Genomic DNA, 55,997 nt, shown 5'->3' on the forward strand with positions numbered 1-55,997 from the left:
GCCAACCGCCTTGTTCCCAAGGAACGCCTCGATAAAGCTCATCTGTCCCGTCCGCTTCACCGCCATCGCAAATCCCTCCGAGCCATAATCGAAGTGAATCACAATGCCAGAATTGCGCAACAGGCCCCTTGAGGGGGAGATGCCCGGCAGGGCAGAGGGGGGCCTGCTTGGCTATGCCCTGCGCCAGGTCGCAGCCATTCTCGTCACATTGCTGATGGTCACCCACTCTGCCTTCGCCGATCCCCTCCCTGCCGGCTTCGTCCGCCTCTCCGATATCGCCCCATCCATCCGCCAGGACATTCGCTACGCCAGCTCCAACAATTTCCTGCACCGCAAGGTGAACGGCTATAACGCACCTGTCTGCATTCTCACCGAGGAGGCAGCGAAGGCACTCTCCAGCGTTCAGAAGGCGATGATCGCCAGGGGCATGACGCTGGTCGCGTTCGACTGCTACCGCCCTGCCCGCGCGGTGGCCGACATGGACGATTGGACGACCGCGGGTGGACCGCCGGATCCGCGGTGGTATCCGAAGGTCAAGCGCAGCCGCCTCATCACCGAGGGCTACGTCGCCCGACGGTCGGCACATTCGCGCGGCTCAACCGTCGATGTTGCTATTGCGCCTGCCGACAGTCCGTCCGTGCCGAAACCGGCCTGCGGCGCTGTCGATGCCAACACCCTCGATTTCGGCACCGGCTTCGATTGTTTCGACACGATGAGCGAGACCGCGCATCGCCCGCTCGGCACCGAAGCGGCGGCAAACCGCAAGCTGCTCGTCGATGCCATGCGTGTTGGCGGGTCAAGAACTATGCCCGCGAATGGTGGCATTTTGCGCTCGCCCACGAGCCATTTCCCAAGCAGCGCTTCGATTTCCCCGTGACCGCCGAGTAAGCTGCCCAACGCAGACTTGCCCGGCAGCCGTGCATCCCTAGATAGGCCGGATGGCGGACCGGCTCCGGTGCGGCGCAGCTGCAAGGAAAATATTTTCCCATTGCCGCGACAGATCGCCGAAGATTTTCTTCAGGAAGGCAAAAAAGGCAAACATTCAATGCATCTTATTTCTATCAATTCGGTAGATTTGGCGCGGGTTCAACGGAGGCAGAAATGACCAAACCTCATTTCCGGAAACTGCTCGGCGCACTGGTCGCCACATCTGTCCAGTTCGGCACGCTCGGTTTCGCGTTTGCCGACACCACCATTCTCAACGTGTCCTATGATCCGACGCGCGAGCTCTATAAGGCCTATGACGAGGCCTTCGCCGCGCATTGGAAGACAGAGACCGGCGAGACGGTGACCATCCAGCAGTCACATGGCGGATCGGGCGCCCAGGCCCGCGCCGTGATCGACGGCCTGGACGCCGATGTGGTGACGCTGGCGCTCGAAGGCGACATCAACGCCATCGTCTCCAAGTCAAAGAAGATCAATCCCGACTGGCGCACCAAATTCGAGAACAATTCAGCGCCTTACACCTCGACGATCATCTTCCTTGTCCGCAAGGGCAATCCCAAGGGCATCCACGACTGGAACGATCTGATCAAGGACGGCACGCAGGTGATCACGCCTAACCCCAAGACCTCGGGCGGCGCGCGCTGGAACTATCTCGCGGCCTGGGCCTATGCCAACGCCAACGATGGCGGCGACGAAGCCAAGACCAAGGAATTCGTCGGCAAGCTCTACGCCAATGCTCCCGTGCTCGACACCGGCGCGCGCGGCTCGACCGTGACCTTCGCGCAAAAAGGCCTGGGCGACGTGCTGATCGCCTGGGAAAACGATGCCTATCTGGCGCTCGACGAGTTTGGCGCCGACAATTTCGACATCGTCTATCCGCCGACCTCGATCCTGGCCGAGCCGCCGGTGGCAGTGGTCGACGCCAATGTCGACGCCAAGGGCACGCGCAAGGTGGCCGAGGCCTATCTGAGCTACCTCTATTCCAAGGAAGGCCAGACCATCATCGCCAAGAACCACTACCGGCCGTCCAAGCCCGATCTGGTTCCGCCCGAGGATCTCGCCAAGCTGCCGCCTATCAAGCTGATCACCATTGACGACCCGCTTTTCGGTGGCTGGAAGAAAGCACAGCCTTATCATTTCGGCGACGGTGGTATATTCGACCAGATCTACAAACCGGCCCAGTAAGCTAAACCTAGATCGGGACGACATGACCACAGCACCCGCGCAGGCGGGGTGGCGGTTCAGACAGCCGAGCGTCATTCCGGGTTTCGGATTGACGCTCGGCTTCTCGCTTGCCTACCTCACCCTCATCATCCTCATCCCGCTATCCGGGCTGATCTGGCGTTCGGCCGCTCTCGGCTGGGCCGATTTCTGGGCCATCGCCACCGATCGCCGCACGCTCAACGCACTTGAAATCAGCTTCGGCACCGCCTTCATCGCGGCTGTCGTCAATGTCGTTTTCGGCACGCTCGTCGCTTGGGTGCTGGTGCGCTACCGTTTTCCCGGCCGCCGCATCGTCGATGCCATGGTCGACCTGCCATTCGCGCTGCCGACGGCGGTGGCTGGCATCGCGCTGACCACGCTCTACGCGCCGAATGGCTGGATCGGCAAGCTGCTGATGCCGCTCGGCATCAAGGTCGCCTACACGCCGCTCGGCATCGTCATCGCGTTGATCTTCATCGGCCTGCCCTTCGTCGTGCGCACCGTGCAGCCGATCATGGAAGAGATCGACAAGGAAGTGGAGGAAGCCGCCGCCACGCTCGGCGCCAGCCGCTTTCAGATCATCACCCGCGTGCTCTTTCCGGGCCTGGCGCCGGCCATCATCACCGGCTTCTCGCTGGCCTTCGCGCGCGGCGTCGGCGAATACGGCTCGGTCATCTTCATCGCCGGCAATTTGCCCTACAAATCCGAGATCGCGCCGCTTTTGATCGTCATCCGGCTCGAGGAATACAATTACCCGGCGGCGACCGCGATCGCGGCAATCATGCTGGCGTTGTCGTTCATCATGCTGTTGATCGTCAATCTGGTGCAGACATGGAGCCGCAAGCGCTATGGCTGAACCCGAGATCAAATCCTACGAACCGTTCCATGAAAGCCGCTCGGCGGCAGTGACCGAAAGCCGGCCGGCACGGGCCGTGCTGATGACCGTCGTCTTCGTCTTTCTCGCCGTCTTCCTGTTGCTGCCGCTGATCATCGTTTTCAAGGAAGCCTTCGCCAAGGGCGTTGGCACCTACCTGGAATCGCTGAGCGATGCGGACACCCGTTCGGCGATCCGCTTGACCTTGCTGGTCGCGGCGATCTCGGTACCGCTCAACATCGTCTTCGGTATCTCGGCCGCCTGGGCGATCGCCAAGTTCGAGTTCAAGGGCAAGGCCTTCCTGACCACGTTGATCGATCTGCCCTTCTCGGTCTCCCCCGTCATTTCAGGCCTGGTCTACGTGCTTCTGTTCGGCGCCCAGGGGCTGCTCGGCGAGTGGTTGAAGGCACATGGCATCCAGATCTTGTTCGCCGTGCCGGGCATTGTGCTGGCCACCGTCTTCGTCACCTTCCCCTTCGTCGCCCGCGAACTGATCCCGCTGATGCAGGAACAGGGCAATGGCGACGAGGAAGCGGCTCTTTCGCTCGGGGCCAATGGCTGGCAGACGTTCTGGTATGTGACCTTGCCCAATGTCAAATGGGGCCTGCTCTACGGCGTGCTTCTGTGCAATGCGCGCGCCATGGGCGAGTTCGGCGCGGTTTCGGTGGTGTCGGGCCACATACGCGGCCTGACCAACACCATGCCGCTGCATGTCGAAATCCTCTACAACGAATACAATGCCGTCGGCGCCTTCGCCGTCGCCTCCTTGCTTGCCGGGCTGGCGCTCGTCACGCTGATCTTGAAAACTCTGCTCGAGATGCGCTACGGCGCCGAACTCGCCGCGACGCGCGGACATTAGAAGGTTCATTGCATGGAAGTTCGCGTTGCCAATGTGCGCAAGGAATTCGAACGGTTTCCGGCGCTCCACGACGTGTCGCTCGACATCAAGTCGGGCGAACTGATTGCGTTGCTCGGACCGTCCGGTTCCGGCAAGACGACCTTGCTCAGGTTGATCGCCGGGCTGGAGCGCCCGACGCGTGGAAAAATCTTCTTTGGCGACGAGGACGCTTCGCAAAAGTCGATCCAGGAACGCAATGTCGGCTTCGTCTTCCAGCACTACGCGCTGTTCCGGCACATGACGGTGGCCGACAATATCGGCTTCGGCCTCAAGGTGCGGCACGGGCCGACGCGGCCGCCGGCGGCCGAAATCCGCCGCCGCGCGTCCGAGCTTCTCGATCTCGTCCAGCTGTCGGGTCTGGAAAAACGCTATCCGGCGCAACTTTCGGGCGGCCAGCGCCAGCGCGTGGCGCTCGCCCGTGCCATGGCCATCGAACCCAAGGTGCTGCTGCTCGATGAGCCGTTCGGCGCGCTCGATGCGCAGGTGCGGCGGGAACTGCGCCGCTGGCTGCGCGAAATCCATGACGCTACCGGCCACACCACCGTCTTCGTCACCCACGATCAGGAAGAGGCGCTGGAGCTTGCCGACCGCGTCGTGGTGATGAGCCAGGGCCGCGTCGAGCAGGTCGGCACCGCCGACGACATCTACGACACGCCGAACTCGCCCTTCGTCTACGGCTTCATTGGTGAATCGAGCTCGCTTCCGGTCAAGATCGAGAATGGCGAGATCTGGCTCGCCGACCGTCCGATCGGATTGTCGGCGCCGCACGCGCCCCAGGGCGATGCGATGCTGTATTTTCGCCCGCATGATGTCGAACTGCTGGACGGCTGCAGCGGCTGCATCGCCGGCACCGTGGCCGCCAGCCGCCGCGTTGCCGGCACACGGCGCGTGGAGCTCGAAATCGGTGGCGAACGCCAGCGGGTCGAGATCGAACTGCCGGTCGATCATCCGGCGGCACAAAAGAGCCGGGTGGCCTTCCGGCCGGGGCGCTGGAAACTGTTCCCGGCTGCTTAGCGATCGGACCACTGTGAATCTCGTCACCAGCGAATATCCTGGTCTGGTGGCGGTCGCTTACCCTTTCATCTGGCCTTTCAACGACAACGCCAAGGTCATGGGATTTTTCGGGGAAGCCGCAAAGCCGTAGTGCTCGTAAAAGGCTTTCGCTTCATCCGATATGGCATGAACAAAAACTCCGCGAATCCCCAGGATCGTCGCGGCTCGACCGGCGCGCAGGACGGCGTCTTGCAGAAGCGCAGCACCCAGCCCCTTCCCTTGCCAGCTTGCATCCACCGCGAGACGTCCGAGCACGACCATTGGAATGGGATCTGGCATGTTGCGGCGAATGATGCCAGGCGCTTCCGCCAGATCAAGCCCGCCCGAAGACAAGCAATAATAGCCGACAACGCGTGTGCCTTCCGCCACCACATAGGTCCGCGATGCGCCACTGACCTGGTTGGCCCGTGCCCGACGGCGAAGCCATTGATCGAGGCTTTCTGTTCCGCTTTGGAAAAATTCCAGATCGTGGTGTTCCGCCAGCGGCGTGGGCGCCGATGGCATCAGTCCCGCCAAGGCCTGGGCACGTCCATAAGGCGTGCAAAACCTTCCCCGCTTGGCGGTTCATCGAGGATGTCGAGATAATGCCGGTAACTCTCCGGATCCACCTTGATCAATGTTTGCTCGAGCAGCGTATCCTCGGCCGCACGATAAGCGGCATCGATCATGAAGTCGGAACGGGTCTTCCCGCGTATCTTTGCGGCACGGTCAATCAGTATACGCATGTCCTCTCGGATGCGCAGATTGACGGGCTTGGCATGGGTTTCGGGTGCGGCTTTCGCCATGGAAGACTCCTTTCGAACATCATAACATGGGGCATACACAATGTGTATCCATTTGTCGCCTCTCTCGGAAGAGACTGAAGAGGACCGGCCTCAAAAAGACGACTCCGCTTGAAAGAAAAAACTACGATGTGCCGGTGTGGGAAACGGTTTTCTAGTAACAGCCGCCAAGCCCTGAATCTATGCCTCGCCGCTCCTCTGCGCCCCGGCTATGGTCTGGTAATAGAGCATGACATCCGGAGCCTTTTCATGAAGCGATTTTTCATCGGCGTTGCCGCCGCCGCCGGCCTCCTCCTCGCATCCTCCCAAGCCTGGTCGGCCGACAAGCTGCTGAACGCCTCCTATGACGTCGGCCGCGAACTCTTCGTGCAGGTCAACAAGGCCTTTATCGCCAAGCACCCGGGTGTGAGCATCGACCAGTCGCATGCCGGCACTTCCGCGCAGGCGCGCGCCATCGCCGAAGGCCTCGGTGCCGATGTCGTCACCTTCAACCAGGTCACCGACGTCGACTTCCTGGTCAAGAAGGGCCTCGTCTCGGCCGACTGGCAGAAGGATTTTCCCGACAACGCTTCGCCCTTCTATTCACTGCCTTCGTTTCTCGTCCGCGCGGGCAACCCCAAGCACATCAAGGACTGGAACGATCTCGTGCGCGACGACGTGCAGGTGATCTTCCCCAACCCGAAAACGTCTGGCAATGCCCGCTACACCTATCTGGCGGCCACCGCCTACGCCAAGGAAGCCTTCAAGGGCGACGACGCGAAGGTGAAGGAATTCATCACCAAGCTGTTCAACAACGTGCCGATCTTCGACACTGGCGGGCGCGCAGCGACCACCACCTTCGTGCAGCGCGAGATCGGCGACGTGCTGATCACCTTCGAATCCGAGACACGCGGCATCCGCAAGGAATACGGCGACGACAAATTCGAGCAGGTCACGCCTTCGGTCAGCCTTCTGGCGGAATTCCCGGTGGCGATCGTCGACAAGGTCGCCGACGAGCACGGCACGCGTGATCTGGCCAAGAGCTACCTCGACTTCCTCTATACACCCGAGGGCCAGGGCATCGCCGCCGACAATGGCCTGCGCGCACGCGACGCGGCTGTCGCGGCCAAATACAAGGCCGATTTTCCAGATGTGCGCCTGCTGACCGTGGAAGACGTCTTCGGCGGCTGGGACAAGGTCCAAAAAGCGCATTTCGCCGCCGGCGGTCTGCTCGATCAGGCTTATGGCAGCCGGTAAAGTCTCCGCTGCCCGATAGAAAGATCGAGGAAAGCCGGCCCCGAGCCGGCTTTCCTCGTTTATTCAGCCGATAGGGTAAAGCCGGCGCCCTCCGTGCAAAACGTTACAAAGAATCAACGCGTTTGTGCCTAACATGCCTTCCAATGGCATTGTTTCGCGAAACGGCGGCGTGCGGAAGCAACGCCGTCATCATTTGCACACAAACAGCCGCCAGATGCGGGTTGGTTGGGGCTTCAACGGGTTGACTCGGGCATGCTGACGAAAAAAGGCAAATACGGCCTCAAGGCCCTCGTGCATCTTTCCAATCTTCCGGTTGGCCAACTGGCCTTCGTCAACGACATCGCCGTCGCCAACAACATCCCAAAGAAATTCCTCGATGCCATCCTGGGCGAATTGCGCAACGCCGGCTTCGTCCAGAGCCGCAAGGGCAAGGAAGGCGGTTACCGTCTCGCCCGCCCCGCTTCCGAGATCAAGATCGGCCACGTCGTGCGCGTGCTCGACGGGCCGCTGGCGCCGATACCTTGCGCCAGCCGCACGCAGTACCAGCGCTGCGAGGATTGTGATGAAGCGACTTGCCAGGTCCGGCACATGATGCTGGAAGTGCGCCAGGCGATTGCCGAGGTGCTGGACAACCGTAGCCTCGCCGCCATGCGCGATGCCGACAATGACGATTTCCCGGTCGAGTTGACATCGCAGATCTAGAGCCGGGTGGATGAGGCTGTCGAGGTTTACGAGATCCCGAAAAGCCGCCCGTAAGCAGTCATCGGCAGCCAGCTTTCGCACTGAGATCATCGCCGACGTCTTTGTCCCCGAATATGCCGAGGACGTGCGCTTTTTCAGCCGCAAGGTGATTAATCCCGGCAGGCTCCGCCGCTTCTCCACCAGGGATCTTCGCGAGAGCCTGATTGCTCTCTTCTATCTCGCGGTCGCGGCAGCACTGCCGGTTCGCTGGTGGTCGCCGATCTGCGATTGGGCGTCGAGATTTCGCCTGAAGCGCCATATGTGCAAGGATTTCCGCTTCTATGCCGCCGCAACGCGCGCGGTGCTCGGCGACGGCATCGATGCACGCAAGCTGTTCGAGGCATTGCTCGCGGCGCGCCATCGCCGCCGCATGCAACTCGCCGCGCATCTGGTCGCCGGTCGCTGGACGCCGACGATCCGGCTGGAAGGGCTTGAGGGCTTGCAGGCAGCCTTGCAACGCGGCCACGGCGCGATCCTCTGGTGCGATCAATTCACCGCCCAAACGATAATCGGCAAGCGCGCCATACATGAGGCCGGCATCGAAGCGCATCAGGTCAGCGTCAACACGCATGGCGTGTCCGAGACGGCATTCGGCCAGCACTTCCTCAACCCGCCAATGGTTCATGTCGAGAACCGGTTCCTGAAAAGCCGGATCGTCTTCGACCGCGACGATGCCTATCAGGTCACCATCCGCATTCAAAAGATGTTGAAGCAGAACGGCGTCGTGCTGATGACCAACACCATCCATGCCGGCTCGACCTTCACCGAAACCGATCTGGGCGAAAGCGGCTGGACACACCTTGCCTCGGCACCGGCGAATTTCGCCGCCCGGGGCAAGACGGCCCTGTTTGCCATGTCGACTTTCGAGGTGGTGCCCTTCCGGGAATACCGGGCCGTCTTGAGCCCGGAACTGATGCCGGCGGCACCGGCGCTCCCGGCAGTGGACACCACCAGGGACGGAGCCAAGAACATGGCCCTGCAGGCACACTATATCCTGCTGAAACGCGACCGCCTGCTGCAGGCGCTGAAGCAGTGCCCCGAGCAGATGATGTCCTGGTCGCGCCATGAACGGTTGACAGAGGCTCAGGACAGGATCGGCTTCAGCGAAGAAGAAGGCTCATGACCGGCGCATCGAGCGCATTGCCTGGGCGACGAGTTCGTCGATTGGCCGCGTCGCGTCGAGCGTCAATGCTCGCTCATCGGCACCTGGCGGCTCGAGGATGGCGAACTGGCTGTCGACCAGGCTTGCCGGCATGAAATGGCCCTTGCGGCCGGCGACCCGCTGCCGCGCGGTGGCGGGATCGATCTCCAGATAGAGGAAGATGATATCAGGGCAGAAGCCGCGCAGACGCTCGCGATAGCCGCGCTTCAGTGCCGAGCAGGCTGCAACCACGCCCTGTCCCTTGGCGATCGACGCCGCGATGCGCTCACCGATCGCGTCGAGCCAGCCTTCGCGCAGCTGGTCGGTGAGCGGTTCGCCCCGCGCCATGCGGGCAACGTTTTCGGGCGGATGCAGCCTGTCGCCCTCGATGAAGACGGCACCCAACGCATCGGCCAGCGCGATACCGACGGCTGACTTGCCGCAGCCGGCGACGCCCATCATCACGATGGCCGGAAGCGCCAAACCGGAAGCGCCCGTCGGCGCCTGCGCTGCGTTTTCGTCCACCGTCAGCGGCTCGCCGGCGCGCGGCCATAGAGCAGGAGCATGGCGACGATGACGACGCCATAGATGATCTGCCGTCCCGCTTCCGGCATCTGCATGACCGACAGAATGGATTGCAGCAGCGTGATCAGGATCACGCCGGCGACCGTGCCGAGATAGGAGCCGCGTCCGCCGAGAATCGAGGTGCCGCCGAGCACCACGGCCGCGATCGACGGCAGCAGATAGGCGTCACCCATTGATTGCGCCGCCTTGGAGGCGTAGCCGGCCAGCAGCACGCCGCCAAAGGCGGAGAGTCCGCCGGAGACGGCGAAGGCGATCATCACCACGCGTCTTGTGTCGATGCCGGAGAGATAGGCGGCGCGCTCGCGGTTGCCGATGCCATAGACCGCGCGGCCAAAGCCGCTACGGGTCAGCACGAACACCATTGCGGCCCCGATCAGCGCCCAGATGATGACCGCGTTGGGGACGCCCGGAATGGTGAAGCCGGTGGCCAAGTAGCGCATGGCGCCGGTGGCCGAATCCTGCGGCGAGAAACCGCCGGTGTAGACCACCATCAGCCCTTGCGCGACGGCGTTGGTGGCGAGCGTGATGATCATCGAGGGGATGCGCAGATAGGCGACCCCGATGCCGTTGACGATGCCGATCAGCACGCCGCAGAAGATGCCGAACGGGATTGCCAGTGCCACCCCGGCCGGACCGTAGGCGGCCGCCGCGCAGGCCATCATCGCGCCCGCCGCCACCGACCATGGTACGGACAGGTCGATCTGGCCGAGCAGGATGACCAGCATCATGCCCGTGGCGATGACGCCGAGGAACGAGGCGACCTTGAGCTGCTGCAAGAGATATTCAGGCGACAGGAAGCTGCGCGAATAGAGGCTGCCCACCAACAGCAGCACCACGATACAGGCAAAGGCGGTCAGCACCGCCGGATCGGCGCGGCGGATGAATTTCGGCATGCGGCCGGCAATGCCGCCCAAGGTCGTATCGCTCACAGGAACCACTCCAGCCGGTTGCGGACCCGAAACAGGGCGAAGGCGCCGAGGCTGACGGCGACCAGCAGGATAACGCCCTGGAACAGCGGCTGCCAGAGCGGATCGAAATCGAACACGAACAACAGGTCGCCGATGGTGCGGAAGGCAAGCGCGCCGAAGATGGCGCCGATGGCGCTGCCCTTGCCGCCGAACAGCGACACACCGCCCAGCACCACGGCCGCGATCGAGAACAGCGTATAGGCGTTGCCGCTGGCATAGGCCGCCTCGCCCGTATAGGTGAAAAAGGTCAGGAACAGCCCGCCGATCGCGGCCAGCAGCCCCGCAAGCGTGTAAGCGGCGAACTTGCCGCGCCTTATCGGCACGCCCGACATATAGGCAGCCGTTTCCGAAGAGCCGGCCGCGTAGGCGGCACGGCCGAGTACCGAGCGGCTGAACGGCACCCAGATCAACAGCACGACCGCCAGCAGCACGACCAGGCTTGCCGGCACCAGATCGAACAAACGTCCTGTCAAAGCATCGGCCAGGTTCTCGTTGACCGAGCCGCCCGGGAAGGGCCGCAGCAAAAGGCCGATGCCGTAGTAGACCGCCCCGGTGGCGATGGTCGCGACGATCGGCTGCAGCCTTCCGTAGATCACGATGGCGCCATTGATAGCGCCGCACAGAAGTCCCGCCACCAGCACGGCGATGACGCCGAGCGTGGTCTGCATCGGCGTGCCGACCACCAGCCAGGAGGCCAGGCAGTTGGTGAGCAGGAAGATCATGCCGACGGACAGGTCGATGCCGGAGGTGATGACGACCAGCGTCTGCGCCATGGCGACGAAGGCGAGCAGCACGCCCTTGTTCGCCGCCGTCTGCACGACATTGGCGGTGAAGCCCGCCGGATGGTTCGAGGTGTAGATGACGAACATGACGATGAAGATGCCGAGCGCCAGCAGCGTTCCGCGCTGCTCGGCCAGCCAATAGCGCCAATCTTTCACACGCTTGCTCCCAGGCCCAACGGGCTCTCATCGCCATGGATGTTGAGCGCGCTCGATATCAGCGCTCGTTCGGTGATTTCGGCGCCGACCAGTTCGCGCTTGACCGCCCCGTCATAGAGCACCAGCACCCGGTCGCAGCAGCCGATCAGCTCGTCATAGTCGGTCGAATAGAACAGGATCGCCGCGCCCGCGTCCGCCAGCTTGCGCATCAGTTGATAGATTTCCTGCTTGGTACCGACATCGATGCCGCGCGTCGGATCGTTGAGCAGGATGATGCGCGGCTGGCGCATCAGCCATTTGGCGATCACCACCTTCTGCTGGTTACCGCCCGACAGCGCGCCGACCGGAATATCGAGCCCCGCCGTCTTGATCGCCAGAAGGCCGACCATGTCGTCGATGAGCCGCTGTTCGGCGGCACGGTCGATGATACCACCTTTCGACAGCCGGTCGAGCGCTGCGAAGGACAGGTTTTCGCGCACCGTCATCGGCAGCATCAGTCCTTCGGTCTTGCGGTCTTCCGGGATAAGCGCCATGCCGATGCCATCCTCGCGGGCCGCCGCCGGGCTGCTGATCGTCACCGGCTTGCCGTCGATCAGCACATCGCCCGAGAGGCCGCGCAGCACACCGAAGAAAGCAAGCAGCAATTCGCGCTGGCCTTGGCCGTCGAGCCCGCCGAGGCCGACCACCTCGCCTGCCCTGACCGTCAACGAGATGTTATCCAGCCGGTCGGCCCAGGACAATTTGCGCGCCTCGAGCCTGGGGGCGGCGCTGGCCGGTGCCGCCGCCGGCTTGGGCGGAAAAATATGGCTGTATTCGCGGCCGATCATCAGCTCGACCACCTCGTTGTCGCTCTTCGAGCCGGCCTTGTAGCTGGCGACATTGCGGCCATTGCGGAACACCGTGCAGTGGTCGGCCAGTTCGGCGATCTCGTTCATGCGGTGCGAGATGTAGAGCAGCGCCAGCCCTTCCGAGCGCAGCCGCTTCAGCACGCCGAAGATCTTCGCGACATCCGCCGCCGTCAGTGCCGACGTCGCCTCGTCGAGGATGAGGATGCGTGGTTTGCGCGCCAGCGCCTTGGCGATCTCCACCATCTGCCGGCGCGACAGCGGCAGGTCCTTGACCAGCGCCAGCGGATGGATGTCGGCGGCGCCCGCGCGAGCCAGCGCGTCCTCGGCGACGCGGCGTTGCGCCTTGCGGTCGATCATGCCGAAGCGTTTGGGCGGATCCGAAATGACGATGTTGTCGGCGACGCTGAGTTCGGGGATCAGCGACAATTCCTGGAAGATGCAGACGATGCCGGCCTTGTTCGCCGCACCGGGCGAGGCGAAGGTCACATCGCGGCCATCCAGCATCATGCGGCCTTCGTCGGGCGCCACGACACCGGCCATGACCTTGATCAATGTCGACTTGCCGGCGCCGTTTTCACCGAGGATGGCGTGGATGCTGCCGGTGGAAACCGTCAGCTCGGCCTTTTCCAGCGCCCGCACGCCGCCATAGCGCTTGGAAATGCCTTCCATGCGAAAGAGTGGAGCCGCACCGTCCATCAACCCTCCCCGGGGCGATTGTGGGATTGCAGGCTGGCGCCGCGGGGTCATCCGCGGCGCCAGTGATAGCCAGTGACTACTGGTTTTCCTTGCTCTGCCCCATGATTTCCTGGGCACTGAAATTGATGCCGCAGGTCGGGAAGGAGTTGCCGACGAAGAAATTGTCGGACTGGTCGGGGAAGAAATCCTGGCCCGCCTTGAAGTTCGGATCCTCGACAATGGCCAGCGGCAGCTTCACCGATTGCGGCACGACATTGCCTTCGAGGGCCGCGATTGCCGTCTTGATTGCCACAGCCACCTGGGCGGGGCCGGTGCCGGCGGAAGAGCACTTCAAGCCGTCGGCGGCATGCGCGGCGCAGAACTTGCGAAAACCATTCTCCGTCTCGCCGCCGAACGGAACGAATGGATGCTTGGCATCCATCATCGCCTGGACGATGCCGGTGTCGCCGCCTTGCCCGGTGACGCCGTCGAAGGGTCCGTTGGTGGCAATCGCGTCCGCCGTAGCTTTCTGGGCAACGCCGTCGTCCCACTTGCCGACCACCTCCGTGACTTCCCATTTCTTGCCCGAGCCGTCGAGCACCTCGTGGATGCCGGCATGACGGTCCGTGTCAACGGAAGTGCCGGCGACGCCGCGCACTTCGAGCACCTTTCCGCCGTTCGGGACATGTGAGACCAACCACTTGCCCCACAATGCGCCAAGGCCCTTCTGGTCGACATTGACGTTGATGGCATCCTTGGTGTCGAGAATGTTGTCGAAGGCGACCAGCACGACCCCTGCCTCCTTGGCGCGCTTGATGACTGGCCCGAAGGCGGTCGGGTTCTGCGCGTTGACAACGATCGCGTCAAAGCCGGAATCGATGAAATTGTTGATCGCGGAGATCTGCGCCGGGACGTCCTCGCCGGTTGACACGACCTTGAATTCCTTCAGCTTTTTGGCGACATCCGGCTGTGCCGCATACGCCTTGGCGGTCTGCACCATCTGGATACGCCAGGTGTTGGCGATATAGCCGTTGGCGAGCGCGATGCGATATGGGCCGGCCTTCTTGGGGAACTTGAAGAATTGCGTATCGGCTGCCCAGGGGGCAAAGCAGTCCGGCTCGGCTGCTGGTCCCTTGACGACTTCTGGGCCTGCGGCCATCGCCGCTGAGCTCAACATGACGAATGCAGTGGCGGCAACGATGCCACCAACGAGTGACTTGATCATCGATATTCCTCCCAGTTGCAGTTCTGACTTGTTTGTTTAGCTGCAGTACAATGACGTGTTCGCCCCAGCACCTCCCGCTCTGGCCCGCCACGCACATCAGGTGGCCCCGGCCACCTGTTCCTCCTCGTTGCTTCCTTAAGCTGCAACGAAAGTATCGTATTATCAATAATAAACAAGGAACATTCTGTCGCTTATGTATAATAAACAGCAGTCCGACTTCACACCAGCTCGGATGGTAGCGCTACCAAGAATGCCTGTAAAGGCTGATTTCAGCAGGTTCTAAACTGCTTCAACGTGCCGTGCTCTCGCGGCGCTTGAGCTCGAAACCAAGGTCGACGACCCGCTGCTCCGGCCTGTCACCTGATATCGCCGCCAGCGCCATGGCGACCGCGCGCCTGCCGATTTCGTAGCGATGGGTGCGGATGCTGGTGATCGAGGGAAAGGCCACCTGCATCATGTCGAGATCGTTGAAGCCGACAATGCCGATGGTCTTCGGAACGTCGATCGAGGCGCGATGGCATTCGAACAGCACGCCGAGCGCGATGTCGTCATTGTTGCAAAACACGCCGTCGAGCGTCGGCATCTTGGCAAGCGCATCGCGGAACAGCTCGCGGCCAAGCGGCACGCTGGAAGGCACCGGCGTGGTGGTGATCAGGCGCGGGTCCAGCAGGCCGGCCTTCTCCATCGCCAGCCGGTAACCAGCCAGGCGCCGCTGCGAGCGCGGATCCATGCGCGCGCCGATGAAGCCGATCCGGCGATACCCCGCCTCGATCAGGTGCTGGGTCGCCGTCCTGCCGCCTTCGAGATGCGAGAAACCGACCATCATGTCCACGGGATCGGGTCCGGTCTCCATCACCTGAACCACCGGGCAACCGGCATTTTCCAACAGCTTTCGCGAGGTAGGTGTCTGGTCGATGCCGGCAACGATCAGCGCTGCCGGCCGCTGGGAGCCGAACACCTGCAGCAGCCGCTCTTCCTCCAGTCCGGAATAGTGCGTGTTGCCGAGCTGGATGCGGAACGGGCTGTCCGACAGGCTGTCATAGATGCCGCGCACCACCTCCGCGAAGACGTTGTTGGTCAGCGAAGGCACCAGCACGCCGAACACCTCGGCCCGCGCCGAGGCCAATGCCCGCGCGTTGGGATCCGGCACATAGCCAAGCTCTTCGATGGCGGCCAGGATCTGGCGGCGCAGTTCCTCGGAAACGCGCTCCGGCTCGCGCAGCGCGCGTGAAACGGTGATGGCGCCGACGCCGGCCTTGCGTGCCACGTCAGATAGGGTCGGGCGGCCACCGCCCCGGCGCGAGCGCGGCTTGATCAAGGCCTTAGCCCATGCGCCCGGCCATTCAAGCACGCCCGCAATGCGATCTTTCCAGCTGTCGCCATCTCACAGGCCTGTTTCAGCACCCGTCGGCCCCTGGCGTCGCGCAGTGACTGCCTGTTGTCAAGCTGAGCCGTGGCTGTGCTTGGCCTTCCTCAGGCCGCTACGGCCGCCCTGTGCCTCGCTTTCCACATTAATAGCCCAATCGCCAGTATGTTCAGCAGGTTCCAGGCAATGCCGTTCAGGAACGCGGCGGCGTAGGAGCCCGTCAGGTCATAGATCCAGCCCGACATCCAGCCGCCGATCGCCATGCCAAAAATCGTCGCCATCATGACGATGCCGATGCGCTGGCCGGCCTCCTTGGCCGGCAGGTATTCGCGCACGATAATCGCGTAGCAAGGCACGATGCCGCCCTGCGACAGGCCGAAGACCAGCGACACGACATAGAGCGAGGCGAGCCCGTCGAACGGGATATAGAACAGCAATGACAGGCATTGAAGCACAGACCCGATAAGCAACGTTTTGACGCCGCCGATGCGGTCGGCGACAAAGCCCGAGGCAAGCCGGCTGACGACGCCCGCAGCCATCATGATCGACAGCATGTCGGCGCCATGCGCCATGCCGTAGCCAAGGTCCATGCAATAGGCGACGATATGCACTTGCGGCATCGACATCGCCACGCAGCAGCCCAGTCCCGCGACGACCAGCAATATCTGCAGCATCGCCGGCGACAGTGAAATCGACTGCACAGGCCGGCTTCCGGGCGAGCCGGCGGCCGCCGCTTCCGGAGCGCCGCGCCGCAGCAACAACACCAGCGGCACCATGGTGACCAGGCAGAAGACGCCGATGGCGGCATAGGTGAAGCGCCAGCCTTCCGCCTTGATCAGCGTCGGCATGACGGTGGGCCATATCGCTCCGGCGAGGTAGTTGCCGGCCGCCGCCGCCGTGACAGCCACGCCGCGCCGGCGGTTGAACCAGTGCGAGATATCGGCGATCAGCGGCCCGAAGATCACCGATGTGCCGACACCGATCAGCACCCCCTGGGCAAGGGTGAATTGCAGGATCGAGGTCGACAGCGCAGCGAGCAGGAGACCGGCGGAGAGCGCGATCGAGGAAAACAGCGCCGGGATCCAGTAGCCCATGCGGTCAATGGCGCGGCCGACCAGCACATTGCCGGCGGCAAAGCCCACCATGGTCGCGGTGTAGGGCATGGATGCCGCGGCGCGGTCGACGCCGAACTCGGCCTGTACCGCCGGCAGCACCACGACAACGGCCCACATGCCGACCGCACCGATCGTGGCCAGCAGCATCGAGATGGCCAGCCGCATCCAGGCGTAGGAACTATCGATGCCGGGGCTGGGCCGGCTCACGTCGGTTCGCGTCAAAGGCGTTTCCTGTCGGCGGTCTCAACCGTTGCTGTTTTGGCCACTATCGACGCATTCTCGGCGCACAGCAGCGCCACAGCGGGCAAATCCGTGGCTCCAGGCCGGTACGAATGGGGGAACCGACGCCAACATCTGGAGTTTCCGATCAGCAACCTTGCAAAGGAGTCCCAGCCATGACCGCCACCAAGCAGAAATGGTCGGCCGAGGTGACCGAGCACAGCAATGCGATGGATCTCGAGGAGCATGTCTTCGAATCCGACGACGCCAAGAAGATCGCCGCCTCGCTCAAGCGGTCGGCCGAACACAGCCACCGCCGCAAGGCCGAGCCCTTCCAGTCCGCCATGTCGATGCTGAATTTCTACATCAACAGGGCCGGCAAAAACCTGCCCGCGGCGCGCAAGAAGGTCCTTGAGGACGCCAAGGACGAACTGCGCGCCGCATTCGGGCGTCCAAAGGAGGATTAGCCGCCCTCGCCCGCCAATGGCACCTGACTGAATATGGCGCTCTATTGTTTGATCTCGGGTTCGACGAGCTTGGCCAGGTTCCGTAGCGACTCCTGCCAACCGAGATAGCAAGCTTCCGCGGGAATGACATCCGGGATGCCGGCCTGGGTGATGTTCACTTCGGTGCCCACGGACACTTTCTTCAGCGTCACGGTCACCTCCATCTCGCCGGGCAGGTTGGGATCGTCGAACCTGTCGGTGTAGCGCAGGAGTTCGCCCGCGACGAGTTCGACATACTCACCGCCAAACGAGTGGCTGTCGCCAGTGGTGAAGTTGCGGAACGACATCTTGAACGTGCCGCCGACCTTGCCTTCGAAGTGATGGACCGTGCAGGTGAAGCCGTTCGGCGGAAGCCATTTGGCAAGCGCATCCGCTTCGAGGAACGCGCGGTAGACCTTCTCCGGGCTGGTGGTCAGAACGCGGTGCAGACGAACGGTGCTGGGCATGTCAAATTCTCCTTCCTGGTTCCTGTTCGATACCCCAAGGACGGGGAGCACACAGCCCATCCGACACAGGCGTTCGAATTTTTTGGCGGTGCCGGCCTGAATTGCTTCGACGGCCTGCAAGGCGGAAACGCCCGGGTGCCGAATGGCTGTGCCGGTGAATTCTACCGCGAACGTATGACTTTGTCGGTATTCGCCAGCAGCTTGCGCACGGCATTGCGCGCCGCATCGGGCCGCTGCAGGCGGATATTCTTTTCGATCGCCTCGTGCATCTTCTGGGCGAGCTGCAAATCGTCGAGTTCCCGGGTCGTGTAGGTGAACAGGTGATCGAAGGCGGATTCGATCAGCACGCCGAGCGGCACCAGCAGATCATTGCCCGAGGCGCGCAGGATGGCGAGGTGGAAGCGGGTGTCGGCGCGGGTCCGTTCCTGCAAACTTTTCGCCTCGCCCATCTCCCGGCAGGCCTGGCTGATCTCGGCCATCTGCTCGTCGGTCCGCCGCATGGCGGCAAAGGCGGTCGCTTCCGGCTCGATGATGTGACGGAATTCCTGCACCGTCCTCAGGAACACCTCGCGGTCCGGCGACGTCGCGTACCAGGCAAGCACATCGCGGTCGAGCAGGTTCCAGCGTTCCTTCGGCTCGACCCAGCTGCCGATCTTGGGGCGCGACGCCAACAGGCTCTTGGCCATCAGCATCTTGATCGCCTCGCGCACCGCCGACCGGCTGACGCTGAAGGTCTCCGACCATTTGGCTTCATTGGGCAGGATGGTGCCGGGCGGATAGTCGCCGCGCACGATCCGCAGCCCAATCTCGCTCGCCAGCGACGCATGCACACTGGAGCCCGGGATACGCGCCGCGTCGGGCCGGCGAGCACCGGCCGGGCGCTCGGCGGCTACAGCCTTTTTGGGCGATTTTTCCTTGTTCGGCCTCGCGTCCCGCATGGGTTCCAGAAAGGCCGGTTTAGGGAAGCTGTCAAGCGCGGTGCGGCTGTGAGGCGGCAAAGCCGGCTTCTATGCACAACCCAGCCGCGATTCGACCTCGCTCAGGCGGTCTTGACGTATTTGCGCCAGCTATGCTCGGGCCGGAAGCCGAGCATGTCACGCGCCTTGCGGTTGGACAGCAGCGTCTCGTATTCGCCGAGTTCGCCCTTGACCGGCACGCCGGGATAGAACCGCTTCAAGAGTTCGGCGGTCGGCAGGTCGGACGAGGTGTCGTCATTGGCGGCGTTGAACACCTGGTAGCCCAGCCCGTCCTTCTCGATGGCGCGCAGCGTGATCTGGCCAAGGTCGCGCGCGTCGATGTAGCTCCAGGCGATACGTTTGCGAAAGCCCGGATCGGCGAACCATTTCGGAAACAGCGAATATTCATGCGGCTCGATGACGTTGCCGATACGCAAGGCGTAAATGTCTGTGCCATTGCGCTGCGCGAAGGCGCGCGCCGTCTTCTCGTTGACGATCTTGGACAGGGCATAGCTGTCCATCGGATCCACGTCATACTCCTCGTCGAGCGGGAAATGCGTGGGGTCGCGCGGCTCGTTGGCGAACACCAAGCCGTAGGTCGTCTCGCTGGAAGCAATGATCACCTTACGGATGCCGAGCTTCACCGCGGCCTCGATGACATTGTAGGTGCCCATCGCGTTGATGCGGAACACCTCGTTGTCGGGCGTGATCATGATGCGTGGGATGGCGGCGAAATGCACCACGGCGTCGACCGGCTGCGGCCGTAGCGACGGATCGAATTCGTGCAGCCCCATATAGCTCGACAGCGCGTTGAACACCTGGCCGCTGTCGGTGATGTCGGTGATCAGCGTGCGCACCTTGGGATTGTCGAGCGGCCTGGTGTCGATGTTGAGCACTTGGCAGCCCTGCTCCACCAGATATTGCACGACATGGCGCCCAGCCTTGCCGCTGCCGCCGGTGAACATGATCCGCTTCGTCATTTCTGGTCTCCACGAAAGTCCTGGGATTGACGTGTATTGTCAGACAATATTGCTTTCCGCAACCGTCTATGGCTAAAACAGCGGCAACATTATCGATAATCGCAAAACAGGACAGCTAGCATGAACACCACCGCCACCAGCGAGAAGATCGGCTTTGTCGGCCTTGGCCTGATGGGTCACGGCATCGCCAAGAACATCGTTGACAAGGGGTATTCCCTGACCTTCCTCGGCCGGAAAAACCGCAAGCCGGCGGAGGATCTTCTCGGCCGAGGCGCCCACGAGGCATCGACCTCCCGCGACGTGGCGGCGGCGTCCGATATCGTCTTCATCTGCGTCACCGGCTCGCGGGAGGTGGAGGCCATTATTCGCGGTCCCGGCGGCCTCAAGGAGGGGTTGAAGAAGGGGTCGGTCGTCGTCGACTGCTCCACCTCAGATCCGGTCTCGACGGTTGCACTTGCCGCAGAACTCAACGCGCTTGGGGTCGACTATGTCGACGCGCCGCTCAGCCGCACCCCGAAGGAAGCCTGGGAAGGCACGCTCGACGCCATGGTCGGCGCGCCCGACGCCGTCTTCGCCAGGGTCAAGCCGGTGATCGACACCTGGGCCGGCCGCATCGTTCATATCGGCGACACCGGCGACGGCCACCGCATGAAGCTGCTCAACAATTTCATCTCGCTGGGTTATGCCGCGATCTATTCCGAGGCATTGGCCCTGGCCGAGAAGGTCGGCATCTCGCCGCCGCGTTTCGACAGCGTCATCCGCAACGGCCGCATGGATTGCGGCTTCTACCAGACGTTCATGCGCTGGACGCTGGAAGGCGACCGCGACGCCCACAAATTCACCATCGCCAACGCTTTCAAGGACCTGACCTATCTGGAATCGATGGCCGGTGCGGCCGGCATCGCCAACCCGCTCGGTAACGCCACCAAGAACTCCTTCGCCGGCGCCCACGCAACCGGTCCGGCCGAGCAGTTCGTGCCGATGCTGGCCACGCACATCGCCAAAGTGAATGGCGTCGACCTGATGCCGATGAAGGACGGAAAGAAGCAGACGATCTGAGACCCGGACCGCCGGCGGGCCTTACCGCCGGCCCCTTCCGATCCCCTCATCGGTGTCGGCAAGCAGCTTGTGCACGGCGTTGCGCGCCGCCGCGGGCCGCTGCAGGCGGATGCTCTTCTCGATCGCCTCGTGCAGTTTCTGCGCCCGCCGCTGATCGCCGACTTGGCGCGTGGTGAAGACGAAGAGATGGTCGAGCGCCGATTCGATCAGCACGCCGAGCGGCACCAGAAGGTCGTTGCCCGAGGCCCGCAGGATGGCGAGATGAAAGCGCGTGTCGGCGCGAATGCGCTCGGGCAGGTTGGCCGCCTCGCCCATTTCGCGGCAAGCCAGGCTGATCTCGGCCATCTGCTCGTCGCTGCGCCGCATGGCGGCGAAGGCGGACGCCTCCGGTTCGATGATGTGGCGGAACTCCTGAACGGTGCGCAGGAACGCCTCGCGATCCGGCGCGGTCGCGTACCAGGCCAGCACGTCGCGGTCGAGCAGGTTCCACCGCTCCTTCGGCTCGACCCAGCTGCCGATCTTGGGACGCGACGCCAAAAGGCTCTTGGCCATCAGCATCTTGATTGCCTCGCGCACCGCCGAACGGCTGACATTGAAGGTCTCGGCCCATTTGGCCTCATTGGGCAGGATGCTGCCAGGCGGGTAGTCGCCGCGCACGATCCTGAGGCCAATCTCGCTGGCGAGCGAGGCATGGACGCTGGACCCGGGAAAATGCACCGCATCCGCCCTGCGCAAGGCTGCCGGGTCGCGACCGGCTTGCGCCTTGGCCCGGCCGGCTTTTCTCTTTGCCTTCTCGTCCGGCATCCACGTTCCAATAGGTCGGCCGCCCGTCACCCGGATTGATCTGAACCCGCGCGGCACACCGATCCGTTGCCGAAAATCCAAACCACGGACGCGTCAAAGCCGGAGCCTGCTGCCCCAACCAAGACGTCCTGTTGAAGAATTGGAGGAAACGGGGCGCCCGTTGGCGAGCGCCCCGAATCTCGGCTCATTTCTGGATGCAGGTGTCGACCGTGTCCTTGGTGCATTCGTCGAGACCGGTGAACACCGGATCGTCGACCTTCTTGCCTTCGACCAGGTCGATCATCACCGATGGCGCCTTGTAGCCCATTTCGAAGGGCCGCTGGCCGACCAGCGCGGTGACAAGGCCGTCCCTGGCGATCGCCACCTCGTCGCCGATCGTGTCGGCGGCGCCGATGACGAAGTCGTTCTTTGCCAGCCGGTCCTTCAGCGGTCCGACTAGGTCGCGATAGGGCTGCGGCGCGCCGAACAGCGGCCAGCCGCCCATGATGCCGAACGCATCGAGCTTGGGGTTGGCGGCGAGGATGTCGGTCATCGCCTGAACGCCCTTGGCGCCGTCGTCATTGGTGAACACCGGGCAGCCGGCGACTTCCGTCCAGCCGCCTTCGCCGGCAAGTGCCGTGAGGCCTTCCTTGCCTGTCAGCGCGTCGCGCATGCCTTGCGCGCGGCGCAGGATGTTGTCCGCCGCGGGATTGCCCTCGATGGTGCAGATCGTGCCACCATTCGGCTTGGCCTTCTTGATGTACTCGCCGATCTTCTTGCCCATCAGATAGTTGTCGGTGCCGAGATAGGTCTTGCGCAGTGCCGCGTCCTCCTTGGCGAGGTCGGCGTCGACGGTCATTATCGGGATCGACGGATTGGCGCTCTTGATCGTTTGCGCGATCAGCGGCGCGTTGGACGGCGAGATCGCCATCGCCACCGTGTCGGCCTTGCTCAGCATATCCTGCACGATCTGCGCCTCGCCGGCCTCGTCGGAAGTCGATGCCGGGCCGGTGTAGAAGCATGCATATTCCGAGCTGGCGTTTTCCTTGTTCCACTTCTCGCAACCCTGATGGATGGCTTCGAAGAATGGATTGTCGAGACCTTTCACCACGATGACGAGCTGCTTCTTGGCCAAAGCCGGCCCGGCGCCCAACGCCATGGCGGCGACGGCGGCGAGCAATACTGTTTTCCTCATGTCAGTCCTCCCTTGGAAACAGACGGACACGGCGTGCCCGCCACACAAACCAGCCCGGATGCCAGATGACTGAGACGCGTGCGCTCATTCAATCCGGCTAGGCCGATAAGTATTTTCAGATGCGACCAGCTCAGCGATGACGCCGGCAGATCGCCAAAACCCTTCTGCCGGTAGCGCGCCGATGGCGTCGTCAAAGCCGGCATGTCTTCCTCCGAGGCTCAACTAATAACGGCTTGCCGCCAACGTCAATGCTATTTGTCCTACAAAACGGATTTTTCAAAAACAGCACGGCACTATTCGTCTGACAATTGCCTGTTCGACAATTGACGCCCGCGACGCCATTCGCGTAAATGACCGCATCGCTGTCCCCGGGAGGAGCTGGGGAAAGCCAAGGGAAGCTGTCGCCTGTCCGTGGACGGATGGGCCAGACATGGGAGGCAAAGACTGGTGGCGGTTCTCGAACTCACCAACATCTCGAAGCATTTTGGCGCCATCCAGGCTGTCAACGACGTGTCGCTGTCGATCGAACCGGGCCAGGTTGTCGGCCTGATGGGCGACAATGGCGCCGGCAAGTCGACGCTGGTCAAGATGATAGCCGGCAACTTCCGGCCGAGCCACGGCACGATGCGGATGGAGGACAAGGAACTGATCCTGCACAAGCCGGTCGAGGCGCGCCAGCACGGCATCGAGATCGTCCACCAGGACCTGGCGCTCTGCAACAATCTGACGGCGGCGGCCAATGTCTATCTCGGGCGCGAATTGCGCCGTGGCGTCGGCCCGTTCCGCATCCTCGACTATGCCGCCATGTACAAGCGCGCCGGTCAGATCTTCGCCGAGTTGAAATCCGAGACCCGCCCGCGCGACCTCGTCAAGCAGATGTCGGGCGGCCAGCGCCAGGCGGTGGCGATCGCCCGCACCATGCTGTCGCAGGCCAAGATCGTGCTGATGGACGAGCCGACGGCGGCAATCTCGGTGCGGCAGGTGGCCGAAGTGCTGAACCTCATCCGTCATCTGCGCGACCAGGGCATCGCGGTGGTGCTGATCAGCCACCGCATGCCCGACGTCTTCGACGTCGCCGACCGCGTCATCGTCATGCGGCGCGGCAGGAAGGTCGCCGACAAGGCGATCGCGTTGAGTTCGCCCGAGGAAGTCACCGGGCTGATCACCGGCGCCATCGAGCAGGTGGCATGACAATGGCGAACCCGGATTTCACCGCGCATCGGCAGCGCAGGAAAGGTCTATAATGGCAGTCACCCTTGACCAGACAATCGCGCAGAAGCAGCACAGCTTCCTGTCGCGCCTGTTCTCCAGCCAGACTTTCTGGGTGGTGATCGCCGTCATCCTGGCCTGTATTTTCCTGTCCTTCGCCACCGACGCCTTCGCCACCTCGAAGAACCTCTACAACATCACCCGCAACATCACCTTCGTCGCCATCGTCGCGCTCGGCATGACCTTCGTCATCATCACCGGCGGCATCGACCTGTCGGTCGGCTCGGTGCTGTGCCTGTGCTCGATGGTGCTGGCCGTCACCATGCATGCCGGCTATTCGATCGAGATCGGCATTCTGGCCTCGATCGTCACCGCGCTCGTCATCGGTGCCTTCAACGGCATTTTTATCGCCTACCTGGGCTTTCCGCCCTTCGTGGTGACGCTCGGCATGCTGTCGATCGCCCGCAGCCTTGCCATGGTCGCCTCCAACAACACCGTCGTCTTCCAGTTCGGGCCGGACCACGACAAGCTTCTGGCACTCGGCGGCGGCGCCTGGGTGTTCGGCATCGCCAATCCGGTGCTCTACATGATCCTGCTGGCGCTGATCACCGGTTTCATCCTGCGCTGGACGAAGTTCGGCCGCCATATCTTTGCCATTGGCGGCAACGAGCACGCGGCGACGCTGACCGGCGTGCCGGTGCGCCAGATCAAGGTCGCCGTCTACATGATCTCGGCGCTGTCGGCCGGCATTGCCGGCATCATCGAGACCGGCTGGCTCGGCGCCGTCACCACCAATCTCGGCAACGGCATGGAACTGCAAGTGATCGCCGCCACCGTCATCGGCGGCGCCAATCTGGCCGGCGGCGTCGGCACCGCCTTTGGCGCCATTGTCGGTGCTGCCCTCATCGAGGTGATCCGCAACAGCCTTGGCCTGCTTGGCATCAACGCCTTCTGGCAAGGCACCTTCATCGGCGGCGCCATCCTGCTGGCGGTTTTGTTCGACCGCATCCGCAATTTTAGGCGCAGCGAATGAGCGCGCGTCGTCGGAGCACTATGCGTTCTGGTTGCTATCGCTCAGTCTGAAAATCGGCTGGAGCCGACTCCCATTGGTACAGGCCAACAGCCGATGCCTTGACGGATACCGAAAACCGGCCGCACAATCCCCCCGCAGGCGAAGGGAGGCCAGTCGCTTGCGGGAGGATATACCCATGACGGAAGCGATCAGGCTCTACTGGGGCCGGTTCGGACATGTTTCTGTCCTGAATGTCGCGAGCGACTTCGTCACCCATGCCCATGTCGAGGCCCATCTGATCATCTGGCTCGAAGGCACCGCCGGCGAGATGACAATCGGCCGCGAGACGGTCCGCCTCGGCCCGGGCACCGCCGCCGGCATCAACTCGCTGCAGCCGCATAGCCACGTCCTGTCCCAGGATGGCAGGCCGGGCCTGTTCCTGGCCTTCTACATCGACCCGGACTGGGCGCGCCGGCGCCGCGACCTGCCGTCCGGCGCGCCGCTGTTCTCGCAGGCGGCGATCGCGCTCGAACCGTGGCTGCACCAGGCCGCCGCCAGCCTGCTCGATCATCTCACCGACAATGAAAGCGTCGACGATGTCGCCAATTACGAGATCGAGCGCTTCATCGACTCGGTGCTCGATGCCGCCGACGCTTCGGCACCGCAGGAGGCGCGCGGCCGCATAAACACGATGCAGGATTTCCGCGTCCGCAAGGCGATCCAGCTGATGAAGGCCAATGTCTGCGAGCGCATCTCGTTCGACGACGTCGCCCGCGCCGTTGGCCTGTCCAGGCCGCATTTCTTCGCCTTGTTCAAGGAACAGACCAATCTGACGCCCAACGTCTACTGGAACACGCTGCGCATGGAGGAAGCGGTGCGGCAGCTGCAATGGTCGCGGGAGCCGCTGATCTCTGTCGCCTGCAATCTCGGCTTCACCACGCAAGGCAATTTCTCGCGCTTCTTCCGCGATCATGTCGGCGTGCCGCCGACGCTCTACCGCGAGGCCGCGCGGGCGACGGCCTGAACCGGCAGCCATCTGTTTTTCAGACTGGTTGATACACGCTCAAGACGCATTGATAAGCGCTGCCCGCTCTGGCGCCCTACCCTTGCCGCAACGATCATTCGGAAGGGAACATTTTATGGCGAAAGTCACCATGTCCAGCGTCATCGACGCGCCGGTCGAAAAGGTCTGGGCGCGCATACGCGACTTCAACGGCCTGCCGGGCTGGCATCCGCGCATGGTCGAAAGCCATATCGAGGACGGCGAGGATTCCACCACGATTGGCTGCGTGCGCAACTTTCAGCTCGCCAGCGGTGCACGGCTGCGCGAAAAACTGCTCGACTTTTCCGATGACAATTTCCTGGTCAGCTATTCCATCCTGGAAACGCCGCAGCCGCTCACCAACCATAAGGCGACGCTGCAGCTCAGGCGCGTCACCGACGGCGACCGCACCTATGCCGAATGGACCGCCAGCTTCGACGCGGCCCCGGAGGAAGCCGACAAGCTGGCCGAGGGCATGGGAACCAATGTTTTTCAAGGCGGCTTCAATGCATTGAAGAGCCATTTCGCCGGCCAGAGCTGAAGGAGCGGGCCATGGCGCTGGCGTTGCAGACATTCTCGACGGTGAAGGACGCGGATGCCGCCCTGAAGTCCGCCGGCACGCGCTATCTCGGCGGGGGTACACTCGTCGTCCGCGCGGCCAATGAAGGCGATGTCTCGGTCTCCGGCCTTGTCAGGTCGACCGACCCGGCGCTGTCGGCCATCGCGGTCAGCGGCGGCAAGGTCCGCATCGGCGCCTCGGTGACCATGGCGGAGATCGGCCGCCATCCGGAACTCGGTACCCTTGCCAAGGCCGCCCGCGCTGTCGGCGGCCCGGCGATCCGCAATATGGCGACCGTCGGCGGCAATCTGTTCGCGCCGGCGCCCTATGGTGATTTCGCCGTCACCCTGCTGGCGCTCGATGCAACGGTCGGCACCGATGACGGCGAAACGCCCATCGAGACCTTCCTGGCCGGACGGGACGATAGTCGCACCATCGTCACGTCGGTCAGTTTCACCAAGGCCGACAGCTTCCGCTTCCTCAAAGTGTCGCGGGTCAAGCCCAAGGGAGTCGCGGTGCTCAGCATCGCCGTCGTTCTGGAACAGGCTGGAGACGGGACCGTATCCTCGGCGCGGATCGCGCTCGGCTGCATGGCCGATCGGCCGATGCGTGCCAAGGCAGCGGAAAAGGCGCTGCTCGGCAGGACGCTCGATCCGGACGGCATCGCGGCAGCGCTGGCCGCCGCCACCAAAGGCACCGCGCCCATCACCGATCCCATCGCCAGCGCCTGGTATCGCGCTGAAGTCCTGCCGGTCCATCTCGGCAGGCTGTTGCTCAGCTAATCACAGGTGGGGGGCGCGCGCTTGCCCTGCGGGGCAGGCGCGCAAGGAGGAAGAATGGCAAAGGTTCCGGTTCAATTCACGCTCAACGGGTCTGAAAAGGCCGAATTCATCGACAGCGCCACGACGTTGCTCAATGCCTTGCGCGACAAGATCGGCGACACCTCGCCGAAGGGCGGCTGCCACCAGGGCACGTGCGGCGCCTGCTCCGTTATTATCGACGGCGAGTTGAGGCTCTCCTGCCTGACGCTGGCCGAGACCTGCAACGGTGCAACGATAATCACCACGTCGGGCCTTGCCGTAGGCGGCGTGCTGCACCCGCTGCAACGGGCTTTTCTCGACACATTCGCCACCCAATGCGGCTTCTGCACGCCGGGCATGATCATGGCGGCCAAGGTGCTGCTCGACCACACCCCCAATCCCAGCCGCGAGGACGTCGTCGAGGCACTGTCTGGGAACATCTGCCGTTGCACCGGCTACGAGCCGATCATCCAGGCGGTGCTCGCCGCCGCCCGCGCCAATTCGCAGAACGCGGCTTGAGGGACCAAAGAATGGAACTGCGCAAGAGCTACTTCGCCGATGTCCGCAAGGACGATCTGCACGAGATCGGCCAGGCCCGGCCACGCTCGGATTCGCCCGGCCACGTCACCGGCAAGACCGCCTATTTCGCCGACCGTAATTTCCCCGGCATGCTGCACCTCAAGATGGTGCGCAGCCCGCACCACCATGCCCGCATCCGCTCGATCGACACCTCCGAGGCCGAAAAGCACCCGGGCGTTATCAGGGTGCTGACGGCCAAGGACGTACCGCACAATGTCTACACCATCCTGATCCTGATCCAGGTCGGACCGGAGGACGAGACGGTGCTGGCCGACGGCAAGGTGCGCTGGAAGGGCGAGGCCGTGGTGGCGGTGCTGGCCGAAACCGAGCGTGCCGCCCAGGAAGCGGCCGCCAAGGTCAAGGTCGACTATGAGGTGCTGCCCGCCGTCTTCGACATGGAGAAAGCACTGAAGCCCGGCGCGCCCATCGTCAACGAATATCACGGCCAGAACTATTACCTCTATGACAGCGGCGAGTGCCGCAAGGTGCGCTTCGGCGATGTCGAGGCGGGCTTTGCTCAAGCCGATCACGTGCTGGAGCAAAGCTATCAGTCCTCGCCCATCGAGCACGCGCCGACCGAGACCACCGGCTGCGTGGTGGCGCCCGAGGGCAATGACCGCTTCACCTGCTACACCAACACGCAGGCGATGTTCTTCACCCTCGACAACACATCGATCATCCTGCGGATGCCGGGCAGCAAGCTGCATTTCGTCGGCGGCACGGTCGGCGGCGGTTTCGGCGGCAAGGTCGATGTCATCGTCGAGCCGATCGCCATCCTCGGCGCAAAATTAACCGGGCGACCGGTCTGTTTTATCTATAGCCGCGAGGAGGAGATGCAGATTTCATCGCCCCGCGCGGCCGAAAAAGTCGTCATCAAGGACGGCGTCATGAAGGACGGCCGCATCGTCGCCAGAAAAGTCACAGGCTACACCGATGCCGGCGCCTACTCCCGCCACTCGCCCTATGGCGCGCAGAAGGGGGCGGGCCATTATCCCGGTCCCTACACCATCCCGAATGTCTGGATCGACACCTACTGTGTCTACACCAACCGCACGCCGTCGTCCGCGATGCGCGGCTTCGGCGTCACCATCGGCGACTTCGCGCTGGAGGTGCAGATGGACAAGCTGGCCCGGCTGATCGGCATGGACCCGCTCGAATTCCGTTTCATCAACGCCTATCGCGACGGCGACATGAAGGCCCATCGCCAGCCGACGGAGGGCGCGGCACTGATCGAATGCATGCAGGAAGCCTCGCGCGCCGCCAATTGGCCGGTGGCGGAGAAATTCATGGCGATGTCCTCCTACAAAAACGGAGCTTGAGATGGCGATCAGGCGCGGACGCGGCGTCGCCGCGATCAACTATCCCACGGGCATGAACCTCGGCGGCGACCCGACCCAGGCGCTGGTGCATTCGACCCCGACCGGCAATTTCATGGTGACGCTGTCGTCGGTCGATCTCGGCCAGGGCATGAAGCAGATCATGGCGCAGATCTGCGCAGAGACGATCGGCGTGCCGACCGACCGCGTCGTTGTCGACACCGCCGACACCGATACCGGCCCGCATTGCATGGGCACCTTCGCTTCGCGCGGCACCCACCGTGCTGGCAACGCCGTCATCCAGGCCGCCAGGGAAGCGCGCCAGGTGATGCTTGAAGTGGCGGCCGAAGAGCTGGAGGTGAACGCCTCGGACCTCGAAACCGACGGCCAGGGCAACATACTGGTCAAGGGCGCGCCGCAGAAATCCATCTCGATCTTCGATGTCGCGCTGTCGGCGCATTTCAAGCGCGGCCGCTCGATCTCCGGCCGCGGCATGTTTTTGATCCCGCGCTCCTATCCGGAGAAGGAAACCGGCGCGATGAAGCCCTCGACCTGTTATGCGCACGCCTGCACGGTGGCGGAAGTCGAGGTCGACGACGAGACCGGCGAAGTCACCGTGCTGACAGTGAAGAACGTCTTCGAGATCGGCCGCGCGCTGAACCCGAAAATGGTCGAGCAGCAGCTGGTCGGCGGCTCCTGGATGGGCATCAGCCACGCGCTCTACGAAACGACCGAGCCCTATTATCCCAACCGCGACCATGGCGGCACCGACTTCAACCAGTATCTGATGCCTGGCCCCGGCGACCTCGCCGAGACCGAGATCATCGTGCTGGAGCGGCCTTCGGCCGACGGACCATATGGCGCCAAGGGTCCGGGCGAGATGTGCGCCAACCCGCAAATACCGGCGGTTGCCAATGCCGTCTTCGACGCCGTCGGCGTGCGCATCGACACGCTGCCGATCACGCCCGAGCGCATTTTGCGCGCGCTGAAAGCGCAAGCGAACTGAGTGCCAGAAATGTCCGAGGTGAACACCGAGACTGTCGCGACCTCGCCGGAGGCGGTGGCACAGCATCTTGCCGCCTCGCGCTATCTGGCCGACGACAGCCTCGCCACCGCCATCTTTCTTGCCATCCGGCTCGGCAAGCCGCTGCTGCTCGAAGGCGCGCCGGGCGTCGGCAAGACGGAAGCGGCCAAGGCGATCGCCGAGCTGCTCGGCCGCGATCTGGTGCGTCTGCAATGTTACGAAGGGATCGACGCCGCGCACGCGCTCTACGAGTGGAATTATCAGCGCCAACTGCTCGCCATTCGCCATGCCGGCGAGCACGAGATCGACATCTATGACGACCGTTTCCTCATTGCCCGGCCGCTGCTGCAGGTGTTGAAGGCGCCGCAGCAGCGCGTGCTTTTGGTCGATGAGATCGACCGCTCGGACCATGAATTCGAGGCGCTGCTGCTGGAATTCCTGTCCGACTTCCAGATCAGCATTCCCGAGCGCGGCACCATCCGCGCCGAGGCACAGCCAATCGTCATCCTGACCTCGAACCGCACACGCGAACTTGCAGAGGCGCTGCGTCGCCGCTGCGTCTATCACTGGATCCGCTATCCCGACGCCGAACAGGAGGCCGCCATCATCATGCTGCGCGCCGGCAATGTCGCGCAGGCCACCGCACGCGCCGTGGCGACAGCGGTGCAGACCATCCGAGCTCGCCCGCTGGCCAAGCCGCCCGGCATCGCCGAGGCGGTCGAATGGGCGAACGCGGCCACCATTCTTGAAAAAGGCGGCAGCCCGTGGCCAGAAGCCTTCCGCCGCGCCATCGGCGTGCTGATCAAGGACGAGGAAGACCTCTCCTACATCGCGCCTGAGCTTGGCAGCATCGTCGAGGAGGCGCTGGCGTGAGATCCCACCGGCGCAATCCGCAACGCTGGCGGGACAGTGCCCCCCTCTGTCCTGCCGGACATCTCCCCCTCAAGGGGGGAGATCGGCTGTCATCCCGGCTTTCGCTAATCCCCGAGATCGCAGAACCAGGCGAAGCATCGAAGCTGCCAATCTCCCCCCTTGAGGGGGAGATGTCCGGCAGGACAGAGGAGGGCGCCACGCAATGATGCGGGAAACAAGCTTGCCCCGCGCCTCCACACCCTTCCTCGCCTTCGCCCGGCTGCTGCGTCGCTACGGTTTCGCCATCGCCCCCGAACAAGTCTCCGGCTTCATGCAGGCGGTGACATTGCTTGGACCACGTTCGATGGCGGATATCCGCGAAGCAGCACTGGCCACCCTGGCGCCGCCACCTGACCGTCGCGACGAATTCGAGGCGCATTTCCAGAGCCATTTTTATGGCGACACATCAGCCGTGGTGGAAGGCGACGACGACGAGGAAACCCGCATCAAGGATGATGGCGGCCCCGACGACGAGCGGATCGAGGCCGAGCAGCGACAGGAAGGCGGTGAGCTTTCCTCGGCGTTGGAGCAGTTGAGCAGCCGCGACTTCCAGCGCGACGGCGACAGCCTGACCGTCTTTCGCCGCCGACTGTCGAGCGCCTTGCCCGCGCGCCGCTCCTTCCGCACGGTGCGCACCCATTCGCGCGGCAAGCTCGACCTGCGCCGCTCGCTCAGGGAAATCGTCAGCGCCGATGGCGATATCCCCTCGCCGCTGCTGCGCCGCCGCCAGACAGTGCCGCGCAAGCTACTGATCCTGATCGACGTATCGGGCTCGATGAAGCTGCATACGTCGGATTATTTGAAGCTCGCGCATGCCGCCGTGCAGGGCACGGATCGGGCGGAAATCTTCACTTTCGGCACGCGTCTGACCCGCATCACCACGGCGTTGCGCATCCGCGATCGCGAGCAGGCGCTGGCGCGCGCGGCCGCCCAGGTCGACGACTGGGACGGCGGAACCCGCATGGGACCGACGCTGCTCGCTTTTCTATCGGTGCCACGCTTCTCCTCTTTTGCGCATGGTGCGGCCATCGTCATCCTGTCCGACGCGCTGGAGCGCGGCGACCATGCCGAATTGGAGACGGCCATCCGCCGGCTGAGCGCCCGCGCCTTCCGGCTGTCGCTGGCAACACCTCTGGCCGGCGACCCGCGCTTCCAGCCGGCAACGGCGGCACTCCGCGCCATCCTGCCAGTGCTCGACGATCTGGTGGACGGCTCGTCGGTGAACAGCCTCACCGATTTCATTCTGTCGCTTGCCCGCCCCGCCCCGGCGGCCGAGACCATCTGGAAAAGGGTATCGTGATGCAGAAAGCCATCGACGCGCATTTCCACATCTGGCGCCAGCAGGACCAGCCCTGGCTGGTCGGACCGATGGTGCCGCGCATCTTCGGCCCCTACGAGCCAATCCGCCGCGACTACCCGATCGAGGAGTTTCTCGCCGACCAGCAGGGTTCGGGTGTCGAGAAGGCCGTCTATGTCCAGACCAACTGGGCCAAGGAGGATTTCGAAAAGGAAGTCGCCTTCCTGCAGAAAACGGCTGACGAGACCGGCTGGCCGCACGCCATCGTCGGCTACACCGACATGACGGTCGACGATGTCAGGCCCCAGATCGACCGGCTGAAAAAATATTCACTGCTGCGCGGCGTGCGCATGCAACTGCATTGGCACGAAACGCCCGCCTTCCGCTTCGCCACTGGCCCCGATCAGGTGATCGATCCGAAGGTGCGAGCCAATGTGGCGCGGCTGAAGGATTACGGCCTGTCCTTCGACTTGCAGCTCTTTCCTGCCCAGATGAAGGACGGACTGACGCTGGTCGGCGAGAACCCGCAAACCAATTTCATTCTCACCCATGCCGGCATGCTGACCGGCATGGACGCGGAAGCCACCGAAGCCTGGAAGGCCGGCCTGCGCACGCTGTCGGCGGCGCCGAACTTCTACGCCAAGCTGTCCGGTCTGGGCACCTTCGTCCACCGCAACGACCCGGCGCTGATCGCCTATATCGTCGACAACGCAATCGAGATATTGGGCGCGGATCGCCTGATGTTCGGCTCGAACTTCCCGATCGAGAAACTCTGGACCAGCCACGCCGAACTGATCAGGGCGCATCGCGATGCCGTGGCAAAGCATGGTGCGGCCGCCGAGGCGGATATTTTCTGGAGTACCGCGGAGCGAATATACAGGCCGGCCTAGGTGCGCGCGCACTTCCCTTCTCCCCTTGTGGGAGAAGGTGGATCGGCGCGCAGCGCCGAGACGGTTGAGGGGTGTTCCAGCGGAGTGAGACGTGGGGCATTCCCTGGAACACCCCTCATCCGACCTCGCTTTGCGAGGCCACCTTCTCCCACAAGGGGAGAAGGCAAGACCCGCCGTGCTTCCTTACTGCGTCGGCAGCATGCCTTCGACATCACTTGCCGCGTCAGTGAGCGCTTCCTTCGGGGTCGCCGACTGGTCGACGATCCGCGACAGGTTGTCGACGATGGTCTGCGTCACCTTCACACCGTTGGTGCCCGGGAAAGCATACCACGGAATCATCCGCGGCATCTGGCTGAGCCCGGCCTGGAAGAGCGGATTCTGCTTGTAGAAATCGCCGAGATATTCCGGCGATTTCGCCGCGAGTTCATTGTTGGGGACATAGCCCGTGCCCGGCACGACGACCGATGCGCCGTAGGGACCAGCGGCGAATTTCGCGAACTTCCAGGCGGCGTCCTGCTTTGCCGCATCCTTGGTCAGGATGACCACGGCGTTGCCGCCGGTCGGAAGATGGCCGTTGATTGGATCGATTAGCGGGATCTTGGCCGTGCGCAGCGTGAACTTGTCGCCGACATTCTTGATGGTGTTGACCAGGGCGCCGGTGGTCTGGAATTCGAAGCCGACCTTGCCGGCCGCGAAGGCCTGCTCGCCAGCCGGCTTGGTGAAGACCGGCATGCCGCCCTCCTTCACCATCCGCTGCAGGATTTCCATTGCCTTCTCGCCCTCCGGCCCGTTGAAGGCGACCTTGCTTTCGTCCTCGTTCAGCATCTTGCCGCCGGCGCCGAACAGCAGCGCCGAAAACATCCAGTCGTCGCCCTGCCAGCGGAAGTCGATGCCGTCGACGCCATTGCCGAGCGCCTTGATCTTGCCGCCGAGCGCGATGACCTCGTCCCAGGTCTTGGGCGGATTGTCCGGATCGCCGCCGGCGGCTTTCACCAGGTCGGCATTGTAATACATGATCGGGTTCGAGGTGGCGAAGGCGAGCCCGACCTGCTTGCCGTTGACCTGCGCCAGCTTCAGGATCGTGTCGGAGAAGCCGAGCTCCGCCATGTTGCCTTCCTTCTTGACCAACGGGCCAAGATCGACGGCAACGTCGCGCTCGTTGAGCATCCGCAGGCGGTTGAGGCCGATGAAGGTGATGTCGGGCATTTCGTCGGTGCCGGCCTGGCGAAGGATGGTCTGGATGCCTTCCTCATAGGTGGCGGACGGGCTGGCGAACTGTATCTTGATGTCAGGATTTTCTTCCATGAACTTCTTCGAGATCGTGTCCATCACGTTCTTGAAGAAGCCAGGCATCGGGTAATGAACCGTCAGCGTCGTGTCGGCATAGGCCGGAAGGGCGAACGCCAGCGAAACCGCCGCCGCTGCGAGAATCCTGGGAAGTTGCTTCATATGCTCGTGCTCCTGGTTCGACCCGGTCAGCCTTTGAGACCGGTCATGGTGATGCCTTCGACGAAGCGCTTCTGTGCGAACAGGAAGGCCACGACGAGTGGAAGGGTGATGATCAGCGTGGCGGCCATCAGCGCGCCATAGTCGTCGCCTGCCTCGGCGGCGCGGAAATACATCAGGCCGAGCGGCGGCGTGGCGTAGGCCTGCTTGCTGACGACGATCAGCGGCCAGTAGAGATCGTTCCAGTGCGCGACCACCGAGAAGATCGCGAACGCGGTGACGGCCGGCCAGGCGTTGGGGACGATGACGCGCGCGACGATGCCGAGTTCGGACATGCCGTCGAGCCGCGCCGCGTGGATGAGGTCGTCGGGCATGGCGCGGAAGAACTGCAGGAACATGAAGATCGCGAACACCGAGATGGTGAACGGCGCCACCAGCGAGGTGTAGCTGTTGAGCAGCGACATCCTGTCGAAGGCGACGTAGAGCGGCAGCGCCGTGGCATGGATCGGCACCAGCAGCCCGAGCATGACCAGCACCATCATCAGCCGAGCGGCGCGGAACTTCAGCTTGGCCATGGCGTAGGCGCAAGGAATGGCGACCAGCACCTGGAAGAAGAAGATCAGGCCGCAGACGACAACGCCGTTCCACAGCAGCGTTGCCATCGGCACCTTGTTCAGCGCCTTGGCGAAATTCTCGGCGAAGTAGAAATGCTCGGGGATGAGCGACAGCGACGAAGTGAAGATGTCGCTCTGCGTCTTGCCCGCGGTCGAGATCATGAAGATGTAAGGCGCAAGGATCATCAGTGCGCCGAGCGAAAGCAGCGCGAAACGGATGATGCGGCCGGCCGGGATGCTGGTCATGTGTAGTGCACCCGCCGGTCGAGCACGCGGTATTGGAGAAGCATCAGCACGACGAGGATCGCCAGGAAGACGACCGTCATTGCCGAGGCATAGCCGACGCGCAGATAGACGAAACCTTCCTGGTAGATGGTGAACAGCAGCACTTCGGAGGCCTTGTTGGGGCCGCCATCGGTCAGCATCTTCACGGTCTCGAAGACCTTCACCGCGTTGGTGATGCTGATGGTGACGACGAACAGCGTCGTCGGCCCGAGCATCGGCCAGGTGACCAGGAAGAACCGGTCGAGCGCCGATTTCGCGCCGTCGACATGTGCGGCGGCATAGAGTTCGCGCGGGATCGCCGTCAGGCCCGCCAGGAACAACACCATGTTGAAGCCGACCGACTGCCAGACGCCGATGATCGACAGGCTGTAGAGCACGGTGCTCGAGGCGCCGAGCCAGTTCGGCCCGGGAATACCAACCACTGCAAGCAGCGCGTTGAGCGGTCCGATCGTCGGATGGAAGAGGTACTGCCAGACGGTCGCCATGGCGACGATCAGCGAAGCCACAGGCAGGAAATAGACGGTGCGGAAGAAGCCGCGCGCACGCGGTTCGCCTTCGATCAGCAAGGCAACGCCGAGACCGAGCACGATCGAGACGGGTGCCACGATCGCGGTATAGACTGACGTGTTCCACAGCGATCTGCGGAAGGTGCGGTCGGTCAGGAGATGCGCGTAGTTCTCGAAGCCGACCAGGCGAAATTTGCCATAGCCGAGCTCGAAATCGGTGAAGCCGAGAAAAATAACGGCAACCACCGGCAGCAGCACGAACAGCAGCAACAGCACGATCGCGGGAGCCGCAAGCAGCCAGGCGGTGCGATCTTCGCTGCGCCTGTGGAGGGCCGCGGCGCTCGGGACATTGCCCGCCAGCGCGATACTAGACATAGGCCGGCTCCTGGCGTGCGGGCGCGGCACTCGCGGTGCGCAGCCGCCTTCCCTCCGGCCCGAACACCATGGCCTGTTCGGGTGACAGAAGGACACCCGCCGGCATTCCCGCGATCAAGTCCTTCGCCTCGTGCGGCGCCAGCTTGGCGATGATGATGTCGCCGGTCGCGTCGAGGCGGCAATAGGCAACGACCTCCGACCCGAGGAATTCCAGACGCTCGATCCGCCCGGCAAGGCCGCTCCGCCCGCTGGGAGACAGTTTGACGAATTCAGGCCGGATGCCGAGGCTGACAGCGCCATTCGCCACCTTCTCCAGCAAGGCCAGCCGGATGCCCATGAAATCGACACGGCCATTTTCGGCGCGTGCCGGTATGATGTTGATCCTCGGCTGGCCGACGAAGCGCGCAACCTCGATATGGGCGGGATCGTTGTAGATCGCTTCGGGCGCGGCCAGCTGCAGCAGGTTGCCGCCAATCATCACCGCCACGCGATCGGCCATCGAAAGCGCTTCGGCCTGGTCATGCGTCACATAGAGCGTCGGCACGCCGGCGCGGCGGTGCAGTTCGACGATCTCGCCGCGGGCATGGACGCGCAGATTGGCGTCGAGGTTGGAAAGCGGCTCATCCATCAGGAAGATGCTGGGATGCCGCACCATGGCGCGCGCCAAGGCCACGCGCTGCCGCTGCCCCCCTGACATCTGTCCCGGCTTGCGGTCGAGCAGATGGTCGATCTTCAGCACTGTCGCCATCTCGCGGACATCGCGCGAAATCCCGGCGCGGATCTCTTTCTGGCCCGGCAGGACCGAGCCGACCAGCGGCAGCCGCTGCGTCCGGCTCAGCCGCTTCATGGCCAGTGGAACCGCGATGTTCTGGCTGGCCGTCAGATGCGGATAGAGCGCGTAGGACTGGAACACCATGGCGATGTTGCGATCGGCCGCGGCGACCGCCGACATGTCCTTGCCGCCGACGAAAATCTCGCCGCTGTCGGCATGATCAAGGCCCGCCAGAATGCGCAGCAAGGTGCTCTTGCCGCAGCCCGAGGGACCGACCAGGGCGATGAACTCGCCCGCTTCGACGTCGAGGCTGACGCCGTTCAGGACGGCATTGCCGCCAAAGGACTTGTTCAGATCGCGAAGCGAGAGCGCGCTCATGATGCGACCTTCCTGCGGACCTTGTGCGCCTCGTGCGGATAGACCTCCTCGACCACGTCGTCGAGGACATGGACGCTCATACCTGGGATTGCGACGATCTCGCTGGTGACTGCGTCGCTGAAATCATGCACGACCGCACCGAGCAGCCGCTCGCCCGGCATGTCGCGCTCCATGTCGCCGACGACGAAGGCTGCCGATGGCCCCCATACCAGCGCGGTGTTTTCGTATTTGCCTTGCCATGCCCGGTGCAGGTGACCGCTGGCGAACAATGCAACATCATGGGAACCGATCAGGTCATAAAGACGCTGGCGCTGCGCCGGCCTGACGCTCCAGTAGCCGGTGTCGCCCTCACCCGGCTGATCAATGAACAACGGCTTGTGGGCGAAAAGCGCGACGCGACGGCCGCCGCGGCTTTCCAGCACAGTCCGCAACCATTCGAACTGGGCCTCTTCCTCGGCATCATCAAAGCCCATCAGCAGGCTGTCGAGGCCGATAAATCGCCAGTTTCCAGCGTCCTCCATCCAGTAATCGGGACCGACCAGCCGGCGCCAGCGCTCAAGACGTTCCGCATTGACCGGCTGCAACGAGCCTGGCAGATGGCCGACATCGTGATTGCCAGGCACGAGCAGCATCGGGAGCGAAATCTCCCGCATCAGCTCCATGCAGAAGCTGATGTCGGAATCCTTGTCGGCGCCATCGACGCTGAGGTCGCCGGTGTGGATGACGAGATCGGCGCCGCTTTGCGCGATCCACGCGGCCAGCGGCTCCCAATTGCCGTTGAAATGCGGCTTGGTCGGGCTGAAATGGGTATCGGTGATCTGGACGATTTTCATGCCGGCTCCACTGCGAGAGCCGGCTGCCGGAAAACCACCGGCGAGCGACTTCGCGTGGGTCTCCTTAGAGCCGTTACATGTCACTTCCTTAACAGGCTGGGGACAAATTTTCCTTCCACGCCGATTGGCTGGTTGGCTCCTGGATTAGCTCTTCACCTCGAATTGCGAATCGATCGGGATCTGCATCGCCGTGACCAGATGATTGGTCTGGCCAGCGAGCCCGATGATCGACACCAGTTCGCCATACTGTACATCGGTCATGCCCTTGGCTCGCGCTGCCGCCGTGTGCGAATGAACGCAGTAGGAACAGCCATTGGCCGTCGATACCGCGATATAGATCATTTCCTTGGTCAGTGGGTCGATGGCGCTGTCGGCGACCATCACCACCTTCAGCTGCTCCCAGATGCGCTTCAACGCCGCCGGATCATTGGCGAGCCCCCGCCAGAAATTGTTGACGAAGTCCGATTTGCGCGTCGCCCTGATGTCGTCGAACACCGCCTTCACTACCGGGATCTTCTCCACCTCGGCATCGCCGAGGAGTCTTGTGGTGGCCATGGTCGGGTCCTTTCGTTTGTATCGATGAATTAGGCCGTTGAATCACGTCTCGAGCAAATACGGCTAACCAACTTTTTTGACTCAGTTTTGGCGCTCAATGCACGGGACCTTGAAGGTTGGCCGAAGCACCTAAAACTTCGTCACCCTTGGGCTAAGCAGGAGCGAAGCTCCGTCGCGGAGACCCTGGGATCCATGCCGTGACCCTGGCAAAGATCGCAACGGGAGCAGAATCCTGCCCCGTGGCAACGCACCGGAGTCCCGGCATGGATCCTGGGGTCTGCGCCACGTCGCTTCGCTCCTTGCTTCGCCCCAAGGATGACGAAGTGATCGTCGTGTCGGCTAATCTCCGAAGTCTGCAGCAAAGATTGTCAGACATATCGGGTATTCCTCGAACACACCCTAATGCACCGCCGCGTACATGATCTTCTCCTCCGTCGCCTCGGCCGGGGAAAACTCCTCGACGATGCGGCCCTGCCGACAGACCAAAATGCGATCCGACAGGTTCATGATCTCCGGCAAATAGGACGAGATGACAACGACCGCGAGGCCTTCGTCGGCCAGCCTGTTGATGATCTGGTGGATCTCGGCGATGGCGCCCACATCGACGCCGCGCGTCGGCTCGTCGAATATGACGATGCGCGGCTTCTGTACCAGTCCCTTGCCGATCACCACCTTCTGCTGGTTGCCGCCGGACAACTCGACCACGCGCGCATTGTCGTTGATCGCCTTGATGTTCAGCGTCTTGGTCCATTCGGCCGAAAGCTGACGCATCTCCTGCTGGTTGATCACCCACGCCTGTTGGCGGCCTGCCGCCAGCAGCCCGCCGAACAGGTTCTCGGCAATGCCCATCGTCTCGAAAATACCTTCGCTCTTGCGGTCCTCGGTGACATAGACGATGCCGTCCGCCACCGCTTCGCTCGGTACGAGGTAGCGCACCGGCCGGTCGTCCAGCTCGATCGCTCCACCGCGCAAAAAATCGCGCTTGTAGATGCCCGACACGATCTTGAAGGTCTCGGTGCGGCCGGAACCGATCAGCCCGAATACGCCGGTGATCTGGCCTTCGAAGATCGAGAAGGAATTGTTGCGCACGACATTGCTCATCGAGATGTCCTGCACCGAGAGCACCTTCTTGCCGGCCTTGCGCAGCTTGGCTTCGTCGCGCTGGCGGTAAATCTGTCCCGACAGCGTGCGCCCAACCATGGCGGCGACGATCTTGTCGCGGTCGAAGGTTGATGTGTCGTCGGTGATGACCAGTTCGCCGTCGCGCAGGATGGTGATGCGGTCGGCGATCATCAGAGCCTCTTCGAGAGCATGGCTGATGAAGACGATCGACACACCGTTCGCCTTCAGCCGCCGGATCAGCGCGAAGAAATGCCGCTTCTCCTCCGGCGTCAGCGTCGCCGTCGGTTCATCGAAGATGATGATCTCGGCATTGTGGTGCACGGCGCGCGCGATCTCGACCATCTGCCGCTTGGCAGCACCCAGTGTCGCCACCATGGCGTTGGGATCGACCGGAAAATTCAGCGACTGCAGGAACTGCTGTGCTGAAATATACGTGCCGCGCAGCCGGTTGAGGAATTTTTCGGTACCGAGATAGAGGTTCTGCGCCACCGTCATCGACGGCACCAGGCTGGTCTCCTGGAACACCATGGCGATGCCGGCCTCGAGCGCCGCATGCGGCGAGGCGTAGGCTGTCTCCCGGCCCTTGTGGAACATCTTGCCCGACGTGGCATCGACCACACCGGCGATGATCTTGGTCAGTGTCGACTTGCCGGCACCATTCTCGCCGAGCAGCGCATGGATTTCGCCCTTGCGTAGCTCGAAGCTGACGTTCTTCACCGCGGGCACGCCGCGGTAATTCTTGGTGACGTTTTCGAGGCGAACGATCGGTTCCATCAGAAACCTCCCGAGGCAAGGTCGACGGCCAGCACGCAATCGCCACCCCTGGAAGCAATGAACAGCTCGCCGCCTTTCTCCACCACGCTGCAGATGCCGTGGCGCGTGCCGTTGGCGCGGCTGTGCAGGCTGAATTGTGGTTGCATCTCCCGGTCGAGCCGGACCACCAGCCCGTAGGAGCGGCTGGGCGACCACGGCTTGTGGATGCCCATCGTGCGGATGCCGCCGCATTGCAGCGGCTCGAGGAAACTGCGGCTGGAGGCCAGCGCCGGGGCAATCCAGTAGGCCGGCGGAACCTGGTCGATCATGTCCTGGCGATAGTGCGTCTCCTGCAGCACGAATTCGATCAACCGGTTCCGTGGCGCGAACAGCGTCAGCCACGCTCCGCCTTTGCCAGCCGGCGACAGCCGCGCGGGATAGCCGGGCAGATGCGTCAGCACCGTCGAGCGGTTGCCGGTCGCGCCATCGAAACGAACAAGCTGGTGGCGCCAGCTTTCGCTGACCAGCACATCTCGCCCGACGGGATGCAGCCCATAGGGAAAAGCGATGTCGCCAGCCACCTTGCGGAACTCGCTACCCGCCGCGTCTCGTTTCCAAAGCGAACCGGACGCGCCCTTCTTCATCAGGTCGGCGGCCCATTGCGACGGCGCGAATTCGGCCGAACCATTGGCCAGCCACAGCGTACCATCTCCTGCATAGGCAAGCGCGGTGATGCAGCCAATCCCTGCCGGCAAGGACAACTCCCTGCCCGCGATCAACAGCTTGCCGCTCTCCAGCCCCACCGTCAGTTCGCCTGAAGGCGACAGCGCCAGCGCCGTGACTGGAGACGGAAAAGTCTCGACTGCGACAGGTGCTACACCGACAGTAATCGCGTAGACGGCGTTGCCGCTGGAGGCCAGCAGCCGGCCATCGGCAACCAGCAGATTGTCCGGCTCGGTCAGTTCGGCGAACGCCGGCGCATCATCGAGCCGCGTGTTGGGGCGGAAGGCGCCGTCGAGCGGCGGGATAGTCACCGCCTTGCCGCGAAACATATCCAGGATCGGATCGAGGATCATGGCTTCGCTCCCCAGTAGGAGGCGGGACTGGTCCAGCTCGGGTCGGCGCCGGCAATTTTGTAGCGGCCGATGCGATTGTTGAGGATGCCGCCGACGAAGAGATATCCCTTGTGCTCGCGCATCGAGGTGACCATCGGGTGCGCACCGCCCGTCAAGTCGCCCATCGCCTCGACGATGCCGCCCTTTTCGTTGAATTTCACTACGCCGCCGGTGTTGATGTTGGGGAACAGCCATTCGTCCTGCGGCAGCCGGCGCGTCATGCGCTTGCGCATGTCGGGGTGGCGCAGCGAGAGGTCGAAACTCGGCGTGCGCATGCCCAGCCACGCCATCCAGTAATTGCCGTCCGACGCCCGGTTGATGTTGTCGGGATAACCTGGCATGTCGCGGATGACGCATTCGGCGGTGCCGGCCTTCGGCCCTTCCAGCCAATAGCGGTGCACCCGGCAGGCCCAGCTTTCGGCGAAAAACAGCGACTTGCCGTCATGCGCCATGCAGACACCATTGGTGTAGCGGTAGCCATCGAGCAGCGTCTTCGTCGATCCATCCCTGGGATCGTAGACCAGCAGCCGGCCTGTGGCGCGGTTTTCGATCGAATCCAGCGCCCAATCATGGGCATCATATCGCTTGGTCGAGTCCGTGAAATAGATGCGGCCGTCCGGCGCGATGTCGCAATCATTGGGATCGCGCAGCCGCGCATCGTCGACGATCGACGTCCAGGAGCGCGACGTCTCCGCCGACAGCCGTTTCACTTCGCGCTGCGGCGAAACCGAATACAGCCCCATGGCTCCGACGCAGCTGATCAAATTGCCCGACTTGTCGAAAGCCAGCCCCAGCGGAAACCCGCCAATATGGGCGAACACTTCCGACCTGACATAGTCCGGCGCGAAGAAGCGGACGATCTCGCCATGGCGCGTGCCGCAATAGAGATTGTCATCGCGGTCGAGGATGACGTCTTCTGGCCCTTCCAGCTCACCGAGCCCGATATGGTCCGCAGCCGATAGTCGGTTGTCGAGGGCGTAAGGCGTGCCGGAGCCCGGCACAGCGGATTGTGCTTTGCCCATCTTGAGATAGACCGGCGCGACATAGACCTCGTTGAGCACCTTGTGGCGGTTCTTCAGCCAGCGGATGTCGATGGTCACCGCCACCGCCAGCATGATGCCCAGTACCATCTGGTTGGTGCCGGTGCCGTAGCCGAGCCGGATCAGCCCATTGGTCATGGTGAGCACGATGATGGCGCCCATCAGGCCCTTGATCACCGAGCCGCGCCCGCCGCCGAGGCTGACGCCGCCGACCACGGCCGCCGTCAGCGCCATGATCTCGAGGTTGAGGCCTGTGCCCGGCCCTGCCCCGCTCAGGCGGCAGGCGATGAGAAAGCCGCCGATCGAGGCGCAGAAACCGGAAAAGACATAGGTCATGAACACGGTGCGGCGCACCCGGATGCCGGCATTGTGCGCCGAGCGCCGGGAGCCACCCACCGCCAGCACATGCCAGCCGGGACGTGAGCGTGTCAGCGCGATATGGGTGACGATGGCAAGGACGATCGCCAGCCACACCGAAACGGACAGGCCCCAGAAAGTGCTGTCGCCGATGAAATCGAGCACGTCGGACGTAGCGGTCGAAAGCTGTACGTCGGCGGCATAGGTGGTGACCAGGATGTCGAACAGCGCCCGTCCGAAGATGAAGGTGACGAGCGTGGTGAGGAAGGCACGCAGCCGCAGGTACCCGACGAAATAGCCGTTGATCGCGCCGAAGACGAGACCGGTGGCGAGCGAGGCGGCCAGCGCCAGCCAGATCGATTGTTCGAGGATGAAGAAGACATAGACCGCGGAAAAACAGGACAGCGCGAAGATCGAGCCGACCGAGAGATCGATGCCGCCGCCCAGCATCACCACCGTCATGCCGGTGACCACCATCGAGAATTCGCCGAGTTGCCGGGTCGATTCCTGCAGCGAGGAGAGCTTGAAGAAGCCTGGAATGATCGAGCCGAATACGCCGAGCGTCGCCACCAGCGCCAGGAACGGAATGGCGTTGTCGGTCCAGCGCTTGGTCAGGATTTCGCCGACCAGATGGTCGGGCACGAGATTGTAGCGCCAGGACTGGAGGCGTTCGCGAAAGGTCATCGGGTCACTGCGGGCACGAGAGAACAGGAAAGAGAAGAGGTGGCCGGATTTGTCCGGCCACCTCGCTGATACCAGCTGAAGGCAATCGGCTTACTTCGCCGCTGCTTCGGCCTGCAGCGCCTTCAGGTCCCAGCAGCTGTCCGGCTTGAGATCGGCCTTCGTCGTCGCCTTCTCCAGCGTATAGATGTAGGTGTGCGAGGTGCCGGCCGGCTGGCCGCTCTGCAGCAGGAATTTGATGATCGCGTTCATGTCGCCCGACTGCCGGGCAAGTTCCGTCATGACGACAGCACCGTAAGTGCCGTCCTGCAGCTTGTCGCAGTCGGCCGCCTTTTCGCCGCCGCCGGTGGTGACCAAAAACACCTTGCCGTCGAGCTTGGCGTCGCGGATCGCGGCGGATGCGCCGGTCGCGTCACCATCCCAGAAGTCGATGATCGCGCAGATGTCCGGGTTCTGCTGCAGCATGGTCGTCGTCACGTTGCGCGAGGTCGTGGCGTCCCAGTTGGAGTCGGGCTTGGCCACGACCTTGAACTCGGGATGCTTGTCCAGCACCTTCATGATGCCGGCATACTGGTAGAGGCTGGAAGAGTTGGCCTGGTCGCCCTGCACCAGCCCGATCTTCTTGGACGAGTTCTCGCCGCAGCCCTTGATCGCGGCTTCGGCTTCGAGCTGGCCGAGCCGGTCCCAGTCGCTGCCGACAAAGGCGTCGGCGGGGAAATTCGCCGGATTGTCGACGAGGATCACATAGGTGCCGGCGGCCTGCGCCTTCTTCATCAGCTTGGAATAGGAGTTAAGGTCCGGCGCATGGATGATCAGCACATCGGGCCTCGTGTCCGACGAGATCGCATCGGTGATCGCCTGCGCTCCGGCATCGACCACCCAGTTCGGATCGCGCGTCTCGAACGTGCCGCCCCAGGCCTCGACCTCCTTCTTCAGGTAATGTGCCCAGCCCTGTGCCAGGTCGAAGCCCATCGCCAGCGGCACCAGCATGACGCGCTTGCCTTTCAGCGCTTGCGCATAGGCAGCGGGGCCTGGATCGTCGGCGGCGAAGGTCGGCGCCACGAAGGCCGTGACGGCGAGGGCCGTGGCCGCCGCCATGAGTGTTCTGATCAGTTTCATGTGTCATCCTCTGGTTCGGTTTTCATTGCCGGCCGATCGCCCCCGATCGCGCCGGGTACCCCGAGCAAGATGGGCTAGCCCATCTGCACTAAATGTCGCCCTGCTGCGCTGTCTGTTCGTCCCGTGGATTGATGATGCCGTCGACGATGATGGCGCCAAGCAGGATCGCCGCCTTGATCAGGTTTTGGTAGAGCAGCGGAATATCGATGATGGTCATGGCGTTGAGCAGGACGCCGATGAGTGCTGCCCCGACCAGCACGTTGCGCACCCCGCCTCGCCCGCCCGACAGCCCGATGCCGCCGATCACCGCCACCAGCACGATGTCGTAGAGCAGCGTCGAATTGACGACACGCGTGTTGATCGAATGCAGGCTGGCCGCGGTCAAAAGGCCGGCGATCAGTGCCACGAAAGCGGACAGCACATAGCGCAGCACCAGCATCGGCCGTACCGGGATGCCGATATTGCGTGCCGCGACCGGATTGTCGCCGGCGAAATAGATATAGCGGCCCCATTTGGTGTAGCGCAGGAACAGGAAGAACAGGAAGGCGAGACCCGCGAAGACGAACACCTCGATCGGGACGTCGAGGAAGCGCAGGCCGCCGAGCAGTTCCACCCAATGGCCCTGCGGCACCGGCACCGCGTCCTGGGTGATCAATTGCGAACGGACATAGCCGAAGACGAAGGAGCCGGTTGCCAGCGTGACGAAGATCGCCGGCACATCGGCGTAGGCGACGAGAAAGCCGTTGAGCAGGCCGATGGCGAGCACGCCGGCCAGCACATAGGTGAAGGCCAGTCCATCCGGCGTTCCGGTATTGAGCAGTTGCAGATACCAGGCGACCGACATCGCCATGATCGCCACCGCCGACAGGTCAATGCCGCGGCCGATGATGACGACCGCCATGCCCAGCGCCAGAATACCCAGCACCGAGACCGAGCGGACGATGGCGACGAGATTGTTGGGATCTATGAAGCCAGGCAGGCCTATAGCCGCGGCAACGAACAGCACCACCGCTATGGCAAAGACAATGCCTTCCTGATTCAGGCTCCTGAAGTTCAGCCAGCCGCCCATGTTCATTGTCTGCTTTCCCGGTGGCAGCGCCGCCGTCCCTGGAAGAGAAAGCTAATCGGCTCAGTGCCGCTTCGTCAAATGAATCCGCGTTCAAAAGGCGGGCTGGCGATGAGATTCGCAAAGTGGACGCATTGATTGCCGAATCTGGCGCAATGCCCGGAAACTCCTGCGCTTTTGGCAATTGTTTGTGTCATCGTCCGTGCCTGCGGAGATACAGCACCAAGGCGAAAGGCGAAGACGGATTTAATCCTGCGGTCGGCGGGAAAATTCGATTTCAGTTCCGGCAATATGGCCCGAGACCTCGGCGCCGGCGGTCTTCGGCAACACTAGGAAACGGAACGACGAAACCAGTCCGATGACGCCGATCACCAGGAAGGCTGCTCGAAAATCGACGAGATCGAGCGCCGGCCGGTCCCTGGCGATCTGCGACAGGTTGAGGATCGCTGCCGCCACGGCAACGCCGAACAGCATCGCCACCTGCTGCAGCATGGAGGATAACGTCGCCGCGGAGCTGCGCTGCCCAGCCGCGATATCGGCGAAGGCCAGCGTGTTGAGCGCGGTGAACTGCATCGAGCGCGTCAGGCCGGCGATCAGCATCAGCGCCACCACCAGGGCCTGAGGCGTCTGCGGCGAGATCGCCGCGCACGCCATGATCGATGCGGACGCGATGATGCCGTTGACGACCATCACCGAGCGAAAGCCGAAGCGGCGCAGCGTCGGCGTCGTCACCGTCTTCATGCCGAGATTGCCGAGGAAATAGGCCAGGATCATCATGCCGGCATCGACCGGCGATAGCCCGAAGCCGACCTGGAACAGCAGCGGCAAAAGGAATGGCGTGGCGTTGATCGCCACCCGGAAGATGGTTCCGGCGGCGAGCGTCGAGATGGCGAAGGTCTGCACCTTGAACGAGGAGAGGTCGAGCAGCGGATGCGGCGCGCGACGGAGATGCCGCACCGCTACCCAGCCGACGACGACGCCGGCAACGATCAGCCCCACCGTCGGCAAGGCGCCATCCTCCGGATGCGCGATGCGCTCGAGACCATAGAGCAGGCAGGCGAGCCCCAGCGAGGTCAGGAAAAAACCCGGCCAGTCGAGTGGCTTGGCATCGGCTTCACGGTCGCCCGGGATGAAACGGGCGACCAGCGCCAGCCCGATCATGCCGAGCGGGATGTTGATGAAGAAATTCCAGCGCCAGGACAGATAGGTGGTGATGAAGCCGCCAAGCACCGGCCCGACGACAGGCGCGAACAGCGCCGGCCAGGTGATCAGCGCCGTGGCGTTGAGCAATTCGGATTTCGACGCGTTGCGCAGCACCAGGATGCGGCCGACCGGTGTCATCAGCGCGCTGCCCAGGCCCTGCACGGCACGGGTAACGACAAATTCGGTCAGGTTCCGCGAGAAGCCGCAGGCGAGCGAAGCCAGAGTGAACAGCGCAATTGCCGCGAGGAAGATGTTGCGTGCGCCAAAACGGTCGGCGAGCCAGCCCGACAGCGGTACGAACACCGCCATGGTCAGCATGTAGACGGTGATGCCGATGCTCATCGCCACCGCCGGCACGCCGAAGGAGGCGCCCATCTGCGGCAGCGAGGTCGAGATGATCGTCGAATCCAGCAGTTGCATGAAAAAGGCGATGGCGACGATCAGCGCCACACGCCGCGAATTCCCGGCTGGGTCGGCTGAAGCCTCGGTCTCGGAAACGGCAGTCATGACGGACCGCTTTGAACAGCATTTGGCCGACTGCGTCCAGACAACAGCCAACAAACTTTCGTGTCGCGCCGCGGCCTGTTATGGATGGGCGGGGTGGCCGAGGAACAGCGTGCGCATGAAGCCCATCTATATCGACTATCTCAACGCCCTGGACATCGAAGCGCTTGCCATGACCGGTGCCGAGATCATCGGCGCGGTCGAGGCCGGGCTCGTTGCGCAAGGCAAGGGCCAGACGGTGATCGAGCCGCGTGTCCACCTCGAACCCGACCCATCCTTCCACGGCCATTTCAATGTTTTGCGCGGCTACGTGGCGCCGCTCGACGCGGCCGGCGTGAAAATCGTCGGCGACTATGTCGACAACTATCTTCACGGCCTGCCGTCGGAATTCGGCATCCTCAATTTGTTCGACCCGCGCACCGGCACGCCGCGCGCCATCCTCGATGCCACCGTCATCACCGACATGCGCACCGGCGCCGTCACCGCCATCGGCGCCAAACACCTTGCTCGCAAGAATTCGAAGGTGCTCGCCCACATCGGCGCACGCGGCACCGCCTATTGGAACGTGCGCCTGCTCGACCATCTCTTCGATTTCGACGAAATCCGCGTCCATTCGCGCCGGCCGGAAAGCCGCGATGGCTTTGCAGCAAAACTCTCCGCCGATCTTGGCAAACCCGTCACTGCGGTCGCCGACTGGGAGAGCTGCGCCAAGGGCGCCGACATTGTCATCGAGGCATCGCGCCTGCCCGAGCCGCAGCCGCTGTTGAAGACAGAATGGATCAAGCGGGGCGCCTTGGTCGTGCCCTATGGCACGATGAGCGCGGTGGAGCTGTCGCTGACCGACATCATGCAGAAGATGGTCGTCGACGATTGGGGTCAGTGCAAGGGCGGCAAGTTCGGTTCGCTGCGCGCGCATGTCGAGGCCGGGCGGCTGAGCGAAGCAACGCTGCATGCCGAACTCGGCCAGATCGCCGCCGGACTCAAGCCGGGACGGCAAAGTGACGACGAAACAATCCTGTTCTGGCATCGCGGCCTGTCGCTGTCCGACATTGCGCTCGGCAAGGCAATGCTGGCCAAGGCACAGGCGCAAGGCATCGGCCAAAGATTGCGCTTCGCATGAGCGCGCTCGTCCTCACCGGGGCTGGCGTCAGAATCGGCGATGTCGCCGCCGTCGCCCGCGAGGCGCGCAAGGTGGAAATCGGAGCCGATGTCATTGGCAGGCTGGAGAAGGCGCGAAAAGTGCTCGATCAGGCTGCGGCCTCCGGCCAGCAGATCTACGGTCTGAACACCGGGCTCGGCGCCAATCTCGGCACATCGGTCGAGGGTGACGCCAGCGCCTTCCAGCGCCAGTTGCTGGAAGGCCGCAGCGGCGCGGTCGGCGAGGCGCTGCCGGTCGAGACCGTGCGTGCCACCATGCTTGCCCGCCTGACAATGTTGTCGGCCGGCGGATCGGGCCTCTCCCCGTCAGTCTTTGTCGCCTTGGCCGATGCGCTCAACGCCGGCGTCCATCCGGTGATGCCGTCGCTGGGCTCGATCGGCGCCGGCGACCTTGTGCTGATGACGGCGCTTGCTCGCCTGCTGATCGGCGAAGGTGAAGCCGACTATCAGGGAAGGCGCATGCCGGCGGTCAAGGCGCTGATGATGGCCCGCCTCGGCCCCATCGGCCTGGCGCCCAAGGATGGGCTGTCGCTGATCAACGCATCCGCCGTCTGCGCCGGCAGCGGCGCGCTTGTTGTCACGGACGCGCTGTCGGCTCTGGCCCAACAGCAGCAGGCTGGCGCGTTGACCATGGAAGGGATCGGCGCCAACCGCGCCATCCTCGATCCCCGCCTGCACATGGCGCGGCCGGCCGCCGGCCAGCAGGAAGCCGCCAAGGCGCTGCACGATCTTCTCGCCCGCGACGAAGCGCCGGCGCCCACCACCATACAGGATCCGCTGTCGATCCGCTGCATGCCCTCGATCCATGGCGCGCTGATCGAGGCGATCGGCCATGCAAGACGCGCCGTCGAGATCGAACTGAATGCCGCCGCCGACAATCCGCTGGTGCTGGGCGACGACGGTGTGGTGATGTCGACTGGCAACTTCCACACGGCGGCGCTGGCGCTCGCCTTCGAGACACTAGGCCTCGCAATCGCGCAATGCGCCGCCGCCAGTGCCGCCCGCTTCATCCAGCTCACCGGTTCGGGCCGCAACGGCCTGCCCAGGTACCTGTCGCCGGTCGGTGGCGCCTCAGCCGGCTTCGTGCCGCTGCAGAAGACGGCGACATCGATCCTGGCCGCCATCCGCCACAAGGCCAATCCGGTGATGCTCGACTTCCTGCCGGTTTCGGAAGGCGTCGAGGATCACGCCACGCAGACGCCGCTGGCGATATCGAAATGCGCGGACATGATCGCGCTGTGGCGCCGGCTGATCGCTTTCGAACTGATGGCCGCGGCACAGGCAATCGACTTGCGTGAAGGGTTGACGCTGGCGCCACGCACATCAGCTGTCCACACGGCGATACGCGCGCTCGTTCTGACGCTGAAGGAGGACCGGCCGCTCGGCGTCGATGCGGAAGCACTCCACGCCGCACTGGCCGGCAGTGCGTGGCAGCCGGCCTTATCCCCGGCCGACCTTGTCGAGGAACAGGCGTAGCTCGGCCGGATCCATGTGCACGATGTGCCGGTCCTCGGGATAGGCGCCGCTGTTGACGTCAGCAACATATTCGGAAAATGCCGCCACCCGTTCCGCCTGCAGCCGGTCATACTCGGCGGCGAAGTTGCGATAGACCTTGGAGTGGCGGGGCATGTGACCCCTGTTCTGGCCAAGGATGTCGTCGGCGAACAGATATTGCGCGTCGCAGCCCGTGCCCGCGCCCATCGACAGCATGATCAGCGACGTGCGCTCCGAGATCGCCTTGGCGACCTCGACCGGCACCACCTCGATCTCGGCGCCGATGGCGCCGGCCGCCTCCAGTTGCCTCACCGCCTCGAACACCTGCATGGCCGTGTCGGCGGACTTGCCGACCGCCTTGAAGCCACCTGTCCAGGTCGCGCGGGAAGGAATGAGGCCGACATGGCCGATGACGGGAATGGCATCGTCCGCCATCCGCTTGATGGTTGCGTAGCCGGCACTGCAATAGACCGCGTCGGCGCTTGCCTTATAGAGCCGGAAGGCCCAGCGGACGAAATCATCCGCGGTGCCGATTTCGAAGAAATTGTCGCCGGGCATGGTGAATAGGCTGGGTGCCGCATCGCGGTATTGTGGATTGAGCACCAGTTCGGGAGGCACCGAGACGATGTCGACCCCTGCCCGTTCGGCGGCCTCCGCCTCGTCCAGGGTCAGCACCCGCAGCATGGTCAGCTGCCGCTTGCCCTTCATGGCGCGCAAATCGGCGACGGTCGGTCTCTTTCGGCTCATTAAAACGTCCCTCTGTTGGTTACCATCGCGATGCCGATCGGTTGATCATGCCCCCGCTTCAGATCTGGATCATCACCTTACCGGCCTCGACCTTCACCGGATAGGTCGCGAGGTTGACGCAGACCGGCGCGCCCTTGGCCTGGCCGGTCTTGTAATTGAAGCGGCCATTGTGCTTCGGACATTCGATGATGTCGTCCATCACAAGCCCGTCGGCCAGATGCGCCTTTTCATGCGTGCAAAAACCATCGGTGGCGAAGAATTCGTCGTCCGGGGAGCGATAGATCGCGAAGCTCCGCCCACCATGGTCGAAGCGGATGACATCCTCTTCCTCGACATCGTCCACCGCGCAAGCTTCAACCCAATCGGCCATCTCAATCTCCTGCAACCATTCGGGATCGCTATTCGGCCGCCGCCGACATATCGACCTCGTGGAATTCGCCGCGATAAGGCCTCGCCGTCGGCGGCAATTCGCGCTTGAGGTAGTAATCCTCGTATTTCAGCTGCCTGAGCAGGACCGGCCAGACCTCGCGATAGGCATGCCACATCGAGGGATTGGGCGCGGGCAGATCATGCTTGATCAGTTCGTGCAGCCTGGGCAGCGCATGATAGGGCACCATCGGGAACATGTGGTGTTCCACATGATAGTTCATGTTCCAGTAGATGAACCGGCTGATCGGGTTCATGTAGACGGTGCGCGTGTTGAGCCGATGGTCGACGACATTGTCGGCCAAGCCGATATGCTGCAGCAGGCCGGTCGTCACCATGTGCCAGGTGCCGTAGAGGCGCGGCAGACCGATCAGCACCAGCGGTATCCATGACCTCAGCGCGATCGCGAGGGCGATTGTCGCCACATAGATCGCGACGTGCCAGCGGGCGGCGACCACGGCCTTATGCTGTTCCATCTCGGGGATATAGCTCTTCTCCTCGTCCGACAGCGTGCCGAATGCTTGGCGCACCAGCGTCGGCAGCGAATAGCGGAAATCGAGAATGCCGGTGAAGGCAAGCACGGCCTTCAACAGATCCGGCGGACGCATGACGGCGATCTCGGCATCGCGGCCGACGATGATGGTGTCGGTGTGATGGCGGGCATGGCTCCAGCGCCATTGCACGGGATTGCGCATCAGCATGAACGAGGCGATGTGGTAGACGACATCGCTCATCCAGCGCGTACGGAAGGCCGTGCCATGGCCGCATTCGTGCCAGCGCGAGTCGCTCGACGAGCCGTAGAGCACGCCGTAGACGAACAGGAACGGCACCATCCACCACGAACCCCAGAACCAGACGATACCGGCGGCCGAACCGACGATCGCGACAATCCAGATGACGGTGTCGCGGATCGCCGGCCCGTCGGAACGCTGCATCAGTTCCTTCATCGCCTTGCGCGGGACGTCGGTGTGGTACCATTCGGCCGAGGCAAGCCCGGTCTCGATCGCCGCCCTGGTGCTTTCGCCGACAAGGCTGTAGTCGCGCTTTTTTGCCATCGTCGTCACACTGACCTCCAACCGTCGCGCACCGCTGGCAATCCGGTCCGCCCGCCGGAGGGTTTGCTTTGGATAAATGTCGCACTCATGTCCTGCCGGCCAGTCTTGGAAAGTTTCCGGAAGGCTGAGGATAATCCTGCGCGGGCTGTCGGGCGATAGCCGCGATCCTGGCTTCGGCCGCTGCGATCTCACCGGCGCCATCGAGAACCCGGAACACCGCGTCGTACGCCCGGCTTTCGCCATGCTCCAGCCAGATCATCTCGCCGCGCTCGCGGGCGGCGAGATCACCGAGCACGTGGTGGGTCGATGGCTCTATGCCCAGCGCGTACTGCCCGGCCTGGAAATTCTGCCACTGATAGGCACACGGCAACTGGTCCTTGCGCGTCACCAGTTCGAGACCGAGCCCAATTCGGTCGTTGACGACGGCCACCGGCACTTCGCCATGGGCATCGGCAGCCATCTCATGCTGCCAGACCTGCTCGCTGAAGCTTGGTTGCGGCGCCGGCGCCGAGCGATAGCCGACCCCCTGTGCCTCGTAGCGCTCGCCGGCATGGCCGGCCCAGACGACGTCGCGGATCGGCGCCAGATAGCGGGAGCCCTCATCGAGCAAGGGATGGCTGATATTGACGTGGTAGAAATACATATGCGGGGTGCGGTTGAAGCCGTGATTGACGACGCGGTCGGAAAGCCGGATTTCGTTGCCGCCGACATCGGCCTCGATGCGCCGGATGAGATGCAAATCCTCGCCAAACACCGTCGACTGCTGGACGAGCCCTTCGGACCACAGCACGCAACGGTCGCCGTCCCAACGCTCCCCATAACCCGTAAGCCGCGCCGGGATCGTACCGACACGGCCATGCAGCGAATGGAGCACTGTCTTCCTGCCCGGATAATTGTAGTTGTCGGCCGGCACGTCCTCACGGGCCAGAATATGGTCGAGCCCACAAGTGACCAGCAGGCCGGAGAAAGAGCGCGCCCAGGCCAGCCCCCCTTCCCCTTCATACTCATGCAGAACAGGGTTGCGAAAACCACTCGGCGAATGCCAGCCGATCGCCTGCCCCCTATAGTCGCAATCGGCGATATCGAGCGCCCGGTCGACCAGCGCGGTGAAGCGCAGGCCCGAGCCGGTGCGGAATTCGAGCATGCGGATGCCGCGCTCCACACCGTCGCCGAGCGTCATCAGCCGCACGCCGGCGAATTGCGACAGCATGCCTGATCGCTCGGCCACTTGCCGGCGCGACAGCGTCTTGCCGTAAAGCTCTACCATGCGACGCCCTTCACTTTGCCCTCGCCTCCTTGAGCAAGGCCGACATGTCGGCGCCGGTGATGATGCTCTCCACTGTCAGCAGATCGGTGTCGGCGACCGTCTGTTCGGCGACGATCTCGCCCCGCCGCATGACGACGATGCGGTCGGCGACCTGGAAGACATGGTGGATGTTGTGGGTGATGAGCAGCACCGAATGGCCGGCGTCGCGCACCTCCTTGACGAAACGCAGCACGCCGTGGGTTTCCTCGACGCCGAGATTGTTGGTCGGCTCGTCGAGGATGATGACCTTGGCTGCAAACTGCATGGCGCGCGAGATGGCGATCGACTGACGTTCGCCGCCCGACAACGTCGAGACCAGCGCGTCGGCGTCGAGTTTTTTGGAAATGCCAACGCGTTTCAGCAATTCGGAAGCGGCCTTGCGCAGTTTCGCGAGATCTAGCGGCGCGAACACGCCGAGCCAACCGAAATTGACCGGCTCGCGGCCGAGGAAAAGATTGCGCGCGATGCTGAGGTCCGGCGCCAGCGACGTATCCTGGTGGATGGTCTCGATGCCGAGGTCCATCGCATCGCGCGTCGAGCGGATCGAGACCTTCTCGGCACGCACAAAGATATCGCCCCGGTCGACAGGGAACACGCCCGAGATCGCCTTGATCAGCGTCGATTTGCCCGCACCATTGTCGCCAAGCAGCGCCACCACCTCGCCTTCCCGCAGTGTCAGCGAGGCATTCTTCAGCGCCCGCACGCTGCCGAAGGACTTTTGCAGGTTCTGCAGCCGAAGTACTTCTTGCATCATCGTCAGCCCCTTGCGGCGTTCTTCTGCAGCAAAGCGTGCAGGATGAGCATGGCGAGGATGATAAGGCCGACAAAGATGTTGTAGGCGAGCCCCGGCACGCCAATCAGCACGATGCCGTTGCGGATGGCACGCAGCATCAGCGCGCCGACGATTGTGCCGAGGATCGTGCCGCGTCCGCCGGTCAGCGCCGTGCCGCCGACCACCACCATGGCGATCACCTCCAGCTCATAGCCGGTGCCGGCCACCGGCGAGGCGGCCGAGATGCGGAAGGCGCTGATCATGCCGGCAAGGCCGGCCAGCACCGAGGTCGCGATGAACAGCCAGATCTTCACGGTGTCGGCGGGAACGCCGCGCGCCACCGCCGCGTTGCGATTAGAACCGATGGCGCTGATCCAGTTGCCGAGCTTGGCGTAACGCAGGATGTAGATGGCAAACAGCGACAGGCCGATGAACCACCACAGCGAGGTATAGAAGCGGAACGAACCGATGTTGAAGCTGCCGGCGAGCAGCGTCACGAAGAGGCCCGGCTGGTCCCAGGATTTCAGCGGAAAGCCTTGCGTGATGTAGAGCGCTGCCCCGCGCACGACGAGCAGCATCGACAGCGTCACCAGGAAGGAGGAGATGCCGATCTTGGTGACGATCAGCCCGTTAATCGCGCCGATCGCGATGCACAGCACGAGTCCGGCCAGAAGCGCGACGCCGATATCCATCCCGCCATTCTGCACCAGCAGCATCACCACCACTGGCGCCAGTCCAAACACAGCGCCTACCGAAAGATCGAATTCGTCTGCCGTCAAAAGCAGTGTCATGCCGAGCGCGATGATGCCGAGCTCGGGCAGGAATGCCATCATGTTGGAGATGTTGAGCGGCGACAGGAAATTGGCGTCGGCGACAGCGAACACCGCCAGCAAAATGATGAGGATGACGAAGGAGGAGAATTGCGGCGAGCGCATCAG

At 63.3% G+C, this 55,997-nt stretch carries 56 protein-coding genes (1 of these 56 running past the window's edge); 23 read left to right on the forward strand and 33 right to left on the reverse strand.

The features are described 5' to 3' along the window. Positions 1-139 precede the first annotated feature (139 nt). The 5 genes from O7A61_RS08020 to O7A61_RS08040 all read left to right on the forward strand — a co-directional run bounded on the left by O7A61_RS08020 (position 140) and on the right by O7A61_RS08040 (position 4,934). The gene (locus O7A61_RS08020; RefSeq protein ID WP_337129271.1) at positions 140-877 is read left to right on the forward strand and encodes a M15 family metallopeptidase; all 738 of its coding nucleotides are present in this window, start codon (positions 140-142) and stop codon (positions 875-877) included. A 224-nt stretch (positions 878-1,101) separates the two neighbouring features. Next, positions 1,102-2,130, forward strand: a complete 1,029-nt coding sequence (locus tag O7A61_RS08025) for a sulfate ABC transporter substrate-binding protein (RefSeq protein WP_027141569.1) — start codon at positions 1,102-1,104, stop codon at positions 2,128-2,130. 22 nt (positions 2,131-2,152) lie between these two features. Continuing rightward, entirely contained in the window at positions 2,153-3,004 is an 852-nt protein-coding gene (gene cysT, locus O7A61_RS08030; RefSeq protein WP_027141568.1) for a sulfate ABC transporter permease subunit CysT, read from the forward strand. Then, positions 2,997-3,881, forward strand: coding sequence for a sulfate ABC transporter permease subunit CysW (gene cysW / locus O7A61_RS08035; RefSeq protein ID WP_337129272.1), 885 nt, complete (start codon positions 2,997-2,999; stop codon positions 3,879-3,881). Before cysT ends, cysW begins: the two co-directional genes overlap by 8 nt. Before the next feature lie 12 nt (positions 3,882-3,893). Continuing rightward, positions 3,894-4,934, forward strand: a complete 1,041-nt coding sequence (locus O7A61_RS08040; RefSeq protein ID WP_027141566.1) for a sulfate/molybdate ABC transporter ATP-binding protein — start codon at positions 3,894-3,896, stop codon at positions 4,932-4,934. 57 nt (positions 4,935-4,991) lie between these two features. On the opposite strand, the gene O7A61_RS08045 is transcribed toward O7A61_RS08040, so the two are convergent. Then, complete coding sequence (locus tag O7A61_RS08045; protein WP_337129273.1) at positions 4,992-5,477, reverse strand: GNAT family N-acetyltransferase; 486 nt, start codon at positions 5,475-5,477, stop codon at positions 4,992-4,994. Then, a complete protein-coding gene (locus O7A61_RS08050; RefSeq protein ID WP_337129274.1) occupies positions 5,477-5,758 on the reverse strand; it encodes a type II toxin-antitoxin system TacA family antitoxin in 282 nt (93 codons plus the stop codon). The genes O7A61_RS08045 and O7A61_RS08050 overlap by 1 nt, the downstream gene beginning before the upstream one ends. 246 nt (positions 5,759-6,004) lie before the next feature. On the opposite strand from O7A61_RS08050, the gene O7A61_RS08055 reads away from it, so the two are divergent. The 3 genes from O7A61_RS08055 (at position 6,005) to O7A61_RS08065 (ending at position 8,855) form a co-directional block, all read left to right on the forward strand. After that, positions 6,005-6,991 (forward strand): sulfate ABC transporter substrate-binding protein, encoded by a 987-nt coding sequence (locus O7A61_RS08055; protein WP_027141563.1) that lies wholly within the window; start codon positions 6,005-6,007, stop codon positions 6,989-6,991. A gap of 252 nt (positions 6,992-7,243) precedes the next feature. After that, positions 7,244-7,693, forward strand: a complete 450-nt coding sequence (locus O7A61_RS08060; RefSeq protein ID WP_023769580.1) for an RrF2 family transcriptional regulator — start codon at positions 7,244-7,246, stop codon at positions 7,691-7,693. Between the two features lie 10 nt (positions 7,694-7,703). Continuing rightward, a complete protein-coding gene (locus O7A61_RS08065; protein ID WP_337129275.1) occupies positions 7,704-8,855 on the forward strand; it encodes a hypothetical protein in 1,152 nt (383 codons plus the stop codon). Here the strand turns inward: O7A61_RS08065 and O7A61_RS08070 are convergent. The 7 genes from O7A61_RS08070 to O7A61_RS08100 form a co-directional block, all read right to left on the reverse strand. Beyond that, positions 8,850-9,398 (reverse strand): gluconokinase, encoded by a 549-nt coding sequence (locus O7A61_RS08070; RefSeq protein ID WP_337105042.1) that lies wholly within the window; start codon positions 9,396-9,398, stop codon positions 8,850-8,852. The two genes, O7A61_RS08065 and O7A61_RS08070, sit on opposite strands and share 6 nt — an antisense overlap. Positions 9,399-9,400: 2 nt before the next feature. Continuing rightward, positions 9,401-10,387, reverse strand: coding sequence for an ABC transporter permease (locus tag O7A61_RS08075; RefSeq protein ID WP_140502324.1), 987 nt, complete (start codon positions 10,385-10,387; stop codon positions 9,401-9,403). Next, positions 10,384-11,364, reverse strand: a complete 981-nt coding sequence (locus tag O7A61_RS08080) for an ABC transporter permease (protein ID WP_140502323.1) — start codon at positions 11,362-11,364, stop codon at positions 10,384-10,386. The genes O7A61_RS08075 and O7A61_RS08080 overlap by 4 nt, the downstream gene beginning before the upstream one ends. Next, on the reverse strand, positions 11,361-12,908 hold the full coding sequence (locus tag O7A61_RS08085; protein WP_337129276.1) for a sugar ABC transporter ATP-binding protein: 1,548 nt from the start codon (positions 12,906-12,908) through the stop codon (positions 11,361-11,363). Before O7A61_RS08085 ends, O7A61_RS08080 begins: the two co-directional genes overlap by 4 nt. 76 nt (positions 12,909-12,984) lie before the next feature. Then, complete coding sequence (locus O7A61_RS08090; protein ID WP_337129277.1) at positions 12,985-14,112, reverse strand: sugar ABC transporter substrate-binding protein; 1,128 nt, start codon at positions 14,110-14,112, stop codon at positions 12,985-12,987. A gap of 289 nt (positions 14,113-14,401) precedes the next feature. Further along, positions 14,402-15,430 (reverse strand): LacI family DNA-binding transcriptional regulator, encoded by a 1,029-nt coding sequence (locus O7A61_RS08095; RefSeq protein WP_337105199.1) that lies wholly within the window; start codon positions 15,428-15,430, stop codon positions 14,402-14,404. Between the two features lie 155 nt (positions 15,431-15,585). Beyond that, positions 15,586-16,815, reverse strand: a complete 1,230-nt coding sequence (locus tag O7A61_RS08100) for an MFS transporter (protein ID WP_337129278.1) — start codon at positions 16,813-16,815, stop codon at positions 15,586-15,588. 173 nt (positions 16,816-16,988) lie between these two features. Between O7A61_RS08100 and O7A61_RS08105 the strand changes: the two genes are divergently transcribed. Beyond that, complete coding sequence (locus tag O7A61_RS08105) at positions 16,989-17,279, forward strand: DUF3175 domain-containing protein (RefSeq protein WP_140747648.1); 291 nt, start codon at positions 16,989-16,991, stop codon at positions 17,277-17,279. A 41-nt stretch (positions 17,280-17,320) separates the two neighbouring features. On the opposite strand, the gene O7A61_RS08110 is transcribed toward O7A61_RS08105, so the two are convergent. From O7A61_RS08110 to O7A61_RS08120, 3 genes are all read right to left on the reverse strand, one after another. Continuing rightward, positions 17,321-17,764 (reverse strand): SRPBCC family protein, encoded by a 444-nt coding sequence (locus O7A61_RS08110; RefSeq protein ID WP_337129314.1) that lies wholly within the window; start codon positions 17,762-17,764, stop codon positions 17,321-17,323. A 161-nt stretch (positions 17,765-17,925) separates the two neighbouring features. Continuing rightward, a complete protein-coding gene (locus O7A61_RS08115) occupies positions 17,926-18,702 on the reverse strand; it encodes a FadR/GntR family transcriptional regulator (RefSeq protein WP_337129279.1) in 777 nt (258 codons plus the stop codon). 101 nt (positions 18,703-18,803) lie between these two features. Further along, complete coding sequence (locus O7A61_RS08120; protein ID WP_337129280.1) at positions 18,804-19,700, reverse strand: NAD-dependent epimerase/dehydratase family protein; 897 nt, start codon at positions 19,698-19,700, stop codon at positions 18,804-18,806. Positions 19,701-19,820: 120 nt separating this feature from the next. Here O7A61_RS08120 and O7A61_RS08125 point away from each other — a divergent pair, with 120 nt between their 5' ends. Then, positions 19,821-20,759 carry an NAD(P)-dependent oxidoreductase gene (locus tag O7A61_RS08125; RefSeq protein WP_140747654.1) on the forward strand — a complete coding sequence of 313 codons (939 nt, stop codon included), beginning with the start codon at positions 19,821-19,823 and terminating at the stop codon, positions 20,757-20,759. Positions 20,760-20,780: 21 nt separating this feature from the next. On the opposite strand, the gene O7A61_RS08130 is transcribed toward O7A61_RS08125, so the two are convergent. From O7A61_RS08130 to O7A61_RS08140, 3 genes are all read right to left on the reverse strand, one after another. After that, positions 20,781-21,563 carry a FadR/GntR family transcriptional regulator gene (locus O7A61_RS08130; RefSeq protein ID WP_337129281.1) on the reverse strand — a complete coding sequence of 261 codons (783 nt, stop codon included), beginning with the start codon at positions 21,561-21,563 and terminating at the stop codon, positions 20,781-20,783. 184 nt (positions 21,564-21,747) lie between these two features. Further along, positions 21,748-22,737, reverse strand: coding sequence for a sugar-binding protein (locus O7A61_RS08135; RefSeq protein ID WP_337129282.1), 990 nt, complete (start codon positions 22,735-22,737; stop codon positions 21,748-21,750). Then, on the reverse strand, positions 22,734-22,940 hold the full coding sequence (locus O7A61_RS08140) for a hypothetical protein (RefSeq protein WP_337105053.1): 207 nt from the start codon (positions 22,938-22,940) through the stop codon (positions 22,734-22,736). Before O7A61_RS08140 ends, O7A61_RS08135 begins: the two co-directional genes overlap by 4 nt. A 244-nt stretch (positions 22,941-23,184) precedes the next feature. Between O7A61_RS08140 and O7A61_RS08145 the strand changes: the two genes are divergently transcribed. The 11 genes from O7A61_RS08145 to O7A61_RS08195 all read left to right on the forward strand — a co-directional run bounded on the left by O7A61_RS08145 (position 23,185) and on the right by O7A61_RS08195 (position 33,377). Further along, positions 23,185-23,928 (forward strand): ATP-binding cassette domain-containing protein, encoded by a 744-nt coding sequence (locus O7A61_RS08145; RefSeq protein ID WP_337129283.1) that lies wholly within the window; start codon positions 23,185-23,187, stop codon positions 23,926-23,928. Between the two features lie 52 nt (positions 23,929-23,980). Continuing rightward, the gene (locus O7A61_RS08150) at positions 23,981-24,979 is read left to right on the forward strand and encodes an ABC transporter permease (protein ID WP_337129284.1); all 999 of its coding nucleotides are present in this window, start codon (positions 23,981-23,983) and stop codon (positions 24,977-24,979) included. Positions 24,980-25,154: 175 nt separating this feature from the next. Beyond that, on the forward strand, positions 25,155-25,982 hold the full coding sequence (locus O7A61_RS08155; protein ID WP_337129285.1) for an AraC family transcriptional regulator: 828 nt from the start codon (positions 25,155-25,157) through the stop codon (positions 25,980-25,982). A 115-nt stretch (positions 25,983-26,097) separates the two neighbouring features. Next, complete coding sequence (locus O7A61_RS08160) at positions 26,098-26,541, forward strand: SRPBCC family protein (protein ID WP_337129286.1); 444 nt, start codon at positions 26,098-26,100, stop codon at positions 26,539-26,541. Between the two features lie 11 nt (positions 26,542-26,552). After that, positions 26,553-27,341, forward strand: coding sequence for an FAD binding domain-containing protein (locus O7A61_RS08165; protein ID WP_337129287.1), 789 nt, complete (start codon positions 26,553-26,555; stop codon positions 27,339-27,341). A 54-nt stretch (positions 27,342-27,395) separates the two neighbouring features. Beyond that, the gene (locus O7A61_RS08170) at positions 27,396-27,878 is read left to right on the forward strand and encodes a (2Fe-2S)-binding protein (protein ID WP_337129288.1); all 483 of its coding nucleotides are present in this window, start codon (positions 27,396-27,398) and stop codon (positions 27,876-27,878) included. Positions 27,879-27,889: 11 nt separating this feature from the next. Continuing rightward, positions 27,890-29,257, forward strand: a complete 1,368-nt coding sequence (locus O7A61_RS08175; RefSeq protein ID WP_337129289.1) for a xanthine dehydrogenase family protein molybdopterin-binding subunit — start codon at positions 27,890-27,892, stop codon at positions 29,255-29,257. 1 nt (position 29,258) lies between these two features. After that, positions 29,259-30,260 carry a xanthine dehydrogenase family protein molybdopterin-binding subunit gene (locus O7A61_RS08180; RefSeq protein WP_027050994.1) on the forward strand — a complete coding sequence of 334 codons (1,002 nt, stop codon included), beginning with the start codon at positions 29,259-29,261 and terminating at the stop codon, positions 30,258-30,260. A 9-nt stretch (positions 30,261-30,269) separates the two neighbouring features. Next, positions 30,270-31,151 carry an AAA family ATPase gene (locus O7A61_RS08185; RefSeq protein WP_337129290.1) on the forward strand — a complete coding sequence of 294 codons (882 nt, stop codon included), beginning with the start codon at positions 30,270-30,272 and terminating at the stop codon, positions 31,149-31,151. Between the two features lie 202 nt (positions 31,152-31,353). Further along, positions 31,354-32,490 (forward strand): vWA domain-containing protein, encoded by a 1,137-nt coding sequence (locus O7A61_RS08190; protein WP_337129291.1) that lies wholly within the window; start codon positions 31,354-31,356, stop codon positions 32,488-32,490. Next, positions 32,490-33,377, forward strand: a complete 888-nt coding sequence (locus O7A61_RS08195; protein ID WP_337129315.1) for an amidohydrolase family protein — start codon at positions 32,490-32,492, stop codon at positions 33,375-33,377. The genes O7A61_RS08190 and O7A61_RS08195 overlap by 1 nt, the downstream gene beginning before the upstream one ends. 183 nt (positions 33,378-33,560) lie before the next feature. Here the strand turns inward: O7A61_RS08195 and O7A61_RS08200 are convergent, their stop codons facing one another. From O7A61_RS08200 to O7A61_RS08255, 12 genes are all read right to left on the reverse strand, one after another. Beyond that, positions 33,561-34,826 carry an ABC transporter substrate-binding protein gene (locus O7A61_RS08200; protein WP_337129292.1) on the reverse strand — a complete coding sequence of 422 codons (1,266 nt, stop codon included), beginning with the start codon at positions 34,824-34,826 and terminating at the stop codon, positions 33,561-33,563. A gap of 26 nt (positions 34,827-34,852) precedes the next feature. Next, a complete protein-coding gene (locus O7A61_RS08205) occupies positions 34,853-35,683 on the reverse strand; it encodes a carbohydrate ABC transporter permease (protein WP_337129293.1) in 831 nt (276 codons plus the stop codon). Then, positions 35,680-36,603, reverse strand: a complete 924-nt coding sequence (locus O7A61_RS08210) for a carbohydrate ABC transporter permease (RefSeq protein WP_337129294.1) — start codon at positions 36,601-36,603, stop codon at positions 35,680-35,682. Before O7A61_RS08210 ends, O7A61_RS08205 begins: the two co-directional genes overlap by 4 nt. Beyond that, complete coding sequence (locus O7A61_RS08215; RefSeq protein WP_337129295.1) at positions 36,596-37,753, reverse strand: ABC transporter ATP-binding protein; 1,158 nt, start codon at positions 37,751-37,753, stop codon at positions 36,596-36,598. The genes O7A61_RS08210 and O7A61_RS08215 overlap by 8 nt, the downstream gene beginning before the upstream one ends. Beyond that, positions 37,750-38,586, reverse strand: a complete 837-nt coding sequence (locus O7A61_RS08220) for a metallophosphoesterase family protein (protein ID WP_337129296.1) — start codon at positions 38,584-38,586, stop codon at positions 37,750-37,752. Before O7A61_RS08220 ends, O7A61_RS08215 begins: the two co-directional genes overlap by 4 nt. Before the next feature lie 144 nt (positions 38,587-38,730). Further along, on the reverse strand, positions 38,731-39,141 hold the full coding sequence (locus O7A61_RS08225; protein ID WP_337129297.1) for a carboxymuconolactone decarboxylase family protein: 411 nt from the start codon (positions 39,139-39,141) through the stop codon (positions 38,731-38,733). Positions 39,142-39,540: 399 nt separating this feature from the next. After that, the gene (locus tag O7A61_RS08230) at positions 39,541-41,037 is read right to left on the reverse strand and encodes a sugar ABC transporter ATP-binding protein (RefSeq protein ID WP_337129298.1); all 1,497 of its coding nucleotides are present in this window, start codon (positions 41,035-41,037) and stop codon (positions 39,541-39,543) included. Next, on the reverse strand, positions 41,037-42,092 hold the full coding sequence (locus O7A61_RS08235; RefSeq protein WP_337129299.1) for a hypothetical protein: 1,056 nt from the start codon (positions 42,090-42,092) through the stop codon (positions 41,037-41,039). The genes O7A61_RS08230 and O7A61_RS08235 overlap by 1 nt, the downstream gene beginning before the upstream one ends. Beyond that, positions 42,089-44,212 (reverse strand): ABC transporter permease, encoded by a 2,124-nt coding sequence (locus O7A61_RS08240; RefSeq protein ID WP_337129300.1) that lies wholly within the window; start codon positions 44,210-44,212, stop codon positions 42,089-42,091. Before O7A61_RS08240 ends, O7A61_RS08235 begins: the two co-directional genes overlap by 4 nt. Positions 44,213-44,302: 90 nt before the next feature. Further along, entirely contained in the window at positions 44,303-45,328 is a 1,026-nt protein-coding gene (locus tag O7A61_RS08245; RefSeq protein ID WP_337129301.1) for a sugar ABC transporter substrate-binding protein, read from the reverse strand. An 88-nt stretch (positions 45,329-45,416) separates the two neighbouring features. Beyond that, complete coding sequence (locus O7A61_RS08250; protein WP_337105074.1) at positions 45,417-46,403, reverse strand: ABC transporter permease; 987 nt, start codon at positions 46,401-46,403, stop codon at positions 45,417-45,419. A gap of 237 nt (positions 46,404-46,640) precedes the next feature. Then, positions 46,641-48,104 (reverse strand): DHA2 family efflux MFS transporter permease subunit, encoded by a 1,464-nt coding sequence (locus tag O7A61_RS08255; RefSeq protein WP_337129302.1) that lies wholly within the window; start codon positions 48,102-48,104, stop codon positions 46,641-46,643. A gap of 115 nt (positions 48,105-48,219) precedes the next feature. Between O7A61_RS08255 and O7A61_RS08260 the strand changes: the two genes are divergently transcribed. Together O7A61_RS08260 and O7A61_RS08265 are read left to right on the forward strand one after the other, a co-directional pair. After that, entirely contained in the window at positions 48,220-49,221 is a 1,002-nt protein-coding gene (locus O7A61_RS08260; RefSeq protein ID WP_337129303.1) for an ornithine cyclodeaminase family protein, read from the forward strand. Further along, positions 49,218-50,735, forward strand: a complete 1,518-nt coding sequence (locus O7A61_RS08265; protein WP_337129304.1) for an HAL/PAL/TAL family ammonia-lyase — start codon at positions 49,218-49,220, stop codon at positions 50,733-50,735. The genes O7A61_RS08260 and O7A61_RS08265 overlap by 4 nt, the downstream gene beginning before the upstream one ends. On the opposite strand, the gene O7A61_RS08270 is transcribed toward O7A61_RS08265, so the two are convergent. The 6 genes from O7A61_RS08270 to O7A61_RS08295 all read right to left on the reverse strand — a co-directional run. After that, positions 50,700-51,500 carry a 3-methyl-2-oxobutanoate hydroxymethyltransferase gene (locus O7A61_RS08270; protein WP_337129305.1) on the reverse strand — a complete coding sequence of 267 codons (801 nt, stop codon included), beginning with the start codon at positions 51,498-51,500 and terminating at the stop codon, positions 50,700-50,702. The genes O7A61_RS08265 and O7A61_RS08270 overlap by 36 nt on opposite strands. A 58-nt stretch (positions 51,501-51,558) precedes the next feature. Further along, the gene (locus tag O7A61_RS08275) at positions 51,559-51,870 is read right to left on the reverse strand and encodes a MocE family 2Fe-2S type ferredoxin (RefSeq protein ID WP_140502288.1); all 312 of its coding nucleotides are present in this window, start codon (positions 51,868-51,870) and stop codon (positions 51,559-51,561) included. A gap of 28 nt (positions 51,871-51,898) precedes the next feature. Next, the gene (locus tag O7A61_RS08280) at positions 51,899-52,981 is read right to left on the reverse strand and encodes a fatty acid desaturase family protein (protein ID WP_337129316.1); all 1,083 of its coding nucleotides are present in this window, start codon (positions 52,979-52,981) and stop codon (positions 51,899-51,901) included. 85 nt (positions 52,982-53,066) lie between these two features. After that, positions 53,067-54,248 carry an aldose 1-epimerase family protein gene (locus tag O7A61_RS08285; protein WP_337129306.1) on the reverse strand — a complete coding sequence of 394 codons (1,182 nt, stop codon included), beginning with the start codon at positions 54,246-54,248 and terminating at the stop codon, positions 53,067-53,069. Positions 54,249-54,258: 10 nt separating this feature from the next. After that, positions 54,259-55,041 (reverse strand): ATP-binding cassette domain-containing protein, encoded by a 783-nt coding sequence (locus O7A61_RS08290; protein ID WP_337129307.1) that lies wholly within the window; start codon positions 55,039-55,041, stop codon positions 54,259-54,261. Between the two features lie 2 nt (positions 55,042-55,043). Beyond that, positions 55,044-55,997 carry the 3' portion of an ABC transporter permease gene (locus O7A61_RS08295; RefSeq protein ID WP_337129308.1) on the reverse strand. It continues 51 nt past the right edge of the window, so only the last 954 of its 1,005 coding nucleotides appear in the window; its start codon lies beyond the right edge, outside the window; its stop codon occupies positions 55,044-55,046.

Source organism: Mesorhizobium sp. Cs1321R2N1, assembly GCF_037179725.1.
Classification (GTDB): domain Bacteria; phylum Pseudomonadota; class Alphaproteobacteria; order Rhizobiales; family Rhizobiaceae; genus Mesorhizobium; species Mesorhizobium salmacidum.

Excerpts from the sequence above, each read along its gene's own strand:
- O7A61_RS08020 (WP_337129271.1), top strand. The coding sequence starts at position 140 with ATGCCCGGCAGGGCAGAGGGGGGCCTGCTTGGCTATGCCCTGCGCCAG.
- O7A61_RS08025 (WP_027141569.1), top strand. The coding sequence starts at position 1,102 with ATGACCAAACCTCATTTCCGGAAACTGCTCGGCGCACTGGTCGCCACA.
- cysT (WP_027141568.1), top strand. The coding sequence starts at position 2,153 with ATGACCACAGCACCCGCGCAGGCGGGGTGGCGGTTCAGACAGCCGAGC.
- cysW (WP_337129272.1), top strand. The coding sequence starts at position 2,997 with ATGGCTGAACCCGAGATCAAATCCTACGAACCGTTCCATGAAAGCCGC.
- O7A61_RS08040 (WP_027141566.1), top strand. The coding sequence starts at position 3,894 with ATGGAAGTTCGCGTTGCCAATGTGCGCAAGGAATTCGAACGGTTTCCG.
- O7A61_RS08045 (WP_337129273.1), bottom strand. The coding sequence starts at position 5,477 with ATGCCATCGGCGCCCACGCCGCTGGCGGAACACCACGATCTGGAATTT.
- O7A61_RS08050 (WP_337129274.1), bottom strand. The coding sequence starts at position 5,758 with ATGGCGAAAGCCGCACCCGAAACCCATGCCAAGCCCGTCAATCTGCGC.
- O7A61_RS08055 (WP_027141563.1), top strand. The coding sequence starts at position 6,005 with ATGAAGCGATTTTTCATCGGCGTTGCCGCCGCCGCCGGCCTCCTCCTC.
- O7A61_RS08060 (WP_023769580.1), top strand. The coding sequence starts at position 7,244 with ATGCTGACGAAAAAAGGCAAATACGGCCTCAAGGCCCTCGTGCATCTT.
- O7A61_RS08065 (WP_337129275.1), top strand. The coding sequence starts at position 7,704 with ATGAGGCTGTCGAGGTTTACGAGATCCCGAAAAGCCGCCCGTAAGCAG.
- O7A61_RS08085 (WP_337129276.1), bottom strand. The coding sequence starts at position 12,908 with ATGGACGGTGCGGCTCCACTCTTTCGCATGGAAGGCATTTCCAAGCGC.
- O7A61_RS08090 (WP_337129277.1), bottom strand. The coding sequence starts at position 14,112 with ATGATCAAGTCACTCGTTGGTGGCATCGTTGCCGCCACTGCATTCGTC.
- O7A61_RS08105 (WP_140747648.1), top strand. The coding sequence starts at position 16,989 with ATGACCGCCACCAAGCAGAAATGGTCGGCCGAGGTGACCGAGCACAGC.
- O7A61_RS08110 (WP_337129314.1), bottom strand. The coding sequence starts at position 17,764 with ATGCCCAGCACCGTTCGTCTGCACCGCGTTCTGACCACCAGCCCGGAG.
- O7A61_RS08115 (WP_337129279.1), bottom strand. The coding sequence starts at position 18,702 with ATGCGGGACGCGAGGCCGAACAAGGAAAAATCGCCCAAAAAGGCTGTA.
- O7A61_RS08120 (WP_337129280.1), bottom strand. The coding sequence starts at position 19,700 with ATGACGAAGCGGATCATGTTCACCGGCGGCAGCGGCAAGGCTGGGCGC.
- O7A61_RS08125 (WP_140747654.1), top strand. The coding sequence starts at position 19,821 with ATGAACACCACCGCCACCAGCGAGAAGATCGGCTTTGTCGGCCTTGGC.
- O7A61_RS08130 (WP_337129281.1), bottom strand. The coding sequence starts at position 21,563 with ATGCCGGACGAGAAGGCAAAGAGAAAAGCCGGCCGGGCCAAGGCGCAA.
- O7A61_RS08135 (WP_337129282.1), bottom strand. The coding sequence starts at position 22,737 with ATGAGGAAAACAGTATTGCTCGCCGCCGTCGCCGCCATGGCGTTGGGC.
- O7A61_RS08140 (WP_337105053.1), bottom strand. The coding sequence starts at position 22,940 with ATGCCGGCTTTGACGACGCCATCGGCGCGCTACCGGCAGAAGGGTTTT.
- O7A61_RS08150 (WP_337129284.1), top strand. The coding sequence starts at position 23,981 with ATGGCAGTCACCCTTGACCAGACAATCGCGCAGAAGCAGCACAGCTTC.
- O7A61_RS08155 (WP_337129285.1), top strand. The coding sequence starts at position 25,155 with ATGACGGAAGCGATCAGGCTCTACTGGGGCCGGTTCGGACATGTTTCT.
- O7A61_RS08160 (WP_337129286.1), top strand. The coding sequence starts at position 26,098 with ATGGCGAAAGTCACCATGTCCAGCGTCATCGACGCGCCGGTCGAAAAG.
- O7A61_RS08165 (WP_337129287.1), top strand. The coding sequence starts at position 26,553 with ATGGCGCTGGCGTTGCAGACATTCTCGACGGTGAAGGACGCGGATGCC.
- O7A61_RS08170 (WP_337129288.1), top strand. The coding sequence starts at position 27,396 with ATGGCAAAGGTTCCGGTTCAATTCACGCTCAACGGGTCTGAAAAGGCC.
- O7A61_RS08175 (WP_337129289.1), top strand. The coding sequence starts at position 27,890 with ATGGAACTGCGCAAGAGCTACTTCGCCGATGTCCGCAAGGACGATCTG.
- O7A61_RS08180 (WP_027050994.1), top strand. The coding sequence starts at position 29,259 with ATGGCGATCAGGCGCGGACGCGGCGTCGCCGCGATCAACTATCCCACG.
- O7A61_RS08185 (WP_337129290.1), top strand. The coding sequence starts at position 30,270 with ATGTCCGAGGTGAACACCGAGACTGTCGCGACCTCGCCGGAGGCGGTG.
- O7A61_RS08190 (WP_337129291.1), top strand. The coding sequence starts at position 31,354 with ATGATGCGGGAAACAAGCTTGCCCCGCGCCTCCACACCCTTCCTCGCC.
- O7A61_RS08195 (WP_337129315.1), top strand. The coding sequence starts at position 32,490 with ATGCAGAAAGCCATCGACGCGCATTTCCACATCTGGCGCCAGCAGGAC.
- O7A61_RS08200 (WP_337129292.1), bottom strand. The coding sequence starts at position 34,826 with ATGAAGCAACTTCCCAGGATTCTCGCAGCGGCGGCGGTTTCGCTGGCG.
- O7A61_RS08205 (WP_337129293.1), bottom strand. The coding sequence starts at position 35,683 with ATGACCAGCATCCCGGCCGGCCGCATCATCCGTTTCGCGCTGCTTTCG.
- O7A61_RS08210 (WP_337129294.1), bottom strand. The coding sequence starts at position 36,603 with ATGTCTAGTATCGCGCTGGCGGGCAATGTCCCGAGCGCCGCGGCCCTC.
- O7A61_RS08215 (WP_337129295.1), bottom strand. The coding sequence starts at position 37,753 with ATGAGCGCGCTCTCGCTTCGCGATCTGAACAAGTCCTTTGGCGGCAAT.
- O7A61_RS08220 (WP_337129296.1), bottom strand. The coding sequence starts at position 38,586 with ATGAAAATCGTCCAGATCACCGATACCCATTTCAGCCCGACCAAGCCG.
- O7A61_RS08225 (WP_337129297.1), bottom strand. The coding sequence starts at position 39,141 with ATGGCCACCACAAGACTCCTCGGCGATGCCGAGGTGGAGAAGATCCCG.
- O7A61_RS08230 (WP_337129298.1), bottom strand. The coding sequence starts at position 41,037 with ATGGAACCGATCGTTCGCCTCGAAAACGTCACCAAGAATTACCGCGGC.
- O7A61_RS08235 (WP_337129299.1), bottom strand. The coding sequence starts at position 42,092 with ATGATCCTCGATCCGATCCTGGATATGTTTCGCGGCAAGGCGGTGACT.
- O7A61_RS08240 (WP_337129300.1), bottom strand. The coding sequence starts at position 44,212 with ATGACCTTTCGCGAACGCCTCCAGTCCTGGCGCTACAATCTCGTGCCC.
- O7A61_RS08245 (WP_337129301.1), bottom strand. The coding sequence starts at position 45,328 with ATGAAACTGATCAGAACACTCATGGCGGCGGCCACGGCCCTCGCCGTC.
- O7A61_RS08250 (WP_337105074.1), bottom strand. The coding sequence starts at position 46,403 with ATGAACATGGGCGGCTGGCTGAACTTCAGGAGCCTGAATCAGGAAGGC.
- O7A61_RS08255 (WP_337129302.1), bottom strand. The coding sequence starts at position 48,104 with ATGACTGCCGTTTCCGAGACCGAGGCTTCAGCCGACCCAGCCGGGAAT.
- O7A61_RS08260 (WP_337129303.1), top strand. The coding sequence starts at position 48,220 with ATGAAGCCCATCTATATCGACTATCTCAACGCCCTGGACATCGAAGCG.
- O7A61_RS08265 (WP_337129304.1), top strand. The coding sequence starts at position 49,218 with ATGAGCGCGCTCGTCCTCACCGGGGCTGGCGTCAGAATCGGCGATGTC.
- O7A61_RS08270 (WP_337129305.1), bottom strand. The coding sequence starts at position 51,500 with ATGAGCCGAAAGAGACCGACCGTCGCCGATTTGCGCGCCATGAAGGGC.
- O7A61_RS08275 (WP_140502288.1), bottom strand. The coding sequence starts at position 51,870 with ATGGCCGATTGGGTTGAAGCTTGCGCGGTGGACGATGTCGAGGAAGAG.
- O7A61_RS08280 (WP_337129316.1), bottom strand. The coding sequence starts at position 52,981 with ATGGCAAAAAAGCGCGACTACAGCCTTGTCGGCGAAAGCACCAGGGCG.
- O7A61_RS08285 (WP_337129306.1), bottom strand. The coding sequence starts at position 54,248 with ATGGTAGAGCTTTACGGCAAGACGCTGTCGCGCCGGCAAGTGGCCGAG.
- O7A61_RS08290 (WP_337129307.1), bottom strand. The coding sequence starts at position 55,041 with ATGATGCAAGAAGTACTTCGGCTGCAGAACCTGCAAAAGTCCTTCGGC.